The organism is Streptomyces sp. NPDC107550, assembly GCF_055639095.1.
Genome location: NZ_JBVKBC010000007.1, coordinates 1 through 57,671 on the forward strand (window position 1 = coordinate 1; position 57,671 = coordinate 57,671).

General features: G+C 73.3%; 42 protein-coding genes and 1 rRNA gene (1 of these 43 running past the window's edge). 21 read left to right on the forward strand and 22 right to left on the reverse strand.

Features of this window, described 5'->3' with window-relative positions; translation table 11 throughout:
* Positions 1–159 precede the first annotated feature (159 nt).
* Positions 160–276: ribosomal RNA gene (rrf, locus tag ACZ7LY_RS12165) — 5S ribosomal RNA — on the forward strand.
* 112 nt (positions 277–388) lie between these two features.
* On the opposite strand, the gene ACZ7LY_RS12170 is transcribed toward rrf, so the two are convergent.
* Genes ACZ7LY_RS12170 through ACZ7LY_RS12190 form a run of 5 tightly spaced genes read right to left on the reverse strand, consistent with a single transcriptional unit; the run spans position 389 to position 6,160 of the window.
* On the reverse strand, positions 389–1,699 hold the full coding sequence (locus tag ACZ7LY_RS12170) for a DUF58 domain-containing protein (protein WP_471624460.1): 1,311 nt from the start codon (positions 1,697–1,699) through the stop codon (positions 389–391).
* Positions 1,700–1,721: 22 nt separating this feature from the next.
* The gene (locus tag ACZ7LY_RS12175; RefSeq protein ID WP_471624461.1) at positions 1,722–2,711 is read right to left on the reverse strand and encodes an AAA family ATPase; all 990 of its coding nucleotides are present in this window, start codon (positions 2,709–2,711) and stop codon (positions 1,722–1,724) included.
* Entirely contained in the window at positions 2,711–3,988 is a 1,278-nt protein-coding gene (locus ACZ7LY_RS12180; RefSeq protein ID WP_471624462.1) for a DUF4350 domain-containing protein, read from the reverse strand. Before ACZ7LY_RS12180 ends, ACZ7LY_RS12175 begins: the two co-directional genes overlap by 1 nt.
* Positions 3,985–4,689, reverse strand: coding sequence for a DUF4129 domain-containing protein (locus tag ACZ7LY_RS12185; RefSeq protein WP_471624463.1), 705 nt, complete (start codon positions 4,687–4,689; stop codon positions 3,985–3,987). The genes ACZ7LY_RS12180 and ACZ7LY_RS12185 overlap by 4 nt, the downstream gene beginning before the upstream one ends.
* A 4-nt stretch (positions 4,690–4,693) precedes the next feature.
* A complete protein-coding gene (locus tag ACZ7LY_RS12190; RefSeq protein ID WP_471624464.1) occupies positions 4,694–6,160 on the reverse strand; it encodes a DUF7847 domain-containing protein in 1,467 nt (488 codons plus the stop codon).
* Between the two features lie 140 nt (positions 6,161–6,300).
* Here ACZ7LY_RS12190 and mtnA point away from each other — a divergent pair, with 140 nt between their 5' ends.
* From mtnA to ACZ7LY_RS12225, 7 genes are all read left to right on the forward strand, one after another.
* Complete coding sequence (mtnA, locus tag ACZ7LY_RS12195) at positions 6,301–7,494, forward strand: S-methyl-5-thioribose-1-phosphate isomerase (protein ID WP_471624465.1); 1,194 nt, start codon at positions 6,301–6,303, stop codon at positions 7,492–7,494.
* Between the two features lie 4 nt (positions 7,495–7,498).
* Positions 7,499–8,188: a two-component system response regulator MtrA gene (gene mtrA / locus ACZ7LY_RS12200; protein ID WP_199836122.1), complete on the forward strand. Its 690-nt coding sequence runs from the start codon at positions 7,499–7,501 to the stop codon at positions 8,186–8,188.
* A gap of 1 nt (position 8,189) precedes the next feature.
* Positions 8,190–10,259: an MtrAB system histidine kinase MtrB gene (mtrB, locus tag ACZ7LY_RS12205; RefSeq protein WP_471624466.1), complete on the forward strand. Its 2,070-nt coding sequence runs from the start codon at positions 8,190–8,192 to the stop codon at positions 10,257–10,259.
* The gene (locus tag ACZ7LY_RS12210) at positions 10,252–12,135 is read left to right on the forward strand and encodes an LpqB family beta-propeller domain-containing protein (RefSeq protein ID WP_471624467.1); all 1,884 of its coding nucleotides are present in this window, start codon (positions 10,252–10,254) and stop codon (positions 12,133–12,135) included. Before mtrB ends, ACZ7LY_RS12210 begins: the two co-directional genes overlap by 8 nt.
* 287 nt (positions 12,136–12,422) lie before the next feature.
* Positions 12,423–13,217: a ComF family protein gene (locus tag ACZ7LY_RS12215; RefSeq protein WP_471624468.1), complete on the forward strand. Its 795-nt coding sequence runs from the start codon at positions 12,423–12,425 to the stop codon at positions 13,215–13,217.
* 338 nt (positions 13,218–13,555) lie between these two features.
* The gene (hpf, locus tag ACZ7LY_RS12220; RefSeq protein WP_471624469.1) at positions 13,556–14,251 is read left to right on the forward strand and encodes a ribosome hibernation-promoting factor, HPF/YfiA family; all 696 of its coding nucleotides are present in this window, start codon (positions 13,556–13,558) and stop codon (positions 14,249–14,251) included.
* A gap of 228 nt (positions 14,252–14,479) precedes the next feature.
* Positions 14,480–15,232: a response regulator gene (locus tag ACZ7LY_RS12225; protein ID WP_471624470.1), complete on the forward strand. Its 753-nt coding sequence runs from the start codon at positions 14,480–14,482 to the stop codon at positions 15,230–15,232.
* 112 nt (positions 15,233–15,344) lie between these two features.
* Here the strand turns inward: ACZ7LY_RS12225 and ACZ7LY_RS12230 are convergent, their stop codons facing one another.
* Positions 15,345–16,526 carry a winged helix-turn-helix domain-containing protein gene (locus ACZ7LY_RS12230; protein ID WP_471624471.1) on the reverse strand — a complete coding sequence of 394 codons (1,182 nt, stop codon included), beginning with the start codon at positions 16,524–16,526 and terminating at the stop codon, positions 15,345–15,347.
* Positions 16,527–16,561: 35 nt separating this feature from the next.
* Positions 16,562–17,137: a GNAT family N-acetyltransferase gene (locus tag ACZ7LY_RS12235; protein WP_471624472.1), complete on the reverse strand. Its 576-nt coding sequence runs from the start codon at positions 17,135–17,137 to the stop codon at positions 16,562–16,564.
* Positions 17,138–17,334: 197 nt separating this feature from the next.
* Here ACZ7LY_RS12235 and secA point away from each other — a divergent pair, with 197 nt between their 5' ends.
* Complete coding sequence (secA, locus tag ACZ7LY_RS12240; protein WP_471624473.1) at positions 17,335–20,142, forward strand: preprotein translocase subunit SecA; 2,808 nt, start codon at positions 17,335–17,337, stop codon at positions 20,140–20,142.
* Positions 20,143–20,209: 67 nt separating this feature from the next.
* Here the strand turns inward: secA and ACZ7LY_RS12245 are convergent, their stop codons facing one another.
* Positions 20,210–20,629, reverse strand: a complete 420-nt coding sequence (locus ACZ7LY_RS12245) for an Rv3235 family protein (protein ID WP_471624474.1) — start codon at positions 20,627–20,629, stop codon at positions 20,210–20,212.
* A gap of 291 nt (positions 20,630–20,920) precedes the next feature.
* Here ACZ7LY_RS12245 and ACZ7LY_RS12250 point away from each other — a divergent pair, with 291 nt between their 5' ends.
* The 6 genes from ACZ7LY_RS12250 to ACZ7LY_RS12275 all read left to right on the forward strand — a co-directional run bounded on the left by ACZ7LY_RS12250 (position 20,921) and on the right by ACZ7LY_RS12275 (position 31,100).
* Positions 20,921–21,439, forward strand: coding sequence for a DUF6912 family protein (locus tag ACZ7LY_RS12250; RefSeq protein WP_471624475.1), 519 nt, complete (start codon positions 20,921–20,923; stop codon positions 21,437–21,439).
* A gap of 45 nt (positions 21,440–21,484) precedes the next feature.
* Positions 21,485–22,198 (forward strand): HAD family hydrolase, encoded by a 714-nt coding sequence (locus ACZ7LY_RS12255; protein WP_471624476.1) that lies wholly within the window; start codon positions 21,485–21,487, stop codon positions 22,196–22,198.
* A gap of 792 nt (positions 22,199–22,990) precedes the next feature.
* On the forward strand, positions 22,991–27,928 hold the full coding sequence (locus ACZ7LY_RS12260) for an NAD-glutamate dehydrogenase (RefSeq protein ID WP_471624477.1): 4,938 nt from the start codon (positions 22,991–22,993) through the stop codon (positions 27,926–27,928).
* Between the two features lie 391 nt (positions 27,929–28,319).
* Positions 28,320–29,105 (forward strand): polyprenol monophosphomannose synthase, encoded by a 786-nt coding sequence (locus ACZ7LY_RS12265; protein WP_471624478.1) that lies wholly within the window; start codon positions 28,320–28,322, stop codon positions 29,103–29,105.
* Positions 29,078–29,641, forward strand: coding sequence for a GtrA family protein (locus tag ACZ7LY_RS12270; protein ID WP_471624479.1), 564 nt, complete (start codon positions 29,078–29,080; stop codon positions 29,639–29,641). The genes ACZ7LY_RS12265 and ACZ7LY_RS12270 overlap by 28 nt, the downstream gene beginning before the upstream one ends.
* Entirely contained in the window at positions 29,625–31,100 is a 1,476-nt protein-coding gene (locus tag ACZ7LY_RS12275; RefSeq protein ID WP_471624480.1) for a hypothetical protein, read from the forward strand. The genes ACZ7LY_RS12270 and ACZ7LY_RS12275 overlap by 17 nt, the downstream gene beginning before the upstream one ends.
* Before the next feature lie 79 nt (positions 31,101–31,179).
* Here the strand turns inward: ACZ7LY_RS12275 and ACZ7LY_RS12280 are convergent, their stop codons facing one another.
* From ACZ7LY_RS12280 to ACZ7LY_RS12295, 4 genes are all read right to left on the reverse strand, one after another.
* The gene (locus tag ACZ7LY_RS12280; RefSeq protein ID WP_471624481.1) at positions 31,180–32,844 is read right to left on the reverse strand and encodes a glycosyltransferase family 2 protein; all 1,665 of its coding nucleotides are present in this window, start codon (positions 32,842–32,844) and stop codon (positions 31,180–31,182) included.
* Positions 32,844–35,087, reverse strand: coding sequence for a CDP-glycerol glycerophosphotransferase family protein (locus ACZ7LY_RS12285; RefSeq protein ID WP_471624482.1), 2,244 nt, complete (start codon positions 35,085–35,087; stop codon positions 32,844–32,846). The genes ACZ7LY_RS12280 and ACZ7LY_RS12285 overlap by 1 nt, the downstream gene beginning before the upstream one ends.
* A gap of 392 nt (positions 35,088–35,479) precedes the next feature.
* On the reverse strand, positions 35,480–36,316 hold the full coding sequence (locus ACZ7LY_RS12290) for an ABC transporter ATP-binding protein (protein WP_471624483.1): 837 nt from the start codon (positions 36,314–36,316) through the stop codon (positions 35,480–35,482).
* Positions 36,309–37,223 (reverse strand): ABC transporter permease, encoded by a 915-nt coding sequence (locus ACZ7LY_RS12295; RefSeq protein WP_471624484.1) that lies wholly within the window; start codon positions 37,221–37,223, stop codon positions 36,309–36,311. Before ACZ7LY_RS12295 ends, ACZ7LY_RS12290 begins: the two co-directional genes overlap by 8 nt.
* Before the next feature lie 162 nt (positions 37,224–37,385).
* Here ACZ7LY_RS12295 and ACZ7LY_RS12300 point away from each other — a divergent pair, with 162 nt between their 5' ends.
* On the forward strand, positions 37,386–38,009 hold the full coding sequence (locus tag ACZ7LY_RS12300; protein WP_471624485.1) for a TetR/AcrR family transcriptional regulator: 624 nt from the start codon (positions 37,386–37,388) through the stop codon (positions 38,007–38,009).
* Between the two features lie 76 nt (positions 38,010–38,085).
* On the opposite strand, the gene ACZ7LY_RS12305 is transcribed toward ACZ7LY_RS12300, so the two are convergent.
* On the reverse strand, positions 38,086–39,123 hold the full coding sequence (locus tag ACZ7LY_RS12305; protein WP_471624486.1) for a hypothetical protein: 1,038 nt from the start codon (positions 39,121–39,123) through the stop codon (positions 38,086–38,088).
* A 217-nt stretch (positions 39,124–39,340) separates the two neighbouring features.
* Here ACZ7LY_RS12305 and ACZ7LY_RS12310 point away from each other — a divergent pair, with 217 nt between their 5' ends.
* Entirely contained in the window at positions 39,341–39,667 is a 327-nt protein-coding gene (locus tag ACZ7LY_RS12310; RefSeq protein WP_471624487.1) for a DUF6087 family protein, read from the forward strand.
* A gap of 194 nt (positions 39,668–39,861) precedes the next feature.
* On the opposite strand, the gene galE is transcribed toward ACZ7LY_RS12310, so the two are convergent.
* From galE to ACZ7LY_RS12330, 4 genes are all read right to left on the reverse strand, one after another.
* Positions 39,862–40,854, reverse strand: coding sequence for a UDP-glucose 4-epimerase GalE (galE, locus tag ACZ7LY_RS12315; protein WP_471624488.1), 993 nt, complete (start codon positions 40,852–40,854; stop codon positions 39,862–39,864).
* A gap of 94 nt (positions 40,855–40,948) precedes the next feature.
* Positions 40,949–42,574, reverse strand: coding sequence for a glycosyltransferase family 2 protein (locus tag ACZ7LY_RS12320; RefSeq protein ID WP_471624489.1), 1,626 nt, complete (start codon positions 42,572–42,574; stop codon positions 40,949–40,951).
* A 48-nt stretch (positions 42,575–42,622) separates the two neighbouring features.
* Positions 42,623–43,732 (reverse strand): glycosyltransferase 87 family protein, encoded by a 1,110-nt coding sequence (locus tag ACZ7LY_RS12325; protein WP_471624705.1) that lies wholly within the window; start codon positions 43,730–43,732, stop codon positions 42,623–42,625.
* Positions 43,733–44,013: 281 nt separating this feature from the next.
* Positions 44,014–44,523, reverse strand: coding sequence for a MarR family winged helix-turn-helix transcriptional regulator (locus ACZ7LY_RS12330; RefSeq protein ID WP_471624490.1), 510 nt, complete (start codon positions 44,521–44,523; stop codon positions 44,014–44,016).
* A 137-nt stretch (positions 44,524–44,660) separates the two neighbouring features.
* On the opposite strand from ACZ7LY_RS12330, the gene ACZ7LY_RS12335 reads away from it, so the two are divergent.
* The 3 genes from ACZ7LY_RS12335 (at position 44,661) to ACZ7LY_RS12345 (ending at position 47,295) form a co-directional block, all read left to right on the forward strand.
* Complete coding sequence (locus tag ACZ7LY_RS12335) at positions 44,661–45,074, forward strand: organic hydroperoxide resistance protein (RefSeq protein ID WP_471624491.1); 414 nt, start codon at positions 44,661–44,663, stop codon at positions 45,072–45,074.
* Positions 45,075–45,171: 97 nt separating this feature from the next.
* Entirely contained in the window at positions 45,172–46,749 is a 1,578-nt protein-coding gene (locus ACZ7LY_RS12340) for a glycosyltransferase family 39 protein (RefSeq protein WP_471624492.1), read from the forward strand.
* Positions 46,750–46,779: 30 nt separating this feature from the next.
* Positions 46,780–47,295 carry a hypothetical protein gene (locus ACZ7LY_RS12345; RefSeq protein WP_471624493.1) on the forward strand — a complete coding sequence of 172 codons (516 nt, stop codon included), beginning with the start codon at positions 46,780–46,782 and terminating at the stop codon, positions 47,293–47,295.
* Between the two features lie 15 nt (positions 47,296–47,310).
* Here the strand turns inward: ACZ7LY_RS12345 and ACZ7LY_RS12350 are convergent, their stop codons facing one another.
* From ACZ7LY_RS12350 to ACZ7LY_RS12370, 5 genes are all read right to left on the reverse strand, one after another.
* Entirely contained in the window at positions 47,311–49,542 is a 2,232-nt protein-coding gene (locus ACZ7LY_RS12350; protein WP_471624494.1) for a bifunctional glycosyltransferase/CDP-glycerol:glycerophosphate glycerophosphotransferase, read from the reverse strand.
* A gap of 168 nt (positions 49,543–49,710) precedes the next feature.
* Positions 49,711–50,592: a carbohydrate ABC transporter permease gene (locus ACZ7LY_RS12355; RefSeq protein WP_471624495.1), complete on the reverse strand. Its 882-nt coding sequence runs from the start codon at positions 50,590–50,592 to the stop codon at positions 49,711–49,713.
* On the reverse strand, positions 50,589–51,917 hold the full coding sequence (locus ACZ7LY_RS12360; protein ID WP_471624706.1) for a carbohydrate ABC transporter permease: 1,329 nt from the start codon (positions 51,915–51,917) through the stop codon (positions 50,589–50,591). Before ACZ7LY_RS12360 ends, ACZ7LY_RS12355 begins: the two co-directional genes overlap by 4 nt.
* A 54-nt stretch (positions 51,918–51,971) precedes the next feature.
* Positions 51,972–53,357, reverse strand: coding sequence for an ABC transporter substrate-binding protein (locus ACZ7LY_RS12365; RefSeq protein WP_471624496.1), 1,386 nt, complete (start codon positions 53,355–53,357; stop codon positions 51,972–51,974).
* A 376-nt stretch (positions 53,358–53,733) separates the two neighbouring features.
* Positions 53,734–57,003, reverse strand: a complete 3,270-nt coding sequence (locus ACZ7LY_RS12370; RefSeq protein ID WP_471624497.1) for an FHA domain-containing protein — start codon at positions 57,001–57,003, stop codon at positions 53,734–53,736.
* 423 nt (positions 57,004–57,426) lie between these two features.
* Here ACZ7LY_RS12370 and ACZ7LY_RS12375 point away from each other — a divergent pair, with 423 nt between their 5' ends.
* Positions 57,427–57,671 carry the beginning of a serine/threonine-protein kinase gene (locus ACZ7LY_RS12375; protein WP_471624707.1) on the forward strand. The gene runs 1,405 nt beyond the window's last position, so only the first 245 of its 1,650 coding nucleotides appear in the window; it begins with the start codon at positions 57,427–57,429; its stop codon lies beyond the right edge, outside the window.

The following is a 57,671-nucleotide window of genomic DNA, read 5'->3' on the forward strand; positions in this document are numbered from 1 at the left end:
GTTGATAGGCCAGATATGGAAGCCCTGTAAGGGGTGGAGTTGACTGGTACTAATAGGCCGAGGGCTTGTCCTCAGTTGCTCGCGTCCACTGTGTTGGTTCTGAAACCACGAACAACCCCGTACAGGTCACGTACGGTGCGGTTGACAGTTTCATAGTGTTTCGGTGGTCATAGCGTGAGGGAAACGCCCGGTTACATTCCGAACCCGGAAGCTAAGCCTCACAGCGCCGATGGTACTGCAGGGGGGACCCTGTGGGAGAGTAGGACGCCGCCGAACTATTGTTGAGAGAAAGCCCTGGACGGGTTACCGTCCAGGGCTTTTTCGCGTTTACAGGGCTCTTTTCTCCCTGGTCTTTCGCCGGAAGGAAGGGGGGGGGCTGCCTGCTGGCTCAGAGGCGGCCGGCTGCTTTCAGGGAGAGGTAGGCGTCCGCGAGGGCGGGGGCCAGCACCGAAGGCGTCGCGTCGACGACGGTCACTCCGTGGCGCCGTAGTTTGTCCGCCGTCCGCAGACGTTCCGCCTGGGATTGGGCCGCGGAAGCAGCCTCGTAGATCGCGTCCGTGCTGCCTCGGGAAGCCGCCATCGTCTCGATGGCCGGGTCCGCCACGGAGGCCACGAGGACCGTGTGGCGCTTCGTCAGGCGCGGGAGGACCGGGAGCAGGCCCTCCTCGACCGGGGCCGCGTCCAGCGTCGTCAGAAGAACGATCAGAGAGCGGCGGGGAGCCGTATGGAGGGCCGTGGCGGTCAGGCCGCGGGCGTCCGTCTCGAGCAGCTCGGGCTCCAGCGGGGCCATCGCGTTGACCAGAGCCGGGAGGACGTCGCCGCCTGTGCGGCCCTGGACCAGGGCGCGTACACGACGGTCGTAGGCCAGGAGGTCCACGCGGTCGCCCGCGCGGGACGCCAGGGCGCCCAGGAGCAGCGCCGCGTCCATCGACGCGTCCAGGCGGGGTGCGTCGCCGACGCGGCCGGCGGAGGTGCGGCCGGTGTCGAGGACCAGGAGGATGTGCCGGTCGCGTTCGGGGCGCCAGGTGCGGACGGCGACCGCCTGCTGGCGGGCCGTGGCGCGCCAGTCGATGGAGCGGGTGTCGTCGCCCGGCACGTACTCGCGCAGGCTGTCGAACTCCGTGCCTTCGCCCCTGGTCAGGACGCTGGTGCGGCCGTCGAGTTCCCGTAGGCGGGCCAGTTTCGAGGGCAGGTGCTTGCGGCTGTGGAACGGTGGCAGGACCCGGATCGTCCACGGGACCGCGTGGGTGCCCTGGCGGGTGAACAGGCCGAGCGGTCCGTACGAGCGGATCGTGACGCGGTCGGCGTGACGGTCGCCCCTGCGGGTCGGCAGGAGACGCGTCGTGACGCGGCGGCGCTCGCCCGCGGGGATCGTGACCGTGTGCCGGGACGCGTCCTGTTCCGTGCCCGCGGTCCACGTGCTCGGCGGCCACGCGTCGCGGATGCGGGCGCGCAGACGGCGGCGGGACGGATTGGTGACGGTGAGGGTGACGTCGGCCGGGTCGCCGAGGCGTACGGAGGTGTCGCCCGAGCGGGTCAGGCGCAGTCTCCGTACCGGCGCGGCCAGGGCGAAGTCGCAGGCGCAGGCCAGGGCCAGCGGGGTGTTGACGGCGAGGATGCCCGTCCAGCTGGGCTCCCAGATCCCCACGGGGAGGGAGCCCAGGGCGGCGAGCAGGGCCGTACGTCCGGTGAGGGCCATGTCGGGGTGGTCTCCGGCCTGGTCAGCGGGGGACGGGGACGTGGGTGAGGATCGCGTTGATCACCGAGTCCGGTGTCACGCCCTCCATCTCGGCCTCCGGGCGGAGCTGGACGCGGTGGCGCAGGGTCGGCAGGGCGAGCGCCTTCACGTCGTCGGGGGTGACGTAGTCGCGGCCGGTCAGCCAGGCCCAGGCGCGGGCCGTGGCGAACAGGGCCGTCGCGCCGCGCGGGGAGACGCCGAGGGTGAGGGACGGCGACTCGCGGGTGGCGCGGCAGATGTCGACGACGTACGCGGTGATCTCGGGGGAGACCGTGGTCTTGGCCACGGCGGCGCGGGCCGCTTCGAGGTCGGCGGCGCTCGCCACGGGGCGTACGCCGGCGGCGCGCAGGTCGCGGGGGTTGAAGCCGGCGGCGTGGCGGGTGAGGACGTCGATCTCGTCCTGCCGGGTGGGCAGCGGAACGTTCAGCTTGAGCAGGAAGCGGTCCAGCTGGGCCTCGGGCAGGGGGTACGTGCCCTCGTACTCGACCGGGTTCTGGGTGGCGATGACCATGAACGGGTCGGGCAGCGGGCGCGGTGTGCCGTCGACCGTGATCTGGCGCTCCTCCATCGCTTCGAGGAGCGAGGACTGGGTCTTGGGAGGGGTGCGGTTGATCTCGTCCGCGAGGAGGAGGTTCGTGAACGCGGGGCCCGGCTGGAAGGAGAAGCGGGAGGTGTGCGTGTCGTAGACCAGGGAGCCGGTGACGTCGCTGGGCATCAGGTCCGGGGTGAACTGGACGCGCTTGGTGTCGACTTCGAGGGAAGCGGCCAGGGCCCGTACGAGGAGGGTCTTGGCGACGCCGGGGACGCCTTCGAGCAGGACGTGGCCTCGGCACAGGAGGGCCACGACCAGGCCCGTGACGGTGGAGTCCTGGCCGACCACGGCCTTGGCGATCTCGGTGCGCAGGGCCTCCAGAGAAGCCCGTGAGCTGCGGGGATCGGTCGTGGGCCCGGCGTTGTCAGTGGTCGGGTCCATCATGTGTTCCGTACCTCTCTTTCGAGGGCGTCGAGGTGGTCGGCGAGTGCGATGAGTGCTGCGTCGGTCGTCGGCGGCGGGCCGAAGAGGAGTGCGTGCGGGTCCCGGGCGGGCGTGGGGAGTTGGCGTGCCAGGGCCGGCAGGAAGGTCTCGGGCGTGTGGGCCTGGGACGGGGGGATGCCGATGAGGGGGGCGAGTCGGGTGCGGGTGGAGATACGCAGGGCCGTGGCGGCGCGGTCGCGGGCGTTCGCCGTGCGGTAGAGGCGGGCGCGGCCTTCGGTGGTCTCGGAGGCGCGGATCGCGACGGGCAGGCGTTCGGGGACCAGGGGGCCGAAGCGGCGGGCGCGCCACAGCGCGGCGAGCGCCGCCGCGACGAACAACTGGAGCGTGCCCCACAGCCAGCCCTTGGGGAGCAGGTCGAAGAAGCTGCGGTCGCGGTCGGAGCCGGAGGCCGCGGCGTCGTCCGAGGGGGAGGGGAGGTACCAGACCAGATGAGGGCGGGTACCGAGGAGTTGGAGGGCGAGCGAGGCGTTGCCCTGCTCGTCGAGGGTGTCGTTGACGAGGATGTCGGGGGCGCCGATGAGCACGGTGTCGCCGGGCCCGGTGGCGTCGGGCACGCGCAGGAGCGTGGCGGCGCCGTCGGAGCGGTAGCAGCGGTCGGCGCCGGGGGCCGTTGTGGTGTAGCGGTGGCCGCCGCCGGTCGTGGCGGGGCCCGCGCGGCGCGCCTCGGGCATCGTGCAGGCGGGAGCCAGGACGGTGTCCGTGCCGGTCCGGGACGTGGTGCCGGTCCGGGGCGCGAGGCGGTCGGTCGCGGCGGGTCCGGGGGCGACGAGGACCGTGCGGCCCGCGGAGTCGGCGGTGGCGGCCTGGAGCTGGTCCTGCTGGTGGGCGGTCAGCAGGTCGGGGCGGGCGACGAGGAGCGTGGTGTCGGCGCCGGTCGCGGCGCGGGCGTCGGCGGCGGTGGTGACGACGCGGGTGTCGACACCGCGCTCGGCGAGGAGCTGGGCGACGGCGCGGCTGCCGTACGGGTCGGCGGAGCGCGGGTCGAGGGTGCCGTGCCGCGCGCCGGAGCGGGCTACGGCGATGACCGCGCCGGCGATCAGGAGAACGACGAGGGCGAGGGCGATGCCTCGCGTGCGGGTCCACAGGTGGCGGGCGGTGGGCGCCGTGGACGTCGGCTGCTCGCCGGGGCCGTCGGCGGGCTTCGGGGGCTCGGGTGCCGGCTGCGCCGAGGCGGGGGCCTCCAGGGCCGGGCCGGGAGTGGTGGGCGGCGTCATCGTGGGGCCCCCGGGGCGGTCAGGGCCGGCGTGGTGAGGACGGGGGTGGTGCGGGTGGCGTCGGTGTCCAGGGCGGTCAGCCGCTCGTACGTGTCCCTGGTGGCGCTGCGCCCGCCGTACGTGACGTCGTCGAAGTCGCGGGCGGCGGCGCCCAGGCGGTCGGCGAGGCCGGGCAGCGGGCGGGACGCCTCGGCGGCGGCCTCGTCGGCGGTGCGGCCGGGGCGGGGATCGAGCAGGGCGCGCTCCTCCAGGGAGCGGACCAGGGCGCGCATGCGTTCCTGCACGGCCTGGTTCCAGTGGGCCTGGGCGGCGTGCGCCTCGGCGGTCGCGCGGTGCTCGGCGGCGCTGCGCGGGCGGTCGTCGAAGAGGGGGGCGGTGGTGGCGGGGGAGCGGCGCGGGGTGCCGAGGCGCCACCACAGGGCGCCTGCGACGGCGGCCACGGCGAGCACGATGACCAGCAGGCCGACCGTGCCGCCGGGGGCCGCGCCGGACGCGGCGGAGAACAGGGCGTCGATCCACTCCCAGAACTTGCTGAGAGCGCGCAGGAACCAGCTCGGCTCGTGCTCGTGGTACGCCGGCTTGGACAGCTCGCGCCTGGCCGCCTCCCGCGCCGGATCGCGCGAGATGGTCACCGGCGGTGTCTCCCCGCCGGCGTGCGTCAGGAGTACGGCCGCCGCGAGCACTCCCCCCTGCGCGCTCACCGCATCAGCTCCCCGGGGTGGCGCCGGGGGTGTCCCCGTAGCCCTGGAGGCCGGCGGCGCGGGCGAGTTCGAGGTCGAGGGCCTCGCGCCGGATGCGCTGGTCGACGTAGAGGAGGACCGTGACGCCCGCCGTGATCGGGAAGGTGATCGTGGAGCCGATGATCGCGCCGATCGCGGTGATGATCAGGAAGCTCCAGCCGCCCGTGCCGGTCTGCAGGAAGCCGCCGACGCCGTCGCCGCCGAAGATGCCGGCGATCACGGTGAACGGGACGAGGATGACGGAGGAGACGACGCCCGCGATGATCGAGGCGAGGATCGTGATGCCGAAGACCCGCCACCACGAACCGCGTACGAGCTTCACGGAGCGGCTCATCGCCTTGCGCACGGTCTGCTTCTCCAGCATCAGCGCGGGCGAGGCCAGCGAGAAGCGGATCATCAGCCAGACGGCGAGGACGAATCCGACGAGGGCGCCGAGGATGCCGAGCGCGAGAGCGCCGTCGGACGCGCCGGCGATGCCGAGGACGATGCCCGGCAGGGTGCAGACCAGGACGACGGCGACGGCGATCAGCGGCAGCAGCAGCGTCAGGCCGAGCAGCCGCAGCAACTGGGGGCGGGCGTCGCGCCATGCCTCGCCGAGCGTGACCTGGCGGCCGAGGACGGCGCGGCTGGTGACCGTGGTCAGCAGGGCGGTGGCGACGATCGTGCCGAGCAGCGTGACGATCTGGACGAGGCCGGAGCCGACGAAGACCTCGCCGACGGCGTTGAGGACCTGGCGCGGGGTGGCGTCCGGGTTGTCCAGGGCGTCGAGGGTCGCCGAGTCGTTGAGGACGAGGCCCTGGAGGAGGACCGCGAGGACCTGGGTGACGACGGCGACGGTGAGCGAGATACCGAGGACGGTGCGCCAGTAGGTGCGCATGGTGGAGACGGCGCCGTCGAGGATCTCGCCGACGCCGAGGGGGCGCAGCGGGATGACGCCGGGCTTGGCCGCCGGGGGCGGGCCTCCCCAGCCGCCCTGTCCCCAGCCGCCGCCCTGTCCCCAGCCAGGCTGTCCCCAGCCGGGCTGGGCGCCGCCCCAGTTGCCGTAGCCGCCGGGTGCTCCTGGGCCGGCGTGACCGCCCGGGGCCTGGCCCCAGCCGCCCTGGGCGCCGGGGTGCGGGCCGCCCTGGCCGCCCCAGCCCTGGCCGGCGCCCGGGTTCGGGCCCGGGCCCGGGCCCTGGGGCTGTTCCTGGCCGGGGGCCGGTGGGGGTGGGGGCGGGTTCTGGCCGGAGGGGGCGGACCACTGGGCGGGCGGCGGCTGCTCCTTGGACCACTTGACGCCCTGGCCCGCGTCCTGCGGGGAGGCGTCCTGCGGGCCGGTGCCCTGGGCGTCGCCGCCCTGGCCCGTGCCGTCCTGGCCGGCGTCCTCTCGGCCGCCGTCGGGGTCGTCGGAGGGGGCGGATCCGGGCGATGCCCAGCCCGGAGTGTCGTTCATCGTCGCTCCTTCAAGGTGCCCGTCCGCTGTCGCGGCGGCCGGTTGGCTGCCATCGTGCCATGGGGTGGGCGTGGGATGACCTGGCCCGGTGGGGGCTGGACACCTTCATTTGTCGGGCGGGTAAGGGGCAGACTGGGCGGATGGCTGATCAGCAGGCGCAATCCGGCGAGGACATACGGCTCAGCGACGACATACAGCCCGACACCATCGGCGAGACCATCGGCATACCGGCGATCCGCTGGGAGGAACCGGCGGAGGGGCCCGCGCTGGTGCTCCTCGATCAGACGCGGCTGCCGGCCGAGGAGAGTGAGTTCGTCTGCACCGACCCGCAGGCACTCGTGCAGGCCATCAGGACCCTCGCCGTGCGCGGCGCCCCGCTGCTCGGCATCGCCGGGGCGTACGGGGTGGCGCTCGCGGCGGCGCGCGGCTTCGACGTACGGGACGCGGCGGACGCGCTGGCCGACGCGCGGCCCACCGCCGTCAATCTCGCGGCCGGGGTGCGGCGGGCGTACGACGCCTACCGCGCGGCCCTCGGCGGGGCGGGCGGGGCCGGCGCCGAGGAGCGGGCCGCGGCGGCGGCGCTCGCCGAGGCGCGGGCGCTGCACCGGGAGGACGCCGAGGCCAGCGCCCGGATGGCGGCGCACGGGCTGCGGCTCCTGGACGAGCTGTTGCCCGGCGGGAACCACCGGGTCCTCACGCACTGCAACACCGGGGCGCTGGTGTCGGGCGGGGAGGGCACGGCGTTCGCGGTGGCGCTCGCCGCGCACCGGGCGGGGCGGCTGCGCCGGCTGTGGGTGGACGAGACGCGGCCGCTGTTGCAGGGTGCTCGTCTGACCGCGTACGAGGCCGCGCGCAACGGGATGGCGTACACGCTGCTCACGGACAGCGCGGCGGGCTCGCTGTTCGCCTCGGGTGAGGTGGACGCCGTGCTGATCGGCGCGGACCGGATCGCGGCGGACGGTTCGGTGGCCAACAAGGTGGGGAGCTATCCGCTCGCCGTGCTGGCGCGCTATCACCATGTGCCGTTCATCGTGGTGGCGCCGCTGACGACCCTCGACCCGGGCACGCCCGACGGCGCGTCCATCGAGGTGGAGCAGCGGGCCGGGCACGAGGTGACGGAGATCACGGCGCCGAGGGCGCCCGTGGCGGGAGTGGAGGCGGGTGGCGGGATTCCGGTGGCACCACTGGGGACGCAGGCGTACAACCCGGCGTTCGACGTGACGCCGCCGGAGCTGGTGACGGCGATCGTCACCGAGTGGGGCGTTGTGGCGCCTGTGACTGCTGAGAGTCTGGGTGAGCTGTGTGACAGGTCACGCCAGGCAACGATGAGCTAATGGGATGATGTGGTCCATGAAGGGACGAGTCCTTGTCGTCGACGACGACACCGCACTGGCCGAGATGCTCGGCATTGTGCTGCGTGGTGAAGGTTTTGAGCCGTCGTTCGTGGCAGACGGCGACAAGGCGCTGGCCGCTTTCCGTGAGACCAAGCCCGATCTGGTGCTCCTGGACCTGATGCTTCCCGGCCGGGACGGTATCGAGGTGTGCCGCCTGATCAGGGCGGAGTCCGGGGTGCCGATCGTGATGCTCACGGCCAAGAGCGACACCGTCGATGTCGTCGTGGGCCTGGAGTCCGGCGCTGACGACTACATAGTGAAGCCCTTCAAGCCAAAGGAGCTGGTCGCCCGTATCCGGGCGCGGCTGCGGCGGTCGGAGGAGCCCGCGCCCGAGCAGTTGGCCATCGGTGACCTGGTCATCGATGTGGCCGGGCACTCGGTCAAGCGGGACGGGCAGTCGATCGCGCTGACGCCGCTGGAGTTCGACCTGCTGGTCGCGCTCGCCCGTAAGCCGTGGCAGGTGTTCACGCGTGAGGTGCTCCTGGAGCAGGTCTGGGGCTACCGGCACGCGGCGGACACCCGTCTGGTGAACGTGCATGTGCAGCGGCTGCGTTCCAAGGTCGAGAAGGACCCGGAGCGGCCGGAGATCGTGGTGACCGTCCGCGGCGTCGGCTACAAGGCCGGACCGAGCTGACATGTCCCGGAACAGTGCCGCTTCGGCGCCCGGGAAGCCGGGGTCTCGCGCGGAGCGGCCTGTGGGATCCGCGGCGGGGCGCCCGCCCGGCCGCGGATCCTGGTGGCGCCGGCTCGTGGACGGCGGCCTGCTGCTCAAGGGCGGGGTGAACGGCAGCCCCGTCCTGCGGCTGTTCGCGCGCTGGGTGCGCCGTCCGCTGCTGCCCGCGCTGCGGCTGTGGCGGCGCAACATCCAGCTCAAGGTCGTCGTCACGACGCTGCTGATGTCGCTCGGTGTCGTGCTGCTGCTCGGCATCGTCGTCATCGGCTCCGTGCGCAACGGACTGCTGGACGCGAAGGTGCGGGCCTCGCAGAGTCAGGCCGAGGGCGGGTTCCGCGCGGCCAAGGACCGGGCGGACTCGGCGGCGGCCGGGGCGCGCGGCGGTACGGGCGGCGCCGACAGCCGCACCACTTTGAACTCGAACAACTGGATGAGTGAGCTGGTCATGCAGCTCTCCAGTGGTGGCAAGGGCGCGTTCGACGTCGTGACGCTGAGCGCGAGCGACCGGGACAGCGGGAACGGGCGGGCGCCGCGCGGTTCCGGGGTCGTGGAGCCGGACCGCAGTGTGCCCGACGAGCTGCGCACCCGGGTCGACCGGATGACCGGCGCGTCCCAGGTCTACGCCCGGATCTACTACAGCGGCGGCCGCGAGTCGCAGCCCGGACTGGTCATCGGCAAGCGGCTCAACGATCCGCAGGGCGACGCCTACCAGCTCTACTACCTCTTCCCGCTGACGCAGGAGGAGAAGTCGCTCAGCCTGGTCAGGGGCACGCTCGCCACGGCGGGGCTGTTCGTGGTGGTGCTGCTCGGCGCCATCGCCTGGCTCGTCGTACGGCAGGTCGTCACGCCGGTGCGGATGGCCGCGGGGGTCGCCGAGCGGCTGTCCGCGGGGCGCCTTCAGGAACGTATGAAGGTGACCGGCGAGGACGACATCGCGCGGCTCGGCGAGGCGTTCAACAAGATGGCGCAGAATCTGGCGCTCAAGATCCAGCAGTTGGAGGACCTGTCGCGGATGCAGCGGCGGTTCGTGTCCGACGTCAGCCATGAGCTGCGGACGCCGCTGACGACCGTACGGATGGCCGCCGATGTCATCCATGAGGCGCGGTCCGACTTCGATCCGGTGACGGCGCGGTCGGCGGAGCTGCTGGCGGACCAGCTGGACCGGTTCGAGTCGCTGCTCGCGGATCTGCTGGAGATCAGCCGGTTCGACGCGGGCGCGGCGGCGCTGGAGGCCGAGCCGATGGATCTGCGGGAGGTCGTGCGCCGCGTCGTGGGCGGCGCGGAGCCGCTCGCGGACCACAAGGGGACGCACATCCGGATCGTCGGGGACGACCAGCCGGTGATCGCCGAGGTGGACGCGCGCCGCGTGGAGCGGGTGCTGCGCAACCTCGTGGCGAACGCGGTGGAGCACGGTGAGGGCAAGGACGTCGTGGTGCGGCTCGCCGCGGCCGGCGGCGCGGTCGCCGTCGCCGTACGGGACTACGGCGTGGGGCTGAAGCCGGGCGAGGCGACGCGGGTGTTCAGCCGCTTCTGGCGGGCTGATCCGGCACGCGCGCGTACGACGGGCGGTACGGGCCTCGGCCTGTCGATCGCGCTGGAGGACGCGCGGCTGCACGGCGGCTGGTTGCAGGCGTGGGGCGAGCCGGGCGGCGGTTCGCAGTTCCGGCTGACGTTGCCGAGGACGGCGGACGAGGCGCTGCGCGGTTCGCCGATACCGCTGGAGCCGGAGGACTCGCGGCGCAACCGGGGGCTCGGCGAGGCCGGGCTGCCGCACGACGACGGCCGCAAGCTGGCGACCGTGCCCGCGCAGGCGCCGCCCGCGCAGGCGGCGGCGCAGGTCGGGCCGCGGCAGGCGCAGGCGCAGGCGTCGGTGCCGGTCGATCCGACGGCGCTGCCGGGCAGCGGCTCGCGGGTCGTGCCGCGCGGCGGCGCGGGCGGGGGTTCCGCCGCGGGCGGTTCCCCCGGCGCCGGTGACGGGGGCCGTGGTGAGGGCGGGCAGCGGGACGAGGGGAGCGGGGGCACGCATGCGTAGCGGGGAGTTCCGGGGGCGGACGCGCGGGCGTGCGGTGCGCGGGCGCGCGGTGCGGGCGGGGGTGTTCGCCGGCTGCGCTGCCATGGTGCTCGGTGGTTGCGCCTCCATGCCGGACAGCGGGGGCCTCGCGTCCGTGGAGGCCTCGCAGAAGCCCGACTCGCAGGTGCGGGTGTTCGCGCTGCCGCCCCGCGACAGCGCCGACCCGAAGAGCATCGTGGACGGCTTCCTTGAGGCGCTGACCAGCGATGATCCCTCGTACGCGATGGCGCGGAAGTATCTGACGCCCAAGGCCGCCAAGGAGTGGCGTCCGCAGTCGCAGACCGTCGTGCTGGCCGATGGGCCGAGCCCCAGCCCGAGCGGCCGGCCGAACGCGGGCGACGAGGGCCGCGTCTACCGGCTGAGGGGGCGTCAGGTCGCGGTCGTGGACCGACAGCAGGCGTATCAGCCCGACAAGAACGCCTATGACCAGGATCTGCATCTCACGCAGGTCGACACGCCCAAGGGCAAGCAGTGGCGGATCGACTCGCTGCCGCAGGGCGTCGTGCTCGCCGAGTCCGACTTCCAGCGCATCTACCAGTCTGTCAACAAGTACTACTACGCGCTCGGTTCGACGCCCGGCGAGGAGGGCGGTCAGCGGCAGCTCGTCGCGGACCCCGTCTTCGTACGGCAGTGGACGGATCCGCTGACGGAGACCGTGCGGCAGTTGCTGGCCGGGCCGACGCGCTGGCTGGACCCGGTGGTGTGGACGGCGTTCCCGTCGGGCGTGGCGCTCAAGGGCGGGGTGGACTCGCTGACGCCGGACGACGCGAACAAGCTGACGGTTCCGTTGAACAGGAAGGCGGACGCGGTCGGGCCGGGCAAGTGCAAGGAGATGGCGGCGCAACTCCTGTTCTCGCTACGGGATCTGACGTCGTCCAGTGTCGAAGAGGTCGAACTGCAGCGCTCCGACGGCCGGTTGATGTGCACCATGAGGGAGGGCGCGGCGGACGCGCTGGTCGCGCCGCGTTCCTCGTCGGGGCCCGACCGGCAGTACTTCCTGGACGCCAAGGGCCGGTTGGTGCGGATGGCGGGCGCCGGGTCGGGCAAGAGCCCCGAGCGGGTGCCGGGGCCGCTCGGGGAGGGCGCGGCGCGGCTGCGGTCCGTCGCCGTCTCGCACGACCAGGAGCGGGCGGCGGGGGTCACGGCGGACGGGCGCGGCCTGTACGTGGCCTCGCTCATCCCCAGTGCCTCGCTGGGCGATCCGCTGGCGCGCAGTCACGCGAAGGCGGAGAAGGACGGGTTCACGACGCCGAGTTGGGACGGGAGCGGGGATCTGTGGGTCGCCGACCGGGACCCGAAGGCGCCGCGGCTGCTGATGTTCGAGCAGGGGCTCGGGGAGCGGACGCGGCAGGTGGACGTGGACCGGCTCGGGGACGACACGCGCATCGAGGCGGTGAAGGTGTCCGCCGACGGGGCGCGGATCGCTCTGCTGACGACGTCCGGGGACGGCAAGGGCCGTACGGAGTTGCGGATCGGGCGGGTCGAGCGGCATGCCGGGGCGGACGGGGAGACGGAGGTGTCCGTGACCGAGCTGCGGCGGGCCGCGCCGGAGATGGAGCAGGTGACGGCCATGTCGTGGGCGGGCGGGAGCCGGCTCGTCGTGGTCGGGCGGGAGTCCGGGGGGTTGCAGCAGATCCAGTACGTGCAGAGTGACGGGTCGACGCCTACGGGGCAGGCGTTGCCGGGGCTTACCCGGGTGACGGAGATCGCGGCGTCTTCGGAGGATGACGGGTTGCCGTTGCTGGCGCATTCCGATGACGGGGTTGTGCGGTTGCCCTCCGGGGCGGCTTGGCAGTCTGTTTCTGCTGAGGGGACGGCGCCGGTGTACCCCGGGTAGGGGCGGGTGTTTGGGTGCCGGGGTTTTGGGTGCCGGGGTTTTTGGGTGCGGGGGGTTGGTTGTTGCGCAGTTCCCCGCGCCCCTGAGGGGGGTTCTGCGGGGCGGGGTTTTGGGGTTCTCGCCAGTTTGGGGTGATGTGCGCGGTTCCTCGCGCCCCTGGCGGGGTTGGCTGTGGGCGGGGTTTTGGGGTTCTGGCCGGTTGAGGGTTACGTGCGCGGTTCCTCGCGCCCCTGGGCGGGTTTTCCACAGGGGTGGTGGGGGTGGGGGGTTGTTGGGAGAGTGGGGGGATGCGGGGGTGGTGGCGGGAGCTTTCCGGGCTGGTGCTGCCTGCCGAGTGCGCGGGGTGCGGCAGGCCGCGTACGGCGCTGTGCGCGCGGTGCGCGGCGGCGCTGTGCGAGGCGGGCCCGCGCCGGGTGCGGCCGTGTCCCGAGCCCGCGGGGCTGCCCGTCGTGCACGCGGCGGCGCCCTACCAGGACGCGGTGCGGGCCGTGCTGCTCGCTCACAAGGAGCGGGGCGCTCTCGGGCTGGCGAGGCCGCTCGGCGCGGCGCTGGCCCGCGCGGTGCGGGCGGGCGAGGCGGGGTCCGGGGCGCTCGCCCTCGTGCCGGTGCCGTCCGCGCCCCGCGCCACCCGCGCCCGGGGGCATGATCCGACGCGCCGGATCGCGGTCGCCGCGGCGGCCGAGCTGCGGCGGGCCGGGGTCGGGGTGCGGGTGCTGCCCGTGCTGCGGCAGCGGCGGTTCGTCGCCGACCAGGCCGGCCTGGACGCCCGGCGCCGCACGGCGAACATGACGGGCGCGCTGGAGGTGGTCGCGGGGGCGGATCGGCTGCTCGCGGAAGTTGGCCGGATCGTGCTGGTGGACGACCTCGTCACGACGGGCGCCACGCTGGTCGAGGCGGCGCGGGCGGTGCGGGCGGCGCTGTCCCGCGCGACTGGCCGGGCAGGGGAGCGGCGAAGAGACCCCCGGGGCGCCGTTGCGAGCCCGGCCGGCGCTCCCGGGGATCCCCGGATGTGCGGCCCGTACGCGATGGGAGCCGCGACCGTGGCGGGTTCTCCGGACTCTTTCGAAATAAACCGGAACTGACAGGGAATCCGAGTCGTTGCAGGTAGTGACTGGGTCCTTTCACCTGAATGGGGGTACGCGTCAGTAGAGGGTGACGACATCCGCCCGGGCGAGATATGTTCGGTTGTGAGGAACTCGGCAGAAAAGCGGGACGCCGTACCTCTCATATCGGAATGCCGTGCCCGGGGTTGCGGGAGAAGATTTACGCAATCACCCGACCCGGTGGGGTGGAGTACCCGTCCCCTGGGGAGGAGGAGGTGGAAGTCACCGAGTCCGAGGCTCCGGAAGTTGGCCGGAGTCTGGTGCAAGAGGGAGATGCTCCGCCTCAGGAGCGGAGCTATCCGGGAACGGAGTTCTGCGTGGACATCGTCGTCAAGGGCCGCAAGACCGAAGTGCCGGAGCGGTTCCGCAAGCACGTGGCCGAGAAGCTGAAGCTGGACAAGATCCAGAAGCTCGACGGCAAGGTGATCAGCCTCGACGTGGAGGTGTCCAAGGAGCCCAACCCCCGGCAGGCCGACCGGTGCGACCGCGTGGAGATCACGCTGCGCACCAGGGGCCCGGTGATCCGGGCGGAGGCGGCGGCGAGCGACCCGTACGCGGCGCTCGACCTGGCCACCGAGAAGCTGGACGCACGGCTGCGCAAGCAGCACAGCAAGCGGTCGACCCGGCGCGGCACGAAGCGGATCTCGGCCGCCGAGGTCGCCGACCGCGTGCCGGATGCCGCCCGGCTCAACGGGGACGGTTCGATCGCCAAGGACGAGACCGAGTCCGACGGCGTACCGACCACGAGGATCGGCTCGCTGGAGATCCAGGGCGAAGGCCCGCTCGTCGTCCGTGAGAAGACGCACGTGGCGGCACCCATGACGCTCGACCAGGCGCTCTACGAGATGGAACTGGTCGGACACGACTTCTATCTGTTCGTCGACTCCGAGACCAAGGAACCCAGCGTCGTCTACCGGCGACACGCCTACGACTACGGCGTCATCCACCTCACCACCGACCCCATGGTCGCCGAGGGGAACGGCGCGGACGCGGGCGACGCCATCGGCGGCTGACCACGCGGACGGACCGCTCCCGCGGGCTGTCCGAAAATCACTCATCCGGTGCCCCTGGAGTGCGCGTGCGCCCCGGGGGCACCCTCGTGCGACCCCCTCGTGCACCGCGTCGTCGCCGCGCGGACGCCGAGGCATGAAATCATGGCCGGGCCGGGTCAACCGGTGTGCCGGGGCCTCGGGTTGGCCCGGTACTGGAAGATCGGGCCACGGCCTTCAGGGGGAGGAACGATGGCGGACAGCTTCGGGCCGATGCGGGCCGAGGACGACAGCGCGGGCGACGACGGCGCCGGCACGGGACCGGACGCCGGCTCCCCGCGCGAGGAGCCCATCCGGGTGCTGGTCGTCGACGACCACGCGCTGTTCCGGCGGGGCCTGGAGATCGTGCTCGCGGCCGAGGAGGACATCCAGGTCGTCGGCGAGGCCGGAGACGGCGCGGAGGCCGTCGACAAGGCGGCCGACCTGCTCCCGGACATCATCCTGATGGACGTACGGATGCCCAAGCGCGGCGGCATCGAGGCGTGCACCTCCATCAAGGAGGTGGCCCCCAGCGCCAAGATCATCATGCTGACGATAAGCGACGAGGAAGCCGACCTCTACGACGCGATCAAGGCCGGCGCCACCGGCTATCTCCTCAAGGAGATCTCCACCGACGAGGTCGCCACCGCGATCCGCGCCGTGGCCGACGGGCAGTCGCAGATCAGCCCGTCGATGGCGTCGAAGCTGCTCACCGAGTTCAAGTCGATGATCCAGCGCACCGACGAGCGGCGGCTCGTGCCCGCGCCCCGGCTCACCGACCGGGAGCTGGAGGTCCTCAAGCTCGTCGCCACCGGGATGAACAACAGGGACATCGCCAAGGAACTGTTCATCTCGGAGAACACGGTGAAGAACCACGTGCGGAACATCCTGGAGAAGCTCCAGCTCCACTCCCGGATGGAAGCCGTCGTCTACGCGATGCGCGAGAAGATCCTGGAGATCCGCTAGGGCCTGATCCGCCAGGACCTGATCAGCCAGGGCCTGATCCGCCGGGGCCTGGCCCGGGCCCGGGAGGACCGGTCCGGAGGGGACAGGCCCGTAGGACCGTTCCGCGGATCGGTCAGTCGGCCAGGGCCGCGATCAGGGCCCGCTTCAGCTCCGGCACGTCCATCCGCTCCACCCGTACGCTGTCGCACTCCACCCAGCTCGCCGCCTCCCGCAGCGCATGCGCCACCGCCGGTACCGCCTTCGGGCCGTCGAGCGACACCTGCTTGGCGACCAGCGTCGTCCCCTCCCGCGCCGGGTCCACCCGGCCCACCAGCCTGCCGCCCGCCAGCACCGGCATGGCGAAGTAGCCGTGCACGCGCTTTGGCCGGGGCACGTACGCCTCCAGGCGGTGCGTGAAGCCGAAGATCCGCTCGGTGCGCGCCCGCTCCCAGATCAGCGAGTCGAACGGCGACAGCAGCGTCGTACGGTGTCTGCCGCGCGGCGGCGACGCGAGGGCCTCGGGGGCGGCCCAGGCCGGCTTTCCGCCCCAGCCCTCGACCGTCACCGGCACCAGGTCCGTGTCCGCGATCACGGCGTCCACCTGCTCGTTCCTCAAGCGGTGATAGTCGGCGATGTCCGCGCGGGTGCCCACGCCGAGCGCCTGCCCGGCCTGGCGGACCAGGCGGCGCACGCACTCCGCGTCGTCCAGGTCGTCATGGAGCAGGTCCGCCGGAATCGCGCGCTCCGCCAGGTCGTACACCCGCTTCCAGCCACGCCGCTCGACGCACACCACGTCGCCGTACATCAGCGCCCGCTCGACGGCGATCTTCGACTCGGACCAGTCCCACCACTCGCCCTTGTTCTTCGCGCCGCCCAGTTCCGTCGCCGTCAGCGGGCCCTCCGCGCGCAACTGCTTGATGACCTGCGCGTAGGCGCCGTCGGGCAGATGGTGGTGCCACTGCGGGCGCGTGCGGTAGGCGCGGCGGCGGAACGCGAAGTGCGGCCACTCCTCGATCGGCAGCACGCACGCCGCGTGCGACCAGTACTCGAAGGCGTGGGTGTCGCTCCAGTACGCCGCCTCCACGGTCTTGCGGCCCACGGCACCGAGACGCGCGTACGGGATCAGCTCGTGGGAGCGGGCGAGGACGGAGATCGTGTCGAGCTGTACGGCGCCCAGCGAGCGCAGCACGCCCCGCACCCCCGCCCTGCGGTCCGGCGCGCCGAGGAAACCCTGGGCGCGCAGGGCGATACGGCGGGCCTCGTCGGCCGACAGGGACAGAGCGGCGGGAGCGGCGTCACGCGGCAGGGTCGTCATGCCCCGACACGATAGGGGGCGCCACTGACAACGCCTCAGGGCGTCTTCGCGGGCAGGTAGGGCAGCGCGCTCGGCAGGCCCAGGTCACAGGGGAGCAGCGAGGCGAGCCAGCAGTCGCGCAGCACGCCCTTGTTCGGCTGGCCCGCGCGGACCACGCCCTCCAGGCGGAATCCGGCCCGCTCGGCGACCGTGAGCGAGCCCACGTTCCCCACTTCGGCCCGCCACTCCAGGCGCGTACAGGACAGGGCGGTGAAGGCCCAGCGGGCGAGGCCGAGGACGGCCTCCGTCATATAGCCGCGCCCCCGGAACTCCTTCGTCGTCCAAAAACCGACCTCCCACGCGCCCGCGCGCGGGTGGTGCAGCGAGAGGGCGCCGGCGACCGGGCCGTGCTCGGCCGCGCGTATCGCGAAGGTGTACTCGCTGTCGGTCCGCCAGCCGTCCGCGACCACCCGGTTCACGAAGTATTCGGCGTCCGCGCGCGCGTAGGGCGAGGGGATCGTGGTCCAGCGCTGGATCTCGGGGTCCTGCGCCGCCGCGTACACCTCCTCGGTGTCGGCGGGCTCGAAGGCGCGCAGGAAGAGGCGGTCGGTGGTCAGCGTCACGGGGTCCATCGCCCGATTGTGCGGGGTCGTACGGGGTGACGCACCAGATTTCATGGCACGTACCGGCACCTTCCGGCGCCCTGGGCCGTTGGACCTCATGGCAGACCTCCCGGCGCGGCGGGGTCCTCGCATACGATGGCCGTTGCTCAGGCTGTCGCTTGAGTAACCGACCGTGCCAGGCCCGACCGGCAAGGAGACCAACCCCCGTGTCCGTCCTCTCGAAGATCATGCGTGCAGGCGAAGGCAAGATCCTGCGCAAGCTGCACCGCATCGCGGACCAGGTCAACTCCATCGAAGAGGACTTCGTGAGCCTCTCCGACGCCGAGCTGCGCGCACTCACCGACGAGTACAAGGAGCGGTTCGCCGACGGCGAGAGCCTGGACGACCTGCTGCCCGAGGCGTTCGCCACCGTCCGCGAGGCCGCCAAGCGCGTCCTCGGCCAGCGTCACTACGACGTGCAGCTCATGGGTGGCGCGGCGCTCCACCTGGGCTACGTGGCCGAGATGAAGACCGGTGAGGGCAAGACCCTGGTCGGCACGCTGCCCGCGTATCTCAACGCGCTGTCCGGCAAGGGCGTCCACCTGATCACGGTGAACGACTACCTGGCCGAGCGCGACTCCGAGATGATGGGCCGCGTCCACAAGTTCCTCGGCCTGTCCGTGGGCTGCATCCTGGCGAACATGACGCCGGCGCAGCGCCGGGAGATGTACAACTGCGACATCACCTACGGCACGAACAACGAGTTCGGCTTCGACTACCTCCGCGACAACATGGCGTGGTCGCAGGAGGAGCTGGTCCAGCGCGGCCACAACTTCGCGATCGTGGACGAGGTCGACTCGATCCTCGTCGACGAGGCCCGTACGCCGCTGATCATCTCCGGCCCCGCCGACCAGGCCACCAAGTGGTACGGCGACTTCGCCAAGCTCGTCACGCGCCTGAAGAAGGGCGAGGCGGGCAACCCGCTCAAGGGCATCGAGGAGACCGGCGACTACGAGGTCGACGAGAAGAAGCGCACCGTCGCCATCCACGAGCCGGGTGTCGCCAAGGTCGAGGACTGGCTCGGCATCGACAACCTGTACGAGTCGGTGAACACGCCGCTGGTGGGCTACCTCAACAACGCCATCAAGGCGAAGGAACTGTTCAAGAAGGACAAGGACTACGTCGTCATCGACGGCGAGGTCATGATCGTCGACGAGCACACCGGCCGTATCCTCGCCGGCCGCCGCTACAACGAGGGCATGCACCAGGCGATCGAGGCGAAGGAAGGGGTGGACATCAAGGACGAGAACCAGACGCTCGCCACGATCACCCTGCAGAACTTCTTCCGCCTCTACGACAAGCTCTCCGGCATGACCGGTACGGCGATGACCGAGGCCGCCGAGTTCCACCAGATCTACAAGCTCGGCGTCGTGCCCATCCCGACGAACAAGCCGATGGTCCGCAAGGACCAGGCCGACCTGATCTACCGCACGGAGATCGCCAAGTTCGACGCGGTCGTGGACGACATCGCGGAGAAGCACGAGAAGGGGCAGCCGATCCTGGTCGGCACCACCTCCGTCGAGAAGTCCGAGTACCTCTCGCAGCAGTTGTCCAAGCGCGGCATCCAGCACGAGGTGCTCAACGCCAAGCAGCACGACCGGGAGGCGACGATCGTCGCCCAGGCCGGCCGCAAGGGCGCCGTGACCGTGGCGACGAACATGGCCGGCCGAGGCACCGACATCAAGCTCGGCGGCAACCCCGACGACCTCGCCGAGGCGGAGCTGCGCCAGCGCGGCCTCGACCCCGTCGAGCACGTCGAGGAGTGGGCCGCCGCCCTGCCCGCCGCGCTCGAGAAGGCCGAGCAGGCCGTGAAGGCCGAGTTCGAAGAGGTCAAGAGCCTCGGCGGGCTCTACGTCCTCGGCACCGAGCGCCACGAGTCGCGCCGCATCGACAACCAGCTCCGCGGTCGAAGCGGCCGTCAGGGCGACCCGGGCGAGTCCCGGTTCTACCTGTCGCTCGGCGACGACCTGATGCGGCTGTTCAAGGCGCAGATGGTCGAGCGCGTCATGTCGATGGCGAACGTGCCGGACGACGTGCCGATCGAGAACAAGATGGTGACCCGCGCCATCGCCTCCGCCCAGTCGCAGGTCGAGCAGCAGAACTTCGAGACCCGTAAGAACGTCCTGAAGTACGACGAGGTGCTCAACCGGCAGCGCGAGGTCATCTACGGCGAGCGCCGCCGCGTCCTGGAGGGCGAGGACCTGCACGAGCAGGTGCAGCACTTCATGGACGACACGATCGACGCGTACATCGCGGCCGAGACCGCCGAGGGCTTCGCCGAGGAGTGGGACCTCGACCGGCTGTGGGGCGCCTTCCGGCAGCTCTACCCGATCAAGGTCACCGTGGAGGAGCTGGAGGAGGAGGCCGGCGACCGCGCCGGGCTCACCGCCGAGTTCATCAGCGAGGCCGTCAAGGACGACATCCACGCGCAGTACCAGGCGCGCGAGGAGCAGCTCGGCTCCGAGATCATGCGTGAGCTGGAGCGCCGCGTGGTCCTGTCGGTGCTGGACCGCAAGTGGCGTGAGCACCTGTACGAGATGGACTACCTGCAGGAGGGCATCGGCCTGCGGGCGATGGCCCAGAAGGACCCGCTGGTCGAGTACCAGCGCGAGGGCTTCGACATGTTCACCGCCATGATGGAGGGCATCAAGGAGGAGTCCGTCGGCTACCTGTTCAACCTGGAGGTCCAGGTCGAGCAGCAGGTCGAGGAGGTCCCGGTCGAGGACCAGGCGCCCACCTCGCTCGCCAAGGAGGACGCGGTGCCCGCGCAGGCGCGTCCCGAGATCCGGGCCAAGGGCCTGGACGCGCCCGCCCGCCCGGACCGCCTGCACTTCCAGGCGCCGAACGCCGAGGGCGGCGTCGACGAGGGCGACTTCGTCACCGAGGGCGGCCCGACCCGCTCCACGGCGGACGGGCTGACCCGCGCCGAGCGCCGCAAGCAGCAGAAGGAGAAGGGCCGCCGCCGCAAGAAGTAGGGCGGGAGCGCTTCTGAGCGAGAGGGCCGGGCACCGGGTGTGCCCGGCCCTCTCGCGTTCCCCGCCCTCAATACGTGTCGCGGGGCGGGCGCGTGTCCAGCTCCACCGCAGAGCAGCGCCAGCGGTGATCGGCGGTACGGGCCATGCGGAACGCCAGCGCGTGCAGGCGCGGGCCCACGGTGATGCGGGCGAAGACCTCGTACGCGCTCGGGCCCGCCTCGAAGTGGCCGATGTCGTGGACGCGGGGGACGGCGCCGGTGCGGGGCAGCGGCCGGTGTTCGAGCAGCCACAGCAGGTCCTCGTAGGCGTGGCCGACGGTGTGCCGGGCGAACCAGTGGGGCGGGCGGTCGCCGGTCAGCACCAGCAGCAGCCGCTGGGTGAACAGCTCGGTGGGGTGCGGCGGCGGGGCCGGTGTCAGGCGCCCGGGGCGGCGCTGGTCACGGCGGCCGGGCGGCCTGGTCGCGCGTCGGGGCCCTCGCCTCGTCATCACCTTCTGCACGCGTTCTCGCCTCCGGATACTGGTGAGTAACACTTCGTAAGGGACCTTGTACGGGCCCGGGGGAGGGGTCGGCAATGGGCGCCGGAGCGCGGGTCGGCGGGCGGACCGGTTCACCTATCCGGGTGGCCCCGCACCCGTGTGCGGCCTTGTGGGGAGCGGGCGCGGCCCGGGGCGGTCGGCGCCGGGTTGACGTGGGCGGCGACAGCGGGCGGCAGCCCGAAGGGGGACCGGCGCACGTATCCTGAGACCCTCCACGGACGACTACGAAAGCGGACCGTCATGCGCGTGTACGTACCTCTCTCCCTGCCCCGGCTCGCTCAGGCGTACAAGGCGGGCGAGCTGGGACCCGCGCCGCTGACCGCCTTCGCCGTGACGCCGGCGCTGCGCGAGTGGTACCTGTCGGACGACATCGAGGAGCTGGAGTACGCGGCCCTCAACCGCGCCGCGCTCGCCTCCCTGCGCATGCTCGCCGGGGAGCCGGACGCCGCCCGGCGGCGCGTCGTCGTCGCCGTCGACGTCGCGGACGGCGCGGCCGTCGCCGACCCCGACCGGGGCCTCGACCCGGCCTCGCTCGGCGAGGTCACCGTCCGCGCGAGCGTGCCGCTGGCCAAGGCCGCCGCCGTGCACGTCGACGCCGACGACGCGGAGGCCGACGTCGCCGCCGCGGCCGGGGCGCTCGGCGCGGCGGATCACGGGGACGACGACGCGCAGTTCGTCGTGGACGGCGCCGAGGACCACGAGCTGCTGTGGTTCGCCACGCAGGAGATCCCGCACCTCATCGGTCTCGGCGAGGGCTGAACCGGGCTCTGGGAGCGGGCCAGGGGAGCAGGTACGTTCGTACGCATGGGGAAGCAGGGGACGCCACCGGAGCGGGGCGGCGCGCGGGGTGGCGGCGCGCACATCGTCTGGGACTGGAACGGGACGCTGTTCCACGACAACGACGCCATCATCCGCGCCACCAACGCCGCGTTCGCGGAGCTGGGGCTCGCGCCGATCACGCTGGAGCGGTACCGGGAGCTGTACTGCGTGCCCGTGCCCAAGTTCTACGAGCGGTTGCTGGGGCGGCTGCCGAGTGACGCGGAGTGGCTGGTCATGGACGAGGCGTTCCACCGGCACTACACCGTGCACGCGCCCTCCTGCACGCTCACCGACGGTGTCGAACCGCTGCTGGCGAGCTGGCAGGCCGCCGGGCGCAGTCAGTCCATCCTCAGCATGTACGGGCATGAGGAGCTGGTGCCGATGGTGCGGCGGTTCGGGATCGCGGAGCGGTTCGTGCGGGTGGACGGGCGGGTCGGGCCCTCCGGGGGGAGCAAGGCGGCGCACATGGTGCGGCATCTCGGGGCGCTTGAGGGCGTGGCGGGCGTCGCGCCCGAGCGGACGGTTGTCATCGGGGATGCGGCGGATGACGCGGTCGCGGCGATCGGCGCGGGGGCGCGGGCGGTGCTCTATAGCGGGGGGTCGCACAGTCGGGGGAGTCTTGAGGGGGTGGGGGTGCCGGTGGTTGATTCGCTGGCGAAGGCGGTCGAGGTCGCGGGGCGGATCGTTTCGGGGGCGTGAGGTTCAGCGGGGCTGAAGCGGGTGTCTTGCGCAGTTCCCCGCGCCCCTGAGGTAGTGCCCCTTCGGGCGGGTTCTCTGGCGTCGTCATCATCGTGGCTGGTCGCGCAGTTCCCCGCGCCCCTGGGGAGTCACCCTGGACGCCAGTTCGCCATTCCCGGTGAGGGGGTGGCTGCCCCGCCGACGAGGGCAGCCACCGTGTGCCGGCGGCGCCGTTGCCACGACAGTCGTGGGAGTTGGCCAGCCACTGTCCGGCGCCCGTGGTGCGGCACGCTCCCAGCCTGCCCGCGCCGGGCGCCTCCCGCATCGGTATCCGGCGATCCCCGTATACGCATATCGGCGTACCCGGCCCCTCCGTATACCTAGAAGGCGGGGCGTGTCTTCCGTCACAGAGGGGGCTGAGGGGCGGGCCCCTACCCGACGCTCAACTGCGCGGTTCTGTGCAGAGTGTCAAAGTTCCGGCGCTGGTTTTGTACACATACGGCTCATGACGACTCCCCCTCGGAGGGAGATAGCCTTGACCCGTGATCAGCGCGATAGCTCGCGGGGGCATCGTCGCCCCCTGCCCGCGCCGGGAGTTCACGGGACGCCACAGCGACCGTGCCCGGCGCGCAGCCGCTGATCGTTTCCGGCGGATGGCCACTTCGTTGAATATGGCGCATAACCGTCCGCACTTCTCCCATCCCGGCATAACGTCGAGTCTGACCGGACACCCCGCGTCGCGGCGTTACACCGACCGCTTCACCCACGTCACGTCTACGTCACGCAAAGGCGCGCGACAGGAGCCAGAGGACCATGCAGACCAAGCTGGACGAAGCCAAAGCCGAGCTGCTCACCAGGGCGGCGCGGGTAGCTGAGAACAGCCCGGTAGGGGGGTACCTACCGACGGGGACGAAGGGCGCGGGCACGCCTGACCGGGACTCCGTGCTCGCCTTTCTCCAGCGCTACTACCTGCACACGGCACCTGAAGACCTGAGCGACCGTGAACCGGACGACGTCTTCGGCGCCGCGTACTCGCACTACCGCCTCGCCGGGAACCGCCCGCAGGGCACCGCGAACGTCCGCGTCCACACGCCGACCGTCGAGGAGAACGGCTGGACCTCCAGCCACTCGGTGGTCGAGGTCGTCACCGACGACATGCCCTTCCTCGTGGACTCGGTCACCAACGAGCTGTCCCGCCAGGGCCGCGGCATCCACGTCGTGATCCACCCGCAGGTCGTCGTCCGCCGTGACGTCGCCGGCAAGCTCCTGGAGGTGCTGCCGGCCGGGACCACCGCCGAGGGCCACGACGTGCTCACCGAGTCGTGGATCCACGTCGAGATGGACCGCGAGACCGACCGCGCCGACCTGAAGCAGATCACCTCCGACCTGCTGCGCGTCCTGTCGGACGTGCGCGAGGCCGTCGAGGACTGGGAGAAGATGCGCGACACCGCGCTGCGCATCGCCGACGAGCTGCCGAGCGAGCCCACCGCCGCCGACCTCGACGACCAGGAGGTCGAGGAGGCCCGCGAGCTGCTGCGCTGGCTCTCCTCCGACCACTTCACGTTCCTCGGCTTCCGCGAGTACACGCTCACCGACGACGACTCGCTGTCCGCCGTGCCCGGCACCGGACTCGGCATCCTGCGCTCCGACCCGCAGCACGACGCCGAGGACCACCACCCGGTCTCCCCGTCGTTCAACCGGCTCCCGGCCGACGCCCGCGCCAAGGCCCGCGAGCACAAGCTGCTCGTGCTGACCAAGGCCAACAGCCGCGCCACCGTGCACCGCCCGAGCTACCTCGACTACGTCGGCGTGAAGAAGTTCGACGCCGAGGGCAACGTCGTGGGCGAGCGCCGCTTCCTCGGCCTGTTCTCCTCGGCCGCGTACACCGAGTCCGTGCGCCGCGTGCCCGTCGTGCGCCGCAAGGTCGCCGAGGTCCTCAAGGGCGCCGGCTTCACGCCCAACAGCCACGACGGCCGCGACCTGCTCCAGATCATGGAGACGTACCCGCGCGACGAGCTGTTCCAGACCCCGGCCGACGAGCTGCGCTCCATCGTCACCTCCGTGCTCTACCTCCAGGAGCGGCGCCGGCTGCGCCTGTACCTGCGCAAGGACGAGTACGGGCGCTACTACTCGGCGCTCGTCTACCTGCCGCGCGACCGCTACACCACCGGCGTCCGGCTGAAGATCATCGACATCCTGAAGGAGGAGCTGGACGGCACCAGCGTCGACTTCACCGCCTGGAACACCGAGTCGATCCTCTCCCGCCTGCACTTCGTCGTCCGCGTCCCGCCGGGCACCGAGCTGCCGCACCTGTCGGACGCCGACAAGGACCGCATCGAGGCGCGGCTCGTGGAGGCCGCCCGCTCCTGGGCCGACGGCTTCGCCGAGGCGCTGAACGCGGAGTGCGGCGAGGAGCGCGCCGCCGAGCTGCTGCGCCGCTACGGCCAGGCGTTCCCCGAGGGCTACAAGGCCGACCACTCGCCGCGCTCCGCCGTCGCCGACCTGGCCCACCTGGAGCAGCTCGCCCACGACGGCCGACCAGGCAAGGACTTCGCGCTGTCCCTGTACGAGCCGGTCGGCGCCGCCGCCGGTGAGCGCCGCTTCAAGATCTACCGCAGCGGCGAGCCCGTCTCCCTGTCGGCGGTCCTGCCCGTCCTGCAGCGCCTCGGCGTCGAGGTCACCGACGAGCGCCCGTACGAGCTGCGCTGCGCCGACCGCACCACCGCGTGGATCTACGACTTCGGTCTGCGGATGCCCGCCTCCGCGAACGGCGGCGACGAGCTGGGCGCCGACGGCCGCGAGCGGTTCCAGGAGGCGTTCGCCGCGACCTGGACCGGCGCCGCCGAGAACGACGGCTTCAACTCCCTCGTGCTGCGCGCCGGGCTGTCCTGGCGGCAGGCGATGGTGCTGCGCGCGTACGCCAAGTACCTGCGCCAGGCCGGTTCCACGTTCAGCCAGGACTACATGGAGGACACCCTCCGTACGAACGTGCACACCACGCGCCTGCTGGTGTCGCTGTTCGAGGCGCGGATGTCCCCGGAGCGGCAGAGCGCCGGCACCGAGCTGATCGACGGTCTCCTGGAGGAGGTCGACGGCGCGCTCGACCAGGTCGCATCGCTGGACGAGGACCGCATCCTGCGCTCCTTCCTCACCGTCATCAAGGCGACCCTGCGCACGAACTTCTTCCAGACGGGCGAGGACGGCACCCCGCACGCGTACGTCTCCATGAAGCTCGACCCGCAGGCCATCCCGGACCTGCCCGAGCCGCGGCCCGCGTTCGAGATCTGGGTGTACTCGCCGCGCGTCGAGGGCGTGCACCTGCGCTTCGGCAAGGTCGCGCGCGGCGGTCTGCGCTGGTCGGACCGGCGCGAGGACTTCCGTACGGAGATCCTCGGCCTGGTCAAGGCGCAGATGGTGAAGAACACCGTCATCGTGCCGGTCGGCGCGAAGGGCGGCTTCGTCGCCAAGCAGCTCCCGGACCCCTCCGTGGACCGGGACGCGTGGCTGGCCGAGGGCATCGCCTCGTACAAGACGTTCATCTCGGCGCTGCTCGACATCACCGACAACCTGGTGGCCGGCGAGGTCGTGCCCCCGGCGGACGTGGTGCGCCACGACGAGGACGACACCTATCTGGTGGTCGCCGCCGACAAGGGCACCGCGTCCTTCTCGGACATCGCCAACGGCGTCGCGGAGTCCTACGACTTCTGGCTCGGCGACGCGTTCGCCTCCGGCGGCTCGGCGGGCTACGACCACAAGGGCATGGGCATCACCGCGCGCGGCGCCTGGGAGTCCGTCAAGCGGCACTTCCGCGAGCTGGGCGTCGACACGCAGTCCGAGGACTTCACGGTCGTCGGCGTCGGCGACATGAGCGGTGACGTCTTCGGCAACGGCATGCTGCTCAGCGAGCACATCAGGCTCGTGGCGGCCTTCGACCACCGGCACATCTTCATCGACCCGAAGCCGGTCGCGGAGACCTCGTACGCCGAGCGGCGCCGCCTGTTCGAGCTGCCGCGCTCCTCGTGGGCCGACTACGACAAGGAGCTGATCTCGGCGGGCGGCGGCGTCTTCCCGCGCTCCGCGAAGTCGATCCAGCTCAACGCCCACATCCGCGAGGCCCTCGGCATCGAGTCGGGCCAGTCGAAGATGACCCCGGCCGAGCTGATGAAGGCCATCCTCCAGGCCCCGGTGGACCTGCTGTGGAACGGCGGCATCGGTACGTACGTCAAGTCCTCGGCGGAGTCCGACGCGGACGTCGGCGACAAGGCCAACGACCCGATCCGCGTCGACGGCCAGGACGTACGCGCCAAGGTCATCGGCGAGGGCGGCAACCTCGGCGCGACCCAGCTCGGCCGCATCGAGTTCGCCCGCACCGGCGGCAAGGTCAACACCGACGCCATCGACAACAGCGCCGGCGTGAACACCTCGGACGTCGAGGTCAACATCAAGATCCTGCTCAACGGGCTGGTCTCCGAGGGCGACATGACGGTCAAGCAGCGCAACAAGCTGCTGGCCGCGATGACCGACGAGGTCGGCCGGCTCGTCCTGCGCAACAACTACGCGCAGAACACCGCCCTCGCCAACGCCGAGGCCCAGTCGGGCTCCCTGCTCCACGCCCACCAGCGCTTCATGCGCCGGCTCGGCAAGCAGGGCCACCTGGACCGCTCCCTGGAGTTCCTGCCCAACGACCGGCAGATCAAGGAACTCCTCAACACCGGGCGCGGCCTGACCCAGCCCGAGCTGGCCGTCCTGCTCGCCTACACGAAGATCACGGCGGCCGACGAGCTGATCCAGACGACGCTGCCCGACGACGCGTACCTGCGCCGGCTGCTGCACGCGTACTTCCCGCAGGAGCTGCGCGACAAGTACGCCGACGCGATCGACGGGCACGCGCTGCGCCGCGAGATCATCACCACGGTCCTGGTCAACGACACGGTGAACACGGGCGGTTCGACGTTCCTGCACCGGCTGCGCGAGGAGACCGGCGCGTCCCTTGAGGAGATCGTGCGGGCGCAGCTCGCCGCGCGCGAGATCTTCGGCCTGAGCGAGGTGTGGGACGCGGTCGAGGCGCTCGACAATGTCGTCGCCGCCGACGTCCAGACCCGTATCCGGCTGCACTCGCGGCGCCTGGTGGAGCGCGGCACGCGCTGGCTGCTCAACAACCGGCCGCAGCCGCTCCAGCTCGCGGAGACCATCGCGTTCTTCCGCGACGGGGTCACCGAGGTCTGGGCCGCGATGCCGAAGATGCTGCGGGGCGCGGACGCCGAGTGGTACCAGTCGATCCTCGACGAGCTGACCGCGGCGGGCGTGCCGGAGGAGCTGGCCGAGCGGGTCGCCGGGTTCTCCTCCGCGTTCCCGACGCTCGACATCGTCCAGATCGCGGACCGCATGGGCAAGGACGCGCTGGCCGTCGCCGAGGTCTACTACGACCTGGGCGACCGGCTCGGCATCACCCAGCTCATGGACCGCATCATCGAGCTGCCGCGGGCCGACCGCTGGCAGTCGATGGCCCGCGCCTCCATCCGCGAGGACCTGTACGCGGCGCACGCGGCGCTCACCGCGGACGTGCTGGCCGCGGGGAACGGGACCTCGACGCCGGAGCAGCGGTTCGCGGCGTGGGAGGAGAAGAACGCGCCGATCCTCGGGCGGGCGCGCACGACGCTGGAGGAGATCCAGGGCTCGGACGCGTTCGATCTGGCCAACCTGTCGGTGGCCATGCGGACGATGCGGACGCTGCTGCGTACGCACTCGTGACGTCGGCGGCCGAGGTTCCGGTGCCCTGGGTGCCGTGACCGCCGGTGGCTGACCGAAGGGGCGTCCCGCGCCATGTGCGCGGGACGCCCCTTCGGCGTGGGGGGGATCCCCTATGGCGTAAGGAGACGCTCCTTCGGCGGTAGGGGGCGGCTCCTTTCGATCACTGGCGCCGTACGCTGTACAGGGGGTGTCCGGGGGCCGGTTCTCACGTTTCTCTTGCCTGTCTCCTGTCTGTCTCCTGCCTTCGTCTGACCTGATGGGGTCAGGCGTGATTCGGTTGTCCCGGCGACGCGAGGCGCGCACGCGCCTTCGCCATCCGCCGCAAATCCGCTTCAAAGTGGGACATTCCGTCTAAAGTGGACCCGATTGTCAGACAGATCAGGGAGAGTCGATGCCGTCGAAGCCCGACGCGAAGCCGACGAGCCGCGCGGTCCCACTGCCCGACGAGTGGGCCGCCACCCCGCTCACCGTCGTCATGCCGACGTACAACGAGGCGGGGAACCTGCCCGGCATGGCCGAGGCGCTGATGTCGCTGCCGCTTCCGGGCCTGCGTCTGCTCGTCGTCGACGACTCCAGCCCCGACGGCACGGGCCGGATCGCCGACGAGTACGCCGAGCGGTTCGGTGAGCACCGCCTCGCCGTCCTGCACCGCGCCGGCAAGGAGGGCCTCGGCCGGGCGTACGCGGCGGGCATGGCGCAGGCCGTCGCCGAGGGCGCCCGCTACGTGCTCCAGATGGACGCCGACGGCTCCCACCCCGTCGCCAAGGTCCCCCAGATGCTCGGCACCGCCCTCGCCACCGGCGCCGGCGTCACCATCGGCAGCCGCTACGTCCAGGGCGGCACCCTCTCCGACGCGTGGGGCGCGCATCGCCGGCTCCTGTCGCGCTGGGCCAACGCCTACGCGGGCACCATCCTCGGCACCCGCGTCCGCGACATCACCGGCGGCTTCAACCTGTGGCGCGAGGACACCCTGCGCGCCATCGACCTGGCCTCCGTGGACAGCGCGGGCTACAGCTTCCAGGTCGAGATGAAGTACCGGGCGCTGCGCCGCGGCTTCGGCTGCATGGAGGTCCCGATCCACTTCGAGGACCGTACGGTCGGCGAGTCGAAGATGGACTTCATGGTCCAGCTGGAGTCCGTCGCCATGCCGTGGAAGCTGCGCGCGAGGGCGCGGTGACCCCCACGTCCTCCACCGCACCGCCCCCCGCCTCCGCCCCTGCCCCTGCCTCCTCGCCCTCCGCCGCCCCGCCCGCCGGGACCCGGCCCCCCTACGGCGCCCCCGCGCGCCCGGCGCTGGTCCGGTTGCGCCGCGTCTCGTTCGAGATCGTCAAGTTCGGTGTGGTCGGCGGCAGCGGAGTCCTCGTCAACTTCCTCGTCTTCAACCTCCTGCTGCACGGCCTCGGTTCGGGCCCGATGACGGCGACCCTCGCCGCGAGCTGCGTCGCCATGGGCACCAACTACCTGGGCTTCCGCTTCTTCGCCTACCGCGACCGCGCCGCCCGCACCCGCCGCCAGATCGCCCTGTTCTTCGTCTTCAGCGGCCTCGGCGTCCTCATGGAGAGCGCCCTGTTCTACGCGGGATACCACGGCCTGCACATGACGGGCCCGGTCGCCTCCAACGCGGCGAAGGCGCTGTCCATCGTGCTCGCCTCCGCGTTCCGCTTCCTCGTCTACCGCACGTGGGTCTTCGGGCATCATGCGCGTCACCGCTGACGCCCTGGCCCGGGTCGGAGCCCTGCTGGTCCTCGTCCTGCTGCTCGGCGTCGTGGTGCGCCTGCCGTGGGCCGGGGACCTCGGCATGCACGCGGCCACCGTCGAACGGCTGCGGCACGACCTGTTCGACCCCGGCGACCCGCTCGTCGCCGCCGACGCCCCGAGCCCGTACTACACCCCTTGGACGTTTCTCCTCGGCTGCCTGGCCAAGGTGAGCGGCCTCGGGGTGTTCGTCGTGCTGCGCGTCGCGGCCCTCGCCTCGCTGGCCGTCCTCGTCAGCGGCGTGTGGTCCTTCGTCGGTACGTTCCCGGAGGGCGCCGCCGCCGGGAGGTGGCGCCGGGCCGGGGTGAGCGGGGTGGTGCTGCTGTGCCTGGTGCTGCTGTGGGGGACGACCCTGTTCAACTGGTCGGGCTTCCTCGGCCTCAACTCCCTCGCCCTGACCGTCTCCTACCCCTCGACGTGCGCGCTCGGCGGCGCGTTCTGGCTGTGGGCGCTGCTGCGGCGGGCGACGCGGCTGTGGGCGTACCTGGGGGCGGGTGTGCTGTGGGCGGTGATCCTGCTCAGCCACCAGTTCACCGGGGTCGTCGCCACGCTGGGGGCGCTCGCCATGGTGCTCGGGGCGCGGCCGTTCCCCGGCCGTGAGGTGTGGCTGCGGCTCGCGGCGGGGCTGGCGCTCGGGGTCGTGCTGCTCGCGGTGTGGCCGTACTACTCGTTCTTCGCGCTGTTCGGCGTCGGCGGCCTGGAGGAGATCCACCGCTCCCTCTACCGCGAACTGCCCGGCCGGTTCTGGCTCGCCGCGCTGGTCGGCGGGGCCGCGCTCGTGCTCCGGGCCCGGCGGCGCCTCCTGGACCCGCTGGTGCTGTTCTGCGTGTTCGGGCTCGCCGTGTTCGTCCTCGGCGGGGTCAGCGGGCACTGGTCGTGGGGGCGGGTGCTGCCGGCGGTGCTGATCCCGGCGCAGGTCGCGGCGGGCCTTGAGGTGTTCGCGGCGACGCGGGAGGGGGTGCGGGTCGCGTTCGGGTGGGCGCTGGCGCTCGCGCTGGCCGTGGGCGCGTGGACGCAGGCCGGGACGCTCGGCTACGTCCTGCCGCGCTCGGCGCTGCCCGGGCCCGTCGCCGACAAGTACCGCGAGCCGTGGACGGGCTACCACTGGATCACGCCGTGGGTGAAGTACGGGGACGTGGTCATGGCGAAGACGTTCCCGGCCCGGCAGATCCCCGCGTACGGGCCCTACACGGTCGCCCCGGGCTACCCGGACTTCTTCCTCGACGACGAACAGGCCCGCGAGGACGCCGTACGCACCTACTTCGCGCCCCGCACCCCGGACGGGCAGCGGCGGGACGTGCTGCGCCGGTACGGGGTGAAGTGGGTCGTCGCCTACGCCAGTGACGGCGGGCTGACCTCGCTGGAGAAGGTGGCGGTGGGGCCGCGCGGGCAGATCCTGTACCGGGTCGGCGGCTGAGCCCCCGGGCGGGGGCGCGGTTTCTTTGTGAGCGGTGCTCCGAACCGCGTCCCCCGCTCCAGCCGCCCCCGCCCCCGGCTCAGCGCAGCAGGCGGGCGACCTGGCGGGCCTTGCGGGTGAGGGGGTGGGTGGCGGCGCGGCGGGCGACCGGGCCGAGCATCCGCGCCCGCAGCCCCACCGGAAGCCACCGCACCTGGAGCCGCCCCGCGCCCCTGCCCTCCGGTTCGACCGTCACCTCGTGCTGGTCGACGTCGGCGGTGAACGCGGGGAAGTCCAGCGGCGCGAGCAGCAGCCCCGTGTTGCGCAGCCCGCCCGGCACCTGGAGCTGGAGCATCGGGTGCCGTACCCCGGCGAACCCCTGCACCGGCAGCGGCGCCGCCGTCAGATCCAGCCGCACCCGCCCCTCGAACACCCCGGGACGCACCGGGTCGGTCCGGAACGGCACCCGCATCCGGCGCCGCCCCGGCGACAGCAGCAGCGACGCGATCTGCGGGCCGACCGGCAGCCGCAGCCCCGGGTCGTAGGTGCGCACCAGCAGGTCCACCGAGGCCGGGCCCGCGCCGCGCGTCAGCGAGACGATCTCGTGCCGGAACTGGGCGCGGGGGAAGGGCCGCGCGTCCAGCGCCAGTTCGCTCAGGTCCAGCTCGCGCCGCGCCTGCTCCGACGCCGGCACCTCCGCGCCCCAGTACACGGCGTCGCCGGACGGGTCGGGCGTCGTCGTGCGCGGCGCCACCGAGTGCCCGAGGCCACGCGCCGCGATCCGCGCGTCGGCCAGGCGCCGGTCCCGTACGAGCTGCGCGACGACCCGCTCGGGGCGCGGCAGGCGCGCGTACGCGGCGGGGGACAGGCGCGCGAGGTACGGGTCGACGAGGTCCGCGAAGCCGCTGAGCCACGCGTCGTCGCGGTAGGGCAGGTCGCCCGCGTACATGCGGAAGTCGTGCTTGAGGAACTTGTAGTCCTTCGCCTCCCGCAGCGCCGCGCTGTACCCGCCCTCCGCGAGGAAGTCGTCGATGAGTTCCTGTACGTGGATGCGGTCGCGGACGTTGCTCAGCTTGTGCCGCTGGTTGGAGATGGAGGCGGCGGACTCGGCGACGTACGGGGCGATGTACCAGCGGTAGACCGGCTCGGGGATCACGGTGAACGCCTTGGCGAGGCAGTACGCCTGCGCGGAGAAGAGCTGGTCCTCGTAGTGGATGCCCTCGGGGAAGCGCAGGCCGTGCCGGTCGAGGAAGGCGCGGGTGTACATCTTGCTCGTCGACAGGTGCTCGAAGAACAGGCCGGGCTCCGACTCGATGCCCTCGACCGTGCGCCGCCGGTCCACCAGATGCGCCATCCAGGTCGAGGTGCGGCCGGTGTCCACGCGGACCCGCTCCACCGCGCCCATGGCGAAGTCGATGTCGGGCCGCTCGCGGTGCGCGGCGAGCAGCAACTCCACGGCGTCCGGCGGGAGTTCGTCGTCGCTGTCGAGGAACATCAGATAGGGCGCGCGGGCGATCTCCAGGGCGCGGTTGCGCGGGGCGCTGCATCCGCCGCTGTTCTCCGGCAGCCGCAGGTACCGTACGCGCTCGTCGCTCGCCTCCAACTCCCGTGCCACGCGCGGGGTGTCGTCGGTGGAGTGGTCGTCGCTGATGATGATCTCGATGTCGGGGTGGGTCTGCGCGAGCAGGGAGGCGACCGCGCGGGGCAGCCGTTCCGCGTCGTTGTAGACGATGACCGTGACCGTCACGTCGGGGGTGTGCGCCATCAGCGGGTCGCCTCCTCGGGGGTGGGCGCGGGGGTGCGGGACTCGACGGGGACGACGGGCGGCAGCGCCTCTTCGGGCTCGCCGAGGAAGACCCGGCGTACGACACGCTCGGCGGCGTGGCCGTCGTCGAACTCGCAGAACACACGGCGGAACCGGTCGCGGGCGCGGGCCGACGCGGTGTCCCGCCAGGCGTCCGTGGCGAGGATCTCCGTCAGTTCCTCCTGGCTGCGCGCGACCGGTCCCGGCGGCAGGTCAAGGAGGTCGAAGTAGACGCCCCGGGTGCGGGAGTACGTCTCCCAGTCGTCGGCGAAGCTGATGATCGGCCGGTCCAGGTTGGCGTAGTCGAACATGATCGAGGAGTAGTCCGTGATCAACGCGTCGGAGGCCAGGGCCAGTTCCTCCACCGGGTCGTACGTCGAGACGTCGATGACGCGGCCGCTGCGGCGCAGGCTCGCCAGCGGGGACGCGGCGCCGCCGTAGAAGTAGTGGCCGCGCACGAGGAACACGGTGTCGTCGCCGAGCCGGTCGGTGAGGGCGGTGAGGTCGAGGCGGGGCGTCCAGGTCGCCTCGTAGTCGCGGTGCGTCGGCGCGTACAGGACCGCCCGCCGGCCGGGGGCGATGCCGAGGCGCTCGCGCACGGCCCTGATGTCGTCGGCGGTGGCGCTGTAGTACACGTCGTTGCGCGGGTAGCCGTGGTCGAGGGAGACGTAGCGCGAGGGGTAGGCGTGCTCCCACATGCGGGTGGAGTGGCTGTTGGCGCTGACGCTGTAGTCCCAGCGGTCCACGCGCGCGAGGAGCGCGTCGAAGTCGAGGCCGCGCGAGGCGGTCGGGTAGTCGAGCTGGTCCAGGCCCATCTTCTTCAGCGGGGTGCCGTGGTGGGTCTGGAGGTGGACCGTGCCGGGGCGCTTGACGACGGCGTCGGGGAAGTTGACGTTGTTGACGAGGTACTTCGCGCGGGCCAGCACCTCCCAGTAGCGGCGCGTACCGGGTACGACGTGCGGGGTGCCGGGCGGCAGCAGCGGCTCGGCCGCCTTGGAGACGACCCACACCGGGCGGATGTGCGGGGCCAGTTCGGCGAGCTTCGCCGCGATGGCCGCCGGGTTGCAGGCGACGCCGCGGTCCCAGTACGCGGTGAACACGGCGAGGTCCGGGGCGAGGGGGGCGCGCAGCGCGCGGTGGTACTGGCGGCTGCGCACCTGCTGTCCGGCGAGCCGCTTGCCCTCGCGGACGGCCGTCTTCACGGCCCGGCGCCGCTGGTTGGCCGCCTGGAACGCGCGGTAGCGGGTGTACGCGTCCTCTTCGAGCAGGCGGCGGCGCATCCCTTCCAGACCCGCCGGATGGCGGTGTCCTGCCGGACGCCAGCGCACGGCGGCCGACGAGGCGCGGTGGAAGAACTCGCGGGCCACGGCGTCCGGCATGTTCTCGCGGGCGACGACCCGCATCGTCTCCGTCGCCATCAGGTCGTACAGGAGCGCGCGCGGGCGGGGCGGGGTGTCGAGGCGCCGCATGAGCGCGTGGAGCCGCTCGTAGGCGTCGATGAGGGCGTAACGCTCCTCGGCGGGGACGGGCGGCAGGCTCTCGGGGCGCAACTCCCGTACGTCCAGCAGGACCTGCTCCACGCCCGCGATCCGCTCGGCGAGGATCAAACCCGCGCGGGCGGCGAACATCTCGCGGGCGTCGGCGAGTTCGGGGTGGGCGTGGTGGAAGGCGGCGCGTACGGCGCGGGTGCCGAGCAGCGGGGCCGTGCGCAGCAGGTCGGGCGCCTCGGCGAGCGGCAGATCGCGGCGGCCGAGGCGGGCCAGGCGGCCGCCGTCGGCGCCGTTCGCGCCGCGCGCCCGCCAGGTGGAGCGCACATGGTCGCCGAGGACGACGTCGACGCCCTCGGGGACCTCGGCGACGCGCGCGGTCAGCGCCCGCAGCGCGCCGAGCGCGGGGCGGTCCTTGGCGTGCACGAACCACAGCCACTCGCCGCGCGCCGCGTCCGCGCCGGCGGCGCGGGCCGCGCCGTCCGTGGTGTCCTCGGGCAGCGCGAGGACGGCGGCGCGGGCCGCGACGGGCGCGGTGCGGGCGCGGGCCACGTCGGCCGCCGGGCCGCCGACCGCGGCGACGACCAGTTCGACGTCCTTGCCGTCGCCGCCTCCCGTGCCGTCCCGCGCGGCGACCTGCTCGGCGACCGCGTCCAGGCACGGCCCGAGCAGGCCCTGCACATCGGGCCCGTACACGATGACGCTCAGCTTCGGCATGTCAGACAACCGCCTTCCCCGTGACGGCCGCCGCCATCCGGGTGGCGGCCCGGCGCGCTGCCCGGCCCCGCCCCGGTCGCGGCGGGCCGCCCGGAATTGCTCGTACGTACGCGCCGGGGGCGCGAGGGACGCGTCCGCCGCCCGGGTCGGCGGACGGCTTGCGGGGCGGACGCGACAGCGGTCCCGGCCGGTGCCGTACGTGAAGGAGGGGCCGCTCGTCGAAGCGCCGCACGCGACCTCCCGCCCTCCGCTGTTCCGCTGTGATCCGCCCAGCGCACCATATTTGCATTAAACGGACAAAATGGTAAGCGCTGTACGTGAGTACGGTGAGCCTCGGTAAGAGAAGACGCCCGGCGTGGCGCGCGCGTTCCCCCGAGCGGGTGGCCGGCGTCCTATGTGCCGCCTTTCGTGGAGTTCGTGAACTCGTCGTACGCGGCTAGCACCTCGTCGGTCGGGCCGTCCATGCGCAGCTCGCCGCGCTCCAGCCACAGCACGCGCTCGCACGTGTCGCGGATCGACTTGTTGCTGTGGCTGACCAGGAAGACCGTGCCGGCCTGCTTGCGCAGCTCGCGGATGCGCTCCTCGGACCGCTTCTGGAACGCGCGGTCGCCGGTCGCCAGCGCCTCGTCGATGAGCAGGACGTCGTGGTCCTTGGCGGCGGCGATGGAGAACCGCAGGCGGGCCGCCATGCCCGAGGAGTACGTGCGCATCGGCAGGGTGATGAAGTCGCCCTTGTCGTTGATGCCGGAGAAGTCGACGATCCCGTCGTAGCGGTCGCGTACCTGCTCGCGGGACATGCCCATCGCCAGCCCGCCGAGCCGTACGTTGCGCTCGCCGGTGAGGTCGTTCATCAGCGCCGCGTTCACGCCGAGCAGGGACGGCTGCCCGTCGGTGTAGATCCGGCCCCGCTCCACGGGCAGCAGCCCCGCGACCGCCTTGAGCAGTGTCGACTTGCCCGAGCCGTTGGTGCCGATGAGGCCGATGGCCTCGCCCCTGTACGCGGTGAACGACACGTTCCGTACGGCGTGGACCGTGCGTACGCCCGCCCGCCGCTCGGCCTTCTTCTTGCCGCCGACGATCCGGCTGAGCGCGGCCGTCGCGGAACCGCGCCCGGCGCCCGTGCCGTTGACCCGGTAGACGATGTCGACGCGGTCCGCGATCACCGTCGGGACCGGCTCGCCGGATGCGTTGTCGTGTCCGGCGCGCGCGCCGGTGAGGGTGTCAGCCACGGCCGTACGTCTCCTCAGCCTTCCAGAAGTAGATGAAACCGCCGACGCCCGAGACCAGCGCCCAGCCGAGGGCGAGCGGCCACACGTGGGCCGGCAGCTGGTCGGAGTGGAACGTGTCGATCAGGGCGTAGCGCATCAGGTCGATGTAGAGCGCCGCCGGGTTGGCCTGGAGCAGCGTCGTCACGGTCCCGGGGATGTGTCGCCCCGAGGTCAGCCGGGTCAGGCTCCACATCACGCCGGACACGTACATCCACGTACGCAGCAGGAACGGCATGAGCTGCGCGATGTCCGGGGTGTGGGCGCCGATCCTGGCCATGACCAGGGCGAGCCCGGTGTTGAACACGAACTGCAGGGTCAGCGCGGGCAGCACCAGGATCCAGTGCGGGGTCGGCGGCACGCCCGCGCACAGCAGGATCACGACGAGCGCCGCCATGGAGAACAGCAGTTGCTGGAGCTGCTGGAGGCAGTACGAGATCGGCAGCGACGCGCGCGGGAAGTGCAGCGCCCGTACGAGGCCGAGGCTGCCGGAGATCGCCTTCGTGCCGGCCATCACCGACGACTGCGTGAACGTCCACACGAACACGCCCGTCACGAGGAACGGGATGTAGTCCGGCACGCCTTTGCTGGTCTGCATCAGGATGCCGAAGATCAGGTAGTAGACCGCCGCGTTGAGCAGCGGGGTCGCCACCTGCCAGACCTGGCCCAGCTTGGCCTGGCTGTACTGCGAGGTGAGTTTGGCGGTGGCGAACGCGGTGATGAAGTGCCGCCGCTGCCACAACTGCCGCACGTACTGGGAGAGGGCGGGGCGGGCACCGCTGACGCTCAGTCCGTACCGGGCGGCGAGTGCCGCCGGGTCCTCCGGGGCCGGGGCCGCCGGCGCGGGGGACGTGTCCAGAACCTGACTCACGACCGCTGCTTTCGCTCGGGGGGTGGTGATCCGGCGACCGTGACGCCGTCCGTTCATCCGTTGTTCACGTCGGGACGGGTCCGTATCGTCGTGACGTGAGCGTAGGGCGGTCCCGCGTCGGAACGCAACCGTTTCGTCGTCTCGGAACCTATGCTTTGCCATATGACGACCAACGCCGACTCCTCCCAGCCGACGCGTCGCCGGGCCCCGGCGGGGGCCGCCGTCCTGCGCGAAGACGTCACCGAGGCCATCCGCACCGCCGTCTTCGAGGAACTGGCGGCGGTCGGCTACGCCCGGATGTCCATCGAGGGCATCGCGCGCCGCGCGGGCGTCGGCAAGACGGCGGTCTACCGCCGCTGGCGCTCCAAGCTGCACCTCGTCCTCGACCTGGTCTCCGCGATGGCCGTCCAGGGCCTGCCCGCGCCCGACACCGGCGTCCTGGAGGACGACCTGCTGCTGCTCTACCAGGTCACCTCGCGCGCGCTGCGCCACCCGGTGGCCGGCCAGATCATCCCCGACCTCCAGGCCGAGGCGGCCCGCAACCCCGAGATCGCCGAGGCGCTGGAGAAGGCGCTGCGCGAGGGGCAGCACGGGGTGGCCAGCGGCATCGTGCGGGCGGCCGTCGCGCGCGGCGAGCTGTCCGCGGACCTCGACGAGGACCTGGCCCTCGACCTCATCTCGGGCCCCCTGTACTGGCGGGCGGTCGTCGTCCGCACCCCCGCGCTCCCCAAGAACCACCTCCGCAAACTGGCGACGGCGACGGCGGCGGGGCTGCGGGCGCTTTGACGCGGGGGCGTCTGGGGCTCGCAGGGGTTCTCGGGTGCGGGTGCGGGTGCGGATGGGGATGCGGGTTCTCGGGCCCTCAGGCCCTCAGGAAGTCCCGGGCCCGTACGTCCAGGTCCCGCGCCGTCCGCACACCGCGCGCCTGGAACGGCCGCAACCGCCGCCTCATGTCCCTGACCGCCTTGCGGGTGCGTACGGACCTGACGCCGGCCATGTGGTCCATGGCCCGCGCCCACGTCGCGCACGCCTGTTCGATGTGCCCCTGGTGGAGGTGCGTCTCGGCCTCCGCGACCAGATCCAGGGCGACGATCCGCGCGTAGACGTCCGCCGGTCGGGCCGCCGCCGCGCGCGCGTACTCGACGGCCGCGCCACGCCTGTCGCCCAGCGATTCGAGGACCTTCGCGGCTCGTGAGTGCACCGACGCTCTCGGCGGCCCCCACGCCAGCGCCCAGAACGGCACCTCGTCCCCGCGCGCGCCATCGAGGAGCGCGTGCGCCCGGGCCGTCTCCGCCACGGCGGCATCACGCTGCCCGCTCTTGGCGAGCGTATGCGCGTTGACGACGCGGAACAGGGCTTCCGTCTGCACGTCGACGTGTCCCTTGGCCCGGTTCAGGCCGGACTCCGCGAGGCCCTGGCAGTGCTCGGGACGGCGCAGCTTGAGGCCCTGCATCGCCATCGTGCGCATCACAAAGCCGTCCTGGCCGCGTACCCCCGACTCCACGGCGAGCGCGTAGGACTGCAAGTAGTAGCGCTGCGCGAGACCCTGGGACCCGGCGTCGTACGCCTTCCAGCCCACCAGGTGCACACCGCGGCTCGCCGCCGACAGCATCTGCCGGCGCACCTCGTCGGTACGGAACCGGCCCCGGCACAACGGGGCCACGTCATCGCGCAGGTAGGTGATGAGCGCGCTGCGCCCGTGCTGCCCGCCGTGCCGCTCGTCCATCTCGGAGAACGCGGACACCATGTCGCGCACGGCCTGCACCTCGGCCATGCCGATCACCGAGCCGCTGCGTGCGGCGGCCTTGGTACGGGCCGCCAGGTCGATGACGCTCTCCAGCGGCAGGGCGGCGGCCGCCACCGAGTAGGCGGAGGCCCGCAGGAAATCTCGCCGGTCCAACTCGTGCCTCCACAGCGGCATCAGGGCGTCGAACGGGTCGGCCCTGAGGGGTCCGAGACGAAGATGGCGGTCCCCCTCACCATTGATCTTCGGCGCCTTGAGAACAAGGTCACCATCACCCCGGAGGGGAGGACGACGCTCTCGCGGGAGGACTGGACCGTCACCCTGTGACGGGTGCCGGTGCTTTTGAGCGCGGGGGCGCGGCAGACTGGGACGCATGACTGACGAACCGCTTGAGGAGTGGGCCGAACGGCGGGCATCGCGCAGGCCCGAGGTCGGCGAGCGGAGGTTCGTGCCGCTCGGCGAGCGCGGGCGGGGAGCGCACGTCGATGCGGACGAACCTCGCGCCGTTCAGGAGTGGGACGGGGTCCAGTGGACTGCCGCCGGGGTCGTCGAGGACTTCGAGGCGGCCGTGAAGGAGACGACGGAGGGCTCCCCTGCCCGCCGCGCCGGCCGCGTGCAGTTGCCGACGTTCCCCGACCTGCCGCCGGCTCCGGAGCCGTGGCGCCCGACCGAGGTGTTCCGGCGGCCGGACGCCGACTGACGCGCTCGTCCTCCTCCATGCCGCTCCTCAGCGCATGGGCCGTCCCCGCAGCACGAGGGGGTGTCGCTTCATGCCGACCCCCGCGGAGATCCGGAGGAACGGCGGGTCCGGGGCAGCGCGAACGACACCGGCGACCGCTGCGTCCGCCGCCGCCCGTAGCGGCCGCAGCCGGGCCGGCCGCCCGGGGCCGGTGCTCACCGGGTGCCGGGGTGGTGGTGGCGCCAGCCCTGCCAGGCGGAGCGGATCATTTCGGGGACGTCCCGCTTCGCGCGCCAGCCCAGTTCCTCCGCGATGCGGTCCGCGCAGGCCACGACGCTCGCCGGGTCGCCGGGGCGGCGGGCGGTGACGGCCGGTTCGGTGTCCTGGCCGGTCTCGGCGGCGATCAGGTCGATCATCTCCCGTACGGAGACGCCCTCGCCGCGCCCGATGTTGAGGGTGAGGTCGGTGCCCTCGGGGGAGCGAGCGAGCCGTTCGGCGGCGGCGACATGGGCCTCGGCGAGATCGGTGACGTGGATGTAGTCGCGTACGCAGGTGCCGTCCGGGGTCGGGTAGTCGGCGCCGAAGACGAGGGGCGCCTCGCCCGCGTCCAGCCGCTCGAAGACCATCGGGACCAGGTTGAAGACGCCGGTGTCGGCGAGGTCGGGGGAGGCGGCGCCCGCCACGTTGAAGTACCGCAGGCACGCCGTGCGCAGCCCGGTCGCGCGGCCCGTCGCCCGTACCAGCCACTCGCCGGCCAGCTTGGTCTCGCCGTACGGGCTCATCGGCGCGCACGGCGTGTCCTCGGTGACCAGGCCCGCCGTGAGCGCCGACGCCTCGGGCATGCCGTACACGGCGGCCGACGAGGAGAACACGAACGTGCCGACACCCGCCGCGTCCACCGCCTCCAGGAGCACCCGCAGGCCCTCCACGTTCTCCCGGTAATAGCGCAGCGGCTGTTCGACCGACTCGCCCGCCTGCTTCTTCGCCGCGAGATGGATGACGCCGGTGACCTGGTGGTCCCTGAGGGTGCGGTCGAGCAGGGCGCGGTCGAGCGTGGAGCCGACGACGAGGTCGACGCCCGCGGGCACCCGCTCGCGCACGCCGGTCGACAGGTCGTCGTAGACGACGGCCCGGAGGCCCGCCGCGCGCAGCGCCCGTACGACGTGCGCTCCGATGTAGCCGGCCCCGCCGGTGATCAGCCAGGTCATGTCGGTCCGGTTCTCCTCGTCGTCGGGGGAAGTGCACGGAGGCCGCGTTCAGGCCGCGTACAGGTACGTTCGGGTCGCCTTCAGTGAAACAACTTCAGTGAAACAGGCGGGCCACCCTGCGGCGCAGCACCGACGCGACGCCGCGCACACCGGGCGCGGTACGCAGCGCCAGCGCGCCGGAGTGCGTGGCGTAGGGCTGGGCGAGCAGCACGCCGTGGCGGCGGCTCGGCACGGCGGCGCGGCGCAGCAGCCCGGGGCCGCGCACGGCGTGGGCGGTGGTCTCGCGCCGGGTGCCGTCGGCGAACCGCAGGCACAGCCGCACGTCCCAGGTGCCCCCGCCGAGCGCGGAGAGGTCGAGCAGCACCTCCGTCGTCCACAGCTCGCCGTCGCCGGGCACCGGCGCGAAGGCGGCCGTGCGGCGCTGGACGACGGCGGAGCGGCGGCGGTCGACGACTTCCACGTCCACGGTGTGCGGGCCCGCGTCGGCCACGCGCCCGTACAGGTCGTGCAGGTCCAGGCGGAGCCGGGTGCCCCGCGCGCGCGGGCGCAGCCGTCCGTCGACCGCCACCGGCAGCAGGCGCACGGGCCGGTGCAGCAGATGCTCCAGGGTCACCTGGGGCAGGTCGTCGGACCAGACGGGCGTGCCGTCGGAGGCCCGTGCGTACGGGGGCAGCAGCCGGGCCGGGCGGGCGGCGACCTCCTTGAGCCGGGGCAGGTCGCGCGGCTCGGGGGAGGCGAGCACCAGCCGGCCGGCGACGCGGCCGGGCGCCGGCGCGGACTCGAAGTCGGCGGCGTCGAAGGTCTCCAGGTAGGTGCGGGTGCGGCGCCACCACTCGGCGCGGTACTCGGGTCCGCGCTGGTCGAGTTCGCGCGCGTACATGCGCAGCGAGTGGTTGAGGAAGTGCGAGCGGGCGGCCCGGGCGAGACGTTTCTGCGAGGCGGCGAGCAGGATGTCCACGGAGGCGCGGTGGGCGTCGAGGCGGGCCTGCCAGTTGTCGATGCCGGAGCGGTCGAGCGAGAGGGAGAGCTTGTCGGCGGCCCGGCGCACATGCCAGACGTACACGGGGTCGGGCACGAGCGCGATGCGCGGCCCGGCGGCGAGGACGCGCGCGGTGAACACGAAGTCCTCGTAGAGGAAACGGCCGTCGGGGAAGCGCAGGGCGTGCTCGCGCAGGAAGTCCGTGCGGTACAGCTTGTTGACGCAGAGCGTGTCGTGCACGAGGCGCGGGCGGCGCGTGGGGTGGGGGACGACGGCGGCGCGCGCGTACAGGCGCGGCTGCCAGGGGATCTCGCGCCCGTCGGGCAGTTCGCGGCGCACGCACAGGCCGGAGGCGACTTCGGCGCCGTGCCGGAGCGCGGCGCCGAGCAGCGCGTCGACCGCGCCGGGCGGCAGCACGTCGTCGCTGTCGAGGAACATGAGGTACGGGGAGGTGGCGCGGGCGATGCCGTCGTTGCGCGGGGTGCCGCAGCCGCCGCTGTTCTCCGTGCGGCGAACGACCGTCAGCCGCGGTTCGCGTGCGGCGAGTTCGCCGAGGATGTCGGCGCTGGCGTCGGTGGAGGCGTCGTCCACGGCCAGGACCTCGGCGACGGCCGGGCCCTGGGCCAGGGCGGAGCGCACTGCCTCGCCGACATGGGAGGCGTCGTTGTACCCGATGACGACCACCGTCACCGACGGCGCCGGGGCTGCTGGGCTCGACTCGTGAGGCGCGATGGGATCCACATTCTCGATCGTAGGCGTATCAGGTAATTGTCCGGTAAGCGGTAGATTTTAATTTTTCGTGGCGCGCCACAGGGAACCGAACGACAGTGCTGCCCCTCCGAGGAGCAGACCGTTGCGGGCGGCCATCAGCAGAGCGCCCGTCCAGGTGCCGGCCATCACGTCCGCGTACAGGACCGGGAAGGCGAGCGCGCTCAGGGCCGCCGCCGCGACGACGAGCAGGGCGACCGGGCGCTGGGTGGTGCGGCGCGAGGTGAGGCAGACGGCGGCCAGGCCCAGCAGCCAGATCAGGTACTGCGGGCTGATCACCCGGCTGGTGACGGTGAACATCAGGACGGCGCACAGCGCGGCGTCGTACGGCGTGGCCTCGGTGTGCCGCACGGCCCGCACCCGCCACCACAGCAGCGCCCCGAGGGCCAGCGCGGTCAGCGCAACGGAGGCGGTCGCCACGGTCTCGACGTGCGGGCCGACGTACTCCATCGCGCCGTAGCGGTAGCGGACCCGGCCCGGCCAGCCCGCGAGCCGCGCGAACGACAGGACCGTCCCGCCCAGCGACTCGATCTGCACGCCCCGCGACCCCTGTTCGCCGAGGAACGAGAACGGCGCACGGAACGCGAGCGCCAGCACCAGCAGCAGCCCCGCCCCCGCCGCGACCGCCGCGCCCCACGCCCGCCGGGTCGTGCGCCCCCGGGGCGTGCCGAGCAGGGTGAGCGCGGGCCAGACCTTGATCAGCGCCCCGCACGCGGCGAGCACCCCGCACGCCCGGGGGGAGCGGCGCAGCGCGAGCAGGCCGAGGACGGCGAACGCGGTGGCCTCGACGTCGTAGCGGGCGAGCGGGATGTGCAGCAGCAGGGGCAGTCCCGCCGTCCACAGCCAGGCACCGCCCGGTTCGTGCTCGCCCCGGGCCAGCGCGTACGTGATGACCGCGTCGGCGGCGAGGGTGAGCGCGACGAACGCCTGAAAGTAGCTCAGCCCCGGCACGGCGCCCGGCGCGAGCAGCACGAGACCGGCGCCGGGCGGGTACTGCCACAGCGGGTCGCCCACCGGGAACGTGCCGCTGGAGAGCACCGTGAACCAGTGCGCGTACAGGTCATGGACCTCGCGGGCCACGCCGCCGACGCCGAGCGGGTGGCTGTCGTCGCGGGCGAGCAGCACGAGCATCCCGGCGCGGGTGAGCAGCCAGGTGGCGATGAGCGCGGGGCGGTTCAGGCGGCCCGCGCGGACCCAGGTGGCGTGGACGGGGCGCCGGGTGGTCGGACTCTGGTCCGGGAGATCGACGATCACGAGTGGTGAGCGTATGTCCGGATTGTCGTTCCGGTGGGTTACGCCGTGCCGGATTCCCTCCGGCGGGCGCGTGCGTACGGGGGCGTCCGTTGCGGGGGTGTGCGTGTACGGGGGTGCGGGCGCCCGGGGTGGGCTGGCCGGCCGGGGGTGCCGGGGTGTCAGATCTGGGCGTTGTCGAGCGCGTCGGTGAGGCGGTTCAGGCGCTCGCGCAGCTCCTCGATCTCGTCGAGCCGGAAGCCGGTGGCGGCGGCGATCCGCCGGGGCACCTCGGCCGCGGGCCCCTTGAGCGCGACGCCGGCCTCTGTCAGCGTCACCGTCACCGAACGCTCGTCGTGCGCGCTGCGCTCCCGGCGCACGAGCCCCGCCGCCTCCAGCCGCTTGAGCAGCGGCGACAGCGTGCCCGAGTCGAGCCGCAGCCGCTCGCCGAGCCGCTTGACCGCGAGCCCGCCGGCGGCCGGCGCCTCCCACAGCGCCAGCATGACGAGGTACTGGGGGTAGGTCAGGCCCAGGTCCTTCAGGAGTGCGCGGTAGACACCGCCGAAGGCGCGCGAGGCCGCGTTCAGCGAGAAGCAGATCTGCCGGTCGAGCCGGAGCAGGTCGTCGGCGTTCCGGAGCGGGTCGCCGTCGGGGCCGTGGGGCGGGTCGTCCGGGGTGTGGTGGCTGGCCATGGGCCCAGGGTAGCGCTCTGGCCCGTACGCGATTCAATTGTGCGCAACTCAATTGTGTGCTGTAGTTATGGGGTGCGGAACGGACGCCCGGACCGCGCCCCACCCACCCCATCCCGCCCTTCCCGGAGGCAGCACCCATGGACGCCCTCTACACCGCCGTCGCCACCGCCACCCACGGCCGCGACGGACGCGCCGTCTCCTCCGACGGCGTGATCGACCTCCAGCTCGGCATCCCCACCGCCATGGGCGGCGACGCCCGCGGCTCCAACCCCGAGCAGCTGTTCGCCGCCGGGTACGCGGCCTGCTTCGGCAGCGCCCTCGGGCTCGTCGGCCGCGCCGCCAAGGTGGACGTCGCCGACGCCGCCGTCACCGCCGAGGTCTCCATCGGCAAGCAGGGCGAGGGCTTCGGGCTCGCCGTCGTGCTCCGCGTCGAACTGCCCGACACCGTCGACGCCGACACGGGCCGTTCCCTCGTCGAGCAGGCCCACCAGGTCTGCCCCTACTCCAACGCCACCCGCGGCAACATCGACGTACGGCTCGTCATCGAGTGACCCGCCCCGCCGCGCGCCCCCTGTCGAACGGGTGACGTCCGCGCGGCACGAGCCCGCCCGGCCCGGTGCCCGGCGCCGGGTCGGACAGGCTCGTGCCATGCCGACCGCCTCCCCGCGCGCGGACCGCCGCGCCCGCGCGCTCGCCGTCGCCGTGCCCGGGGCCGTGATGCTCGGGCTCGGACTGTGGGGCCTCGACCGGGGCACCCTGTGGCGCGACGAGGCCGCCACCGTCATCGTCGCCGAACGTCCCCTGCCGCAACTGCTGCGCACCCTGGAAGCTGTCGACGCCGTCCACGGCCTGCATTACCTCCTGTCGCACGCCCTGCTGCGGCTGCACCCCGGCGAGGTCACCCTGCGGCTGCCCTCGGTGCTCGGCGCGACCGCCGCCGCCTGCCTCGTCGCCGCGCTCGGCACCCGCCTCGCCCGCCCCAGGGTCGGCCTGTGGGCGGGCCTGCTCTACGCCGTCACCCCCTTCACCAGCTACTTCGCCCAAGAGGGCCGCTCCTACGCGCTCGTCGCCGCCGGCGCCCTCGCCGCGACGCTCGCCCTGACCCGGGCCGCCGCCCGCCCCCGGCCCGCCGCCTGGTGCGCGTACGGCGCCGCCCTCACCGTCACCTGCTGGCTGCACGAGTTCGCCGTGCTGCTGCTCGCCGCGCACGCCGTCACCCTCGCCGCCGCCCGCGCCCCGCGCGCGGTCCTGCGCGGCTGGGCCCTCGCCGCGGGCGCCGCCGTGCTGCTCCTGCTGCCGCTCGCGGCCGTCGCCGCCGGCCAGAGCGGGCAGGTCGGCTGGATCAGGGCGCCGGGCCCGGCCGACGTCCGCGCCCTGCTCGCCCGCGCGGCCGGCCACCCCCTCGCCGTGTACGCCGTCACGCTCGCCCTCGCCGCCCTCGCGCTCGTCCGGCCGCCCGCCCGCCGCCCCGGGCAGCCCTTCGGGCTCGTCGCCGTCGCCCTCCCGCTGGCCGTGCTGCCGCCCGCCCTGCTCCTCGCCGTCTCCCAGCTCCATCCGCTGTACGTGCAGCGGTACGTGTTCTTCGCCTGCGCCGGACTGCCCCTGCTGACGGCCGCGGGCGGCGACGCCGTGCTGCGCGCCGCCTCCCGCCGCCTCCCGCCTGTGCGGAGGCTGCCCTCCCCGCGTGCGGCCGGCGCGCTGTGCGGGGCGCTCGCCGTCCTGGCCGCCTTCGTGCTCCAACTGCCCGGCCACAGCGCCGAACGCGCCCCCGGCAGCCGCCGCGACGACTACGGCTCCGTCGCCCGCGCCGTCGCCGCCGAGGTCCGGCCCGGCGACCGCGTCCTGTACCTGCCGCTCGCGGTGCGCCGCGTCGCCGAGGCGTACCCGGCGGCCCTCGCCCACACCCGCGACGTCTCCCTCGCCACCCCCGGCCCCGCCTCCGGCACCCTGTACGGCACCGACGTACGCCCCCGCGCACTCGCCGCCCGCATGGCCTGCCTGGACCGGCTGTGGGTGCTGATCGACGGCGAGTTCAGCCGCGGCCGCTACCGGCAGCCGCGCGAGGTACCGGTCGAGCGGGCCAAACTCGCCCTGCTGCGCCGCGACTTCACCGTCCGCCGCCAGGTCGTCCGCAAGAGCGCCGTACTGCGCCTGTACGTCCGTGACCGCCGCCCCGCGCCGCCCTGCCCCGGCTGCCGTGTGCCCCGGACGGACCAGTGCCGGTGACCGAAGCGGGGGACGGGTGTTGGTCACGTGATGAACATCCTGCCGTGCTCCCCGCCGCCCCCGCCCGCCGCCGTGCCCGGCGCCCGCCGCCGCCCCGGGTCCCCGCCGGGCGCCGCCGGCCGGACGCGTGCCGCGCTCGTCCGCGCCGCCCTCGCCGGGGCGCTGGCCCTCACCGCCGCCGGGGCCTGGGAGCAACTGGCGGCGCCGCCGGGCGATCCGGCCCCGACCTTGTGCGCGGCCCCGGCGGTTGAAGCCCCGGGCGCCGCGAAGGGGGCTCCGGCTTCGGCGGTTGAAGCCCCGGCCGCCGCGAAGGAAGCCCTGGCCTCTGGGGCTGAAACTCCGGCTGCCGTGGCCCAACTCCCGTGCCCCGCGCCCGAAGCCGCCCCCGTCCCCGTACACCCCGCACCCGCCCGGACGTACCCGCGTCACGCCCCCGGCGCCGGGGACGGCGGCTCCGCGCGGCCCATCCCGCTCGCGCCGATCCGCCACGCCCCGGTCGTCACGGTCCACGCGGAGGCGGACCACTCGGGAGCGGGACCGGCCTGAGACGCGCGGCGGGCGTCAACTCCCGTACGGGAGCGGGCCGATGGGCGTCCCGGCGCGAGTCGCGGGGCGGCCGGGCGCCGGGCGCGGACCGGGCAGCGGCGCCCGCTCCCCGTACACGAGGTGCCGTACGACGCGTTCGGCGGCGCGGCCGTCGTCCAGGCGGCAGAACCGCTCGCGGAACGCGGCCCGCAACTGTGCCGAGCGCGAGCCGCGCCAGTGCCCGGTGGCGAAGATGTCGATCAGCTCGTCCTCGGAGCGGGCCACCGCGCCCGGCGGGAAGGCGCGCAGGTCGAAGTAGGTGCCGCGGGCCGCCTCGTACGCCTCCCAGTCCTCGGTGTGGACGACGATCGGCCGGTCCAGGCACGCGTAGTCGAACATCAGGGACGAGTAGTCGGTGACCAGCGCGTCGGCGGCGAGGCAGAGCGCCTCGGGGGCCGGGTGCGCGCCGGCGTCGATGATCCGGCCGTGTACTGCGGGCATCCGCGTACCGGCGGCCGAGGGGTGGTCGCGGACGAGGAGCACGAAGCGCGGGCCGAGCGCGCGGGCCACCCGCGTCACGTCCAGCGGGCGGCGCTGGGTCGTGCGGTAGTCGCGGTACGTCGGCGCGTACAGGACGGCGACCGCGCCCTCGGGGACGCCGAGCGCCCGCCGCTGCCGGGTCACCTCGGCGGGGTCGGCCCGCAGCAGCCGGTCGTTGCGCGGGCGGCCGTACTCCAGCGTGGTGTACGCGGCGGGCAGGGCGCGCTCGCGGACGAGGGTGGAGTGCCGGTTGGCGGACAGGACGTAGTCCCAGGTGTCGGCGGCGCGCAGCAGCGCGGCGAGGTCCGTGCCGCGCGCCGCCGCCGGGTGCTCCCGCAGGTCGAGCCCGGTCTTCTTGAGCGGGGTGCCGCGCCCGGTGTGGACGACGGTCTGCCCCGGCCGCTTGACCAGGGGCGCGCCGAAGCCGCCGTCCGTGACCAGGTACGCGCTGCGGGCGAGCGCCGTCCAGTACGCGGCGCTGCCCGGGGTCAGCCGGCGGGCACCGTCCGGCGCCCAGCGCCCGGGGGCGGCGATCCACGACGTGCGCACGTGCGGGGCGAGCGCGCGGAACGCCTCCTCCAGCGCGCCCGGGTCACCGCCCCGGCCCTCGTACGAGCGGAACACGGCCTCGTTCTGCCGTACGGGCAGCCGCAGTTGGAGGCGGTGGTGGAGGCGCAGGGCGGCGGCGCCGAGCGCGCGGCGCGCTCCGGTCGCGTACCCGGTGAGGCGGAGCCGGCCGCGCAGGGCCGCCGCCGTGGCGCGCCGGGTGCCGGGCAGACGGCGCCGGAGGCCGCGCGGCAGCCGGTCGCCGGGCGCGCGGTGGCGCAGGCAGCGGGCGCGGGCCTCGCGCAGGAACGCGGCGCGGGCGGCTCGGGGCAGCGGACCCGCGTCGCGGTGCACGGCGAGGGCGTGACCGGCCAGGTGCCGCACCAGCGCCGGACGCCACTCGGTGTCGAGGTCGGGATGCTGGTCGAGGAACTCGAAGACCCGGTCGTACTGGTCGAGCAGGCCGAGGACGGCGGGCCGTTCCCTGCCCGCGCCGGGGGCGGCCGGGGCGCCGGGCGTGCGGGCGGGGTGGTGGACGCGGTGGTGGACGCAGACCCGGGGGAGCGCCGCGACGGTCGAGGCGGCCATCAGGACCGGGTACGTCCAGGCCGTGTCCGCGTACGCGCCCGGCGGGAAGGAGAAGCCCTCCCGCTCGATGAAGTCCCGGTGGTACGCCTTGTTCCAGGCCATCTGCGGCAGCCGCAGCAGATCGGGCCGGCCGGCGGGGGCGAAGGCGCCGGGGCCCTGCCGTGCGAGCAGGCCCGCGTGCGGGTCGGGGACGACGCGGCCGTCCCGGAGCGTCCGGGCGTGGCCGTAGACCAGGACGTCCGGGCGGCGGGTCTCCTCGACGCGCCGCGCGAGGGCCGCGAGCGCGCCCGGGGTGAGGGCGTCGCCGCCGTCGAGGAAGACGACGTAGTCGCCGCGCGCGAGCCGCAGTCCGGCGGCGCGGGCGGGTCCCGGGTAGCCGTGCGCGTCGAGGCGGACAGCGCGCAGCCGGGCGTCGCGGGCCGCGAACTCGTCGATGATCTCCCCGCAGCCGTCCGCCGATCCGTCGTCCACCGCGATCACCTCCAGGTCGGTGAACGACTGGCCGAGGACCGAGGCGAGGCACGCGTGCAGGTACGCCCGCACCTTGTACGCCCGCACCTTGTACACGGGGACGATGACGCTGAACCGGGGCAAAGTGGCACATCCAGAGGTCGGCGTGGGGCTCTGCCCGGGAACGGGGCGCCGGGCGGGCCGGTTACGCCGGATGCGGCATCCGGGGGACGGGGGCGCAGGCGGGAGGCGGGGGCCGGTGATCCTGCCCCCGCCCTCCCCGGCCCGCGCCCGGCGCCCCCGGCCTCTCCGCTACTTGACCGCGCCCGCCATGACCCCGGACACGAACTGCCTCTGGAACGCGAAGAATACGGCCAGCGGCACCACCATCGAGATGAACGCACCGGGACCGAGCACGTCCACGTTGTTGCCGAACTGCCGTACCTGCGTCTGGAGCGCGACCGTGATCGGCTGGTTGCCGGTGTCGGTGAAGATCAGCGCGACCAGCATGTCGTTCCACACCCACAGGAACTGGAAGATGCCGAGCGAGGCGATGGCGGGCGCCCCCAGCGGCATCACCACCCGCGAGAAGAGCCGCAGTTCACCTGCGCCGTCGAGGCGGGCCGCCTCCAGGAGTTCGCGGGGGATCTCCGCGAAGAAGTTCCGCAGCAGGAACACCGCGAACGGCAGCCCGAACCCGACGTGGAAGAGGATCACGCCGATCAGCGAGCCGAAGATGCCGATGTCGCCGAAGAGACGCGCGATGGGCACGAGCGCCACCTGCACCGGCACCACGAGCAGCCCCACCACGAGCAGGAACCACCAGTCGCGGCCCGGGAACTCCATCCACGCGAACGCGTACCCGGCCAGCGACCCGATGACGATGACCAGCAGCGTCGCCGGGATCGTGATCAGCGCCGTGTTCAGGAGCGAGGACGTGATGTCGGAGTTCTCCAGCAGCGAGCGGTAGCTCTCGAACGTGAGCTGCGAGGGCTTGCCGAACACCTTCCACCAGCCGCTGCCCGCCATGTCCTGCGGCGAGCGCAGCGACGAGAACAACAGCCCGACGGTCGGCACCAGCCACAGCGCCGCGACCACGAGCAGCACGAACCGCACCACGCCGCCGCCGGCCTTCTCGCCGATCCGGGCCGCGAGCGAGCGCCGGGGCCGCGCCCCCTGGTCCAGCGCCGTCATCGCCGTACCTCCCGCCGCAGTCTGCGCATGTTGAACCACATGACCGGGATCACCAGCAGCAGCAACAGCACCGCGATGGCGCTGGCCAGTCCCTCGTTGTCCTCGCCGAACGCCGACCGGTAGAGCTGGAGCGCCAGCACGTTCGCGTCGTCCTGCGAGGAGCCCGGCGCGATGATGAAGATCAGGTCGAAGATCTTCAGCACGTTGATCATCAGGGTGACCAGGACGACCGCGAGGACCGGCGCGAGCAGCGGCACCGTCACCCGCCGGAACACCTGCCACTCCGACGCCCCGTCCACCCGCGCCGCCTCCAGCAGCTCACGCGGGATGCCGGCGAGCCCCGCGCCGATCAGGACCATGGCGAACCCGGCCCACATCCACACGTACGCCACCATGACCGACGTCGTCACGATGTTCAGATACAGGTCGAAGCCGCCCAGGTGGACGGTGAAGTACTTCTTGTCGCCGAGCCAGTCGACGCCGTTGTACGCCTCCTTGAAGTTGGCCGGGGGCAGCCGCAGCCTCGCCCCGTCGGCGGCGGCGGGCAGGGTGAACGTGCCGTCCGCCGCCGCCGTCGCCGACGCGACGACCTTGCCCTCCTTGACCGCCTCGATCCGCATCCCCGGATAGCCGACCTCGGAGGCGTCCACGGCGCCGCGCTTCCCCGCGCCCTTGCCGAGCGTGAAGTCCTGCCAGACCGTGCCGGTGACCTGCCCCGGGCGGGCCCGGGCGGGCTTCGCGGGCTCGGCGCCCTTCGGCATCCGGTCGGCGGCGACCCCGACCAGCGGCAGCAGCACCGGAGTTCCGGCCCGTACCGGACGTGTCGTCAGGAACGGGCCGCCCGCCAGCCCGGCCAGCGCGTCCCCCGCGCGCGGGTGCGCCCCGGGGAACGCCGACGACGACGCGAACGTGTCGTGCACCGAGGTGACGACCGCGTTCACCGCGCCCTTCTGCGGGTCCTGGTCGTACACCAGGCGGAAGATGATGCCCGCGGCCAGCATCGAGATCGCCATCGGCATGAAGACGACCAGCTTGAACGCGGTGCCCCAGCGGATGCGTTCGGTCAGCACGGCGAAGATCAGGCCGAGCGCCGTCGCCACCGTCGGGGCCAGCACCACCCACCAGACGTTGTTGTTGATCGCGGCCTTGGTGTCGGCGCGCGTGAACAGCGTCGCGTAGTTGTCGAACCCGATGAACGAACTGCCCGCCTTGTCGAAGAAGCTGCGCACCACCGAGTACCCGATCGGGTACACGACCAGCGCCCCCAGCAGCACGAGCGCGGGCAGCAGGAACAGCACCGCGACCGTGCGGCGCGTACGGGTCACGCTCCGGGGCCGCCCCGGTGCCGGGGCGGTCGCGTCTGCGGAGGCCATCCCGCGTCAGTCCTTGTACGCCTTGGCCGCTTCGGCCTCCAGCGTCCGCTGGGTGCCCGCCACGTCCTTGGGGTTCATCAGGAAGTCCTGGAGCGCCTTCCACTCGCCCTTGCCGGGCGTGCCGCCGAACGCCTGCGGCGTCTGGTCCGACATGTCGAAGCGGAAGTCGTCGCCGGCCCCGATCAGCGCCTTGGCGATCGTGCGCTGCACCTCGTTCGGGTACGAGGCGAGGTCCACGCTCTTGTTCGGCGAGAGGTAGCCGCCGAGCTTCGCCTGGATCGTCGCCGCGTCCGGCGAGGCCAGCCAGGTCACCAGCGCCTGCGCGGCCTTGGAGTCCTTCAGGATGACCGCCGCGTCACCGCCGCTGACCACCGGCGGCTGCCCCGAACCGACCGCCGGGAACGGGAACACCTTCGCGTCCGTGCCGATCTTCGCCTTCGTCTGCTGGATGTTGACCTGCGCGAAGTCACCCTCGTAGACCATCGCGCCCTTGGGCTGCTCGCCGCCCGTGAACGTCTGCTCCACCGACTTCGTGAACTCGGTCTGCACCGCGCCCTTGTTGCCGCCGGCCAGCAGCTCCTTCTTGCCCCAGAGCTGCGCCAGCGTCGTCAGCGCGTCCTTGACCGAGGGATCCGTCCACTTGATCTTGTGCTGGGCGAGCTGGTCGTACTTGTCGGGGCCCGCCTGCGACAGATAGACGTTCTCGAACCAGTCCGTCAGCGGCCAGCCGTCCGCGCCGCCCACCGACACGGGCGTCACCCCGGAGTCGTAGATCGACTGGGCGGTCGCCAGGAACTCCTTCCACGTCTTCGGTTCCTTCGCCGCCGCGTTCTCGAAGACCTTCGCGTTGTACCAGACCAGCGACTTGTTGGCCGCCTTGTAGTACGCCGCGTACTGCGTGCCGTCGACCTTGCCGAGGTCCTGCCAGCCCTTGGCGTAGTTCTTCTCGACCTGCGCCTGCGCGTCCTTGCCGAGCGGCTTGGCCCACTTCTTCGCCACGGCCTGCTTGATCGCGCCGGGCTGCGGCAGCATCGCCACGTCCGGCGGGGCGCCGCCCGCGACCTTCGACCCGAGGAAGTTGATGATCGGGTCCTGCGCCGGCACGAACGTCACCTGCGCGCCCGTGCGCTTCTCGAACTCGGCGAGGACCTGCTTGAAGTTCTTCTGCTCGTCGCCGGTCCACACCGCGGCGATCTCCAGCTTCTGCCCGTCGAGCTTGGGCAGTTTCAGGGCGGAGGCGGACCCCTTGCCCCCGCCGCCGGCCGGCTTGTCCTTGCCGCCGTCGCCACCGCCTCCGCAGGCGGCGAGCGCGAGGGCCAGTGAGCCTACGGCGACGCCGACCGCGGCGCGGCGGTACATCGGTGTGCTGGTGGTACGAAGAGTGCTGCGCATCACTGCCCCGTTCTCGTCCTGAACGCTGAACGTACGTACTGAGCGCTGTGCCGTGCGCTCTGGTGTACGCCCGGCCGGACAGAACCGGCAAGGGTGCCCCCCTTGTCAGGACGGTGATCGTGACGGGGTCGTGATCCCCGGCCCCTCCCACGCGTCACGGGGAGGCGGCCCGTCAACTCCGCGCCGTGCGGCGGGCTTCGGTCCGGGGGTACGTCCAACTCCGGTACGGGAGGCGCGCGTCGGCGCGTTCACGGCTCCAACTGGGTTACGGGGAGCGGGTGTCGGCGTGCTCGCGCTTCCAACTCCGGTACGGGACCCAAGGCTCCGGTACGAGGACTGCCCGTACCGCAGCAGTCCGCCCCGGCCCCGCCCGTCCTCACAGCAGGGACGGGACCTCCTGGGCCGAGACCGAGCGGGCGGCCCGCTCAAGGGCGCTGGCGAGGAGGGCGAGGTCGGTCGGCCCGTTGCCCAGTTCCCGCACGGGGCGGCGGTCCGGCGGGTCGCCCATGCGGGCCCAGTCCAGCGCGACGACCGTCGGCCGCTGCGTCGCCGTACGGGGGATGCGGCCCGTCACCCGGCCCGCCTGGAGCCCCGTGTCCCGGCCGTCCGCGCCATGCACCACGCCCCGCCCCGGCGCCGGGTCCTCCGACCCCGAACCGGGCGCGTCCAGCGCCACCAGCGGACGCCCCGCCCAGGACGGGCCCGCGCCCGTGCCGAACGCCGCCACGAGATGCACCCCGAGCCGCTCCCCGTCCCGCGCGACCGCTTCGAGCGCCCGCACCACGGAACCGGCGGAGGGCCGGCCCGGCGAGCCCAGCGGGGGAGCGAGCAGCGCGTCCAGATCGTCGACCACGACCACAAGCCGCGGCAGCGGAGGCGCCGGGTCCGCCTTCTCCCGCGCGGCGCCCGGCCGCAGCCGCATCGTCGAACTCGGCGGCGCCTCTATGTCACCGGCGCCTCCCGCGCCGCCCGCCGCGCCCAGGGCCGCCGCACCCTGCGCGGGCGCCGACCGCTGTGCCACCAGGCGCCCCGACACCGCCCGCTGGGTGTGCCACTCCGCGAAGTGCGTCCGCCCGGTCAGCTCGGCGCGGCGCTTCAGCTCCGTCGTCAGGGACTGCGCGAACTCCCGCATCCGCACCGGGTCGTTGACCGCGAGGTGCGTCGTCACATGCGGCAGGTCCGTGCAGACCCGCAGCCCTTCCGCGCGCTCCGCGCCGCCGCCCGCACCGCCCTTGCCGTCGATCAGGACGATGCCGAGCCGGTCGGGGCGCTCGGCGGCGGCCAGCGACGCGGTCACCGCGCGCAGCAGCTCCGTACGCCCGCTGCCCGCCGGGCCCTCGACCATCAGATGCGGGCCCTCGGCGGCCAGGTCGATGCCGACCGGGCCGCGCGGTCCCGCGCCGAGCACCGCCCACACCCGCCCGCCGAGCGCCGCCGGATCGTCGGCCGCCGCCGCCCAACGGGCCAGCAGCGACGCGGGCGTGGCCCGCGCGAGCCCCAACTCGTCCAGCAGGCGCGCGGCTTGGGGCAGCGGCGCCGACACGCGCGCGTGCGCCTCGCCCGTGCCGGGCGCCGCGTCCGTGCGCAGCGGGGCCAGCGCCCGCGCGAACCGCTGCGCCCACGGCAGCGACACCGCGTCCAGCGCGGCGACCGTGCCGTGCCCCGCGATCCGGCCGCGCGCCGCCCGGTGCAGCCGCAGCGCCGTCGCCACGTCACCGCTGAGGAACGCCACCGCGCCGCACGCCCGGAACGCCGGGGACTGCGCGCACGCCGCCTCGTAGGTGTCCGCGACCGGGGACGCGGGCGTCGTCGCCGGGGTCTGCGCCAGGCACACCACGTGCACGCCCGCCGCGCCGCCCTCCGCCGCGAGCCGCACCGTCGCCTCCCGCAGCGCCGCCGAGCCCGGGTCGCCGTCGACGACGACCACGGTGGCGGCGACGTCGTCCGGCTCCGGGTCAGGGGCGGGCTCCCCGGGCGCCAGGCCCGGCACCGGGACCGCGCGGCCCGGCCGCAGCCCCGCCGCGTGGTCGTCCAGGCGGCGCAGCAGTTCACCGGTGCGGGCCGCGGCCTGCTCCCGGTCGTACGCGAGGAGCAGCCGGCAGTCCTGCCCGTGCGCGGGGCGGACGTGCGGCAGCCAGCCCAGCCAGGACCACTCGGCGATCCGCTGGTCGAGGGGGCGGGTCCGGTCCGTCGAGATCAGCACGATCTCCAGCCGGTCCGGCGCGTGCAGCGCCGCGAGCTGCGCGAGGACGCCCCGCGCGAGCCCGGCGAGCCGCGCCGGGGGCCCCGCGAGGCCGAGGGCGCCCGCTTCCGCGAGGCTCACCGTCACCGGCACCGCGGGCAGGCCCGCCCGCTCCACCGTGCCGAGCCGTACCGCCAGCGCCTCCGGATGCCCGGGCCCGCGCTCCCACAGCCGGGGGCCGGGGCCGAGCGCGGTCAGGAGCAGCGCGGCGGGGTCCGGCCAGGTCTCGGCGACCGGGCTCACCGCGCGCGGCGCGGGCACGGGCGCCACGACGGGCTTCTCGGCCTCAGCCCCGGTCCCGGTCCCGGCCTCGGGCCCGGTGCCCGGCGCGTGCGGGGTGCGCAGCGCGTACGGCTCGTGGATCTCGTGGTGCTGGTCCTGCTCCTCGCGCCCGCGCCGCAGCAGCCGGCCGAGGCCGCCGCGCCGCTTCGCGGGCCTCGGTACGGTCGTGCCGCGCGGTGGCGTCCCCATCCGGGTGCGCTCGATGCCGGGCGCGCCGCCCTGCTCGGGCACGGTCCCGAAGCCGTCACCACCGTCCCCGCTGTCGCCGTACGCGGGCTCGGCCGTCCCGTACGGGCCCTCGCCCGCCGGGGCGGGCCACGGGCCCCCGCGCGCGTGCTCGGGCACGACCGGCTCGGATCCGCGCGCGGGCGTGCTCCCCGCGGCGCCCCAGGAGGCGTCGCCGTACGCGTGCCGTGTCTCGTCCGGCGCGGGCAGGGGCGCCGGGGCGGTGGCGGTCGCGGGGGTGGCGCGGGCGTCCCCGAGGGTCACCCGTACGTGCCCTTCGCCGTCCGGCGCGGTGACGACCGGCGCCGCGCGCGTGACGTCACCGGCGAGCGCCACCCGCAGCGCGGACTCGCCGAGCCGCAGCAGCGCGCCGGGCTCCAGCGGCACCGGGCGCTCACCGAGCGGACGGTCGTCGAGGCGCGTGCCGTTCGTCGAACCCAGGTCGGCGACCGTGATCCGGCCGTCCGCCGTGAGCGTCACCGCGCAGTGCAGCCGCGACACGTCGGGGTCGTCGAGGGGGACGTCGGCGTCGGCGGAGCGGCCGACGCGGATCTGGCCGCCGTGCAGCAGATGGACACCGCCCGCGTCGGGACCGGCCACCACGTGCAACTGCGCGGCGGCGGACTCCGGGTCGGGGCCGGGGGCCATGGGCGCGCCGAGGGAGAGCACGGCCCCGTCGGTCAGCGGCGGCTCGCCCAGCAGGCAGCGCTGCGCGTCGAGCCGCTCGGCGCCCGCGTACAGCACCGACGAGGGCGCGTCGGAGCCCGCGACGGCCGCGGCGAGGCCCGAGGCGACGGCGGCGAGCGCGGTGCCGCCCGGGGCGGTGACCAGAACGTCGCGCGCTGCCGCGTCAGGGCGCGTGCCCAGGGGGTCTACGACGGTAAGGCGGATCTGCATCGCCGTCTGCGGTCCCTTCTGCGCGGGCGCCCGGGACGGGGCCGCCCGCGGTCCCCCACCGCAGATCCCCCCACCGCTACGGGCACGTCAGCCAGTGCTGGGAGGCATCCTCCCACCTACCACCGACAACCCGCCCGCCACCCACCCCCAAGTGATCTTGATCAGCCACCCCACCCCACAAATCTGGCCACAAAGCGACGCTCGGCGCCCCGCGCCGCCCGCGCCGGGGATCGCTCACACGCGCGCCGGGCAACCAACTGTTCGGGCCGGGCGTCTTCCCGTAGACCCGCCGGCGATGGCGTCGGCGGTGGCGCCCGGGCGGCAAGATCGACAGTCCGCTTGGGGTGGGGCGCCACTAGAGTGGGGTGTCGTGTCCGGGACCGGGCATGGCCAAGGTGAGTACCGATGCAGGGAGCGCATGACGTGCGGCCGGTAGGCAGCAAGTACCTGCTCGAGGAGCCGCTCGGACGCGGCGCCACGGGCACCGTCTGGCGGGCCCGCCAGCGCGAGACGGCGGGCGCCGAGGCGGCCGTCGCCGGCCAGCCCGGCGAGACCGTCGCCATCAAGGTCCTCAAGGAGGAGCTGGCCAACGACGCGGACGTGGTGATGCGCTTCCTGCGCGAGCGTTCCGTGCTGCTGCGCCTGACGCACCCCAACATCGTGCGCAC

Bases quoted from the DNA above. Each gene is read 5' to 3' on its own strand.
- ACZ7LY_RS12170 (WP_471624460.1), bottom strand. From the start codon at position 1,699: ATGGCCCTCACCGGACGTACGGCCCTGCTCGCCGCCCTGGGCTCCCTC.
- ACZ7LY_RS12175 (WP_471624461.1), bottom strand. From the start codon at position 2,711: ATGGACCCGACCACTGACAACGCCGGGCCCACGACCGATCCCCGCAGC.
- ACZ7LY_RS12180 (WP_471624462.1), bottom strand. From the start codon at position 3,988: ATGACGCCGCCCACCACTCCCGGCCCGGCCCTGGAGGCCCCCGCCTCG.
- ACZ7LY_RS12190 (WP_471624464.1), bottom strand. From the start codon at position 6,160: ATGAACGACACTCCGGGCTGGGCATCGCCCGGATCCGCCCCCTCCGAC.
- mtnA (WP_471624465.1), top strand. From the start codon at position 6,301: ATGGCTGATCAGCAGGCGCAATCCGGCGAGGACATACGGCTCAGCGAC.
- mtrA (WP_199836122.1), top strand. From the start codon at position 7,499: ATGATGTGGTCCATGAAGGGACGAGTCCTTGTCGTCGACGACGACACC.
- mtrB (WP_471624466.1), top strand. From the start codon at position 8,190: ATGTCCCGGAACAGTGCCGCTTCGGCGCCCGGGAAGCCGGGGTCTCGC.
- ACZ7LY_RS12210 (WP_471624467.1), top strand. From the start codon at position 10,252: ATGCGTAGCGGGGAGTTCCGGGGGCGGACGCGCGGGCGTGCGGTGCGC.
- ACZ7LY_RS12215 (WP_471624468.1), top strand. From the start codon at position 12,423: ATGCGGGGGTGGTGGCGGGAGCTTTCCGGGCTGGTGCTGCCTGCCGAG.
- ACZ7LY_RS12225 (WP_471624470.1), top strand. From the start codon at position 14,480: ATGGCGGACAGCTTCGGGCCGATGCGGGCCGAGGACGACAGCGCGGGC.
- ACZ7LY_RS12230 (WP_471624471.1), bottom strand. From the start codon at position 16,526: ATGACGACCCTGCCGCGTGACGCCGCTCCCGCCGCTCTGTCCCTGTCG.
- ACZ7LY_RS12235 (WP_471624472.1), bottom strand. From the start codon at position 17,137: ATGGACCCCGTGACGCTGACCACCGACCGCCTCTTCCTGCGCGCCTTC.
- ACZ7LY_RS12245 (WP_471624474.1), bottom strand. From the start codon at position 20,629: ATGACGAGGCGAGGGCCCCGACGCGCGACCAGGCCGCCCGGCCGCCGT.
- ACZ7LY_RS12250 (WP_471624475.1), top strand. From the start codon at position 20,921: ATGCGCGTGTACGTACCTCTCTCCCTGCCCCGGCTCGCTCAGGCGTAC.
- ACZ7LY_RS12255 (WP_471624476.1), top strand. From the start codon at position 21,485: ATGGGGAAGCAGGGGACGCCACCGGAGCGGGGCGGCGCGCGGGGTGGC.
- ACZ7LY_RS12260 (WP_471624477.1), top strand. From the start codon at position 22,991: ATGCAGACCAAGCTGGACGAAGCCAAAGCCGAGCTGCTCACCAGGGCG.
- ACZ7LY_RS12265 (WP_471624478.1), top strand. From the start codon at position 28,320: ATGCCGTCGAAGCCCGACGCGAAGCCGACGAGCCGCGCGGTCCCACTG.
- ACZ7LY_RS12275 (WP_471624480.1), top strand. From the start codon at position 29,625: ATGCGCGTCACCGCTGACGCCCTGGCCCGGGTCGGAGCCCTGCTGGTC.
- ACZ7LY_RS12280 (WP_471624481.1), bottom strand. From the start codon at position 32,844: ATGGCGCACACCCCCGACGTGACGGTCACGGTCATCGTCTACAACGAC.
- ACZ7LY_RS12285 (WP_471624482.1), bottom strand. From the start codon at position 35,087: ATGCCGAAGCTGAGCGTCATCGTGTACGGGCCCGATGTGCAGGGCCTG.
- ACZ7LY_RS12300 (WP_471624485.1), top strand. From the start codon at position 37,386: ATGACGACCAACGCCGACTCCTCCCAGCCGACGCGTCGCCGGGCCCCG.
- ACZ7LY_RS12310 (WP_471624487.1), top strand. From the start codon at position 39,341: ATGACTGACGAACCGCTTGAGGAGTGGGCCGAACGGCGGGCATCGCGC.
- galE (WP_471624488.1), bottom strand. From the start codon at position 40,854: ATGACCTGGCTGATCACCGGCGGGGCCGGCTACATCGGAGCGCACGTC.
- ACZ7LY_RS12325 (WP_471624705.1), bottom strand. From the start codon at position 43,732: ATGCTCGTGCTGCTCGCCCGCGACGACAGCCACCCGCTCGGCGTCGGC.
- ACZ7LY_RS12330 (WP_471624490.1), bottom strand. From the start codon at position 44,523: ATGGCCAGCCACCACACCCCGGACGACCCGCCCCACGGCCCCGACGGC.
- ACZ7LY_RS12335 (WP_471624491.1), top strand. From the start codon at position 44,661: ATGGACGCCCTCTACACCGCCGTCGCCACCGCCACCCACGGCCGCGAC.
- ACZ7LY_RS12340 (WP_471624492.1), top strand. From the start codon at position 45,172: ATGCCGACCGCCTCCCCGCGCGCGGACCGCCGCGCCCGCGCGCTCGCC.
- ACZ7LY_RS12345 (WP_471624493.1), top strand. From the start codon at position 46,780: ATGAACATCCTGCCGTGCTCCCCGCCGCCCCCGCCCGCCGCCGTGCCC.
- ACZ7LY_RS12355 (WP_471624495.1), bottom strand. From the start codon at position 50,592: ATGACGGCGCTGGACCAGGGGGCGCGGCCCCGGCGCTCGCTCGCGGCC.
- ACZ7LY_RS12365 (WP_471624496.1), bottom strand. From the start codon at position 53,357: ATGCGCAGCACTCTTCGTACCACCAGCACACCGATGTACCGCCGCGCC.
- ACZ7LY_RS12370 (WP_471624497.1), bottom strand. From the start codon at position 57,003: ATGCAGATCCGCCTTACCGTCGTAGACCCCCTGGGCACGCGCCCTGAC.